Annotated in this window: 33 protein-coding genes, 2 tRNA genes and 7 pseudogenes; 15 read left to right on the top strand and 27 right to left on the bottom strand. The window is 61.0% G+C overall.

Going from position 1 to position 44,756, the window contains the following annotated elements; all coding sequences use genetic code 11:
• Nucleotides 1-446: 446 nt before the first annotated feature.
• Nucleotides 447-2,237 (top strand): hypothetical protein, encoded by a 1,791-nt coding sequence (locus tag NKI08_RS30240; protein WP_352774666.1) that lies wholly within the window; start codon nucleotides 447-449, stop codon nucleotides 2,235-2,237.
• Here the strand turns inward: NKI08_RS30240 and NKI08_RS30235 are convergent.
• From NKI08_RS30235 to tnpC, 7 genes and pseudogenes are all read right to left on the bottom strand, one after another.
• Nucleotides 2,207-2,521, bottom strand: coding sequence for a DDE-type integrase/transposase/recombinase (locus NKI08_RS30235; protein ID WP_352774665.1), 315 nt, complete (start codon nucleotides 2,519-2,521; stop codon nucleotides 2,207-2,209). The genes NKI08_RS30240 and NKI08_RS30235 overlap by 31 nt on opposite strands.
• A 325-nt stretch (nucleotides 2,522-2,846) precedes the next feature.
• Nucleotides 2,847-3,976 (bottom strand): annotated as a pseudogene (locus NKI08_RS30230) (IS91 family transposase).
• A gap of 12 nt (nucleotides 3,977-3,988) precedes the next feature.
• A pseudogene (locus NKI08_RS30225) lies at nucleotides 3,989-4,851 on the bottom strand (site-specific integrase).
• Nucleotides 4,852-4,854: 3 nt separating this feature from the next.
• Nucleotides 4,855-5,235 carry a hypothetical protein gene (locus NKI08_RS30220; RefSeq protein WP_352774663.1) on the bottom strand — a complete coding sequence of 127 codons (381 nt, stop codon included), beginning with the start codon at nucleotides 5,233-5,235 and terminating at the stop codon, nucleotides 4,855-4,857.
• A gap of 54 nt (nucleotides 5,236-5,289) precedes the next feature.
• Nucleotides 5,290-5,721 (bottom strand): hypothetical protein, encoded by a 432-nt coding sequence (locus tag NKI08_RS30215; RefSeq protein ID WP_352774661.1) that lies wholly within the window; start codon nucleotides 5,719-5,721, stop codon nucleotides 5,290-5,292.
• 30 nt (nucleotides 5,722-5,751) lie between these two features.
• Nucleotides 5,752-5,826, bottom strand: a tRNA-Gln gene (locus NKI08_RS30210).
• 280 nt (nucleotides 5,827-6,106) lie between these two features.
• Nucleotides 6,107-6,818 (bottom strand): annotated as a pseudogene (tnpC, locus tag NKI08_RS30205) (IS66 family transposase); the annotation flags it as partial.
• A 710-nt stretch (nucleotides 6,819-7,528) separates the two neighbouring features.
• Between tnpC and NKI08_RS30200 the strand changes: the two are divergent.
• Both NKI08_RS30200 and NKI08_RS30195 read left to right on the top strand, forming a co-directional pair.
• Complete coding sequence (locus tag NKI08_RS30200) at nucleotides 7,529-10,237, top strand: calcium-binding protein (protein ID WP_352774659.1); 2,709 nt, start codon at nucleotides 7,529-7,531, stop codon at nucleotides 10,235-10,237.
• A gap of 298 nt (nucleotides 10,238-10,535) precedes the next feature.
• Nucleotides 10,536-11,423 (top strand): LysR family transcriptional regulator, encoded by an 888-nt coding sequence (locus NKI08_RS30195; protein ID WP_352774657.1) that lies wholly within the window; start codon nucleotides 10,536-10,538, stop codon nucleotides 11,421-11,423.
• Between the two features lie 29 nt (nucleotides 11,424-11,452).
• On the opposite strand, the pseudogene NKI08_RS30190 reads toward NKI08_RS30195, so the two are convergent.
• Together NKI08_RS30190 and NKI08_RS30185 are read right to left on the bottom strand one after the other, a co-directional pair.
• Nucleotides 11,453-11,679 (bottom strand): annotated as a pseudogene (locus tag NKI08_RS30190) (DUF2274 domain-containing protein).
• Complete coding sequence (locus NKI08_RS30185; protein ID WP_352774655.1) at nucleotides 11,645-12,352, bottom strand: hypothetical protein; 708 nt, start codon at nucleotides 12,350-12,352, stop codon at nucleotides 11,645-11,647. The pseudogene NKI08_RS30190 and the gene NKI08_RS30185 overlap by 35 nt, the downstream one beginning before the upstream one ends.
• A 145-nt stretch (nucleotides 12,353-12,497) precedes the next feature.
• Here NKI08_RS30185 and NKI08_RS30180 point away from each other — a divergent pair, with 145 nt between their 5' ends.
• Entirely contained in the window at nucleotides 12,498-12,662 is a 165-nt protein-coding gene (locus NKI08_RS30180; protein WP_352542715.1) for a hypothetical protein, read from the top strand.
• A gap of 323 nt (nucleotides 12,663-12,985) precedes the next feature.
• Here the strand turns inward: NKI08_RS30180 and NKI08_RS30175 are convergent.
• Nucleotides 12,986-13,683: pseudogene (locus NKI08_RS30175) on the bottom strand (IolE/MocC family protein).
• A 618-nt stretch (nucleotides 13,684-14,301) separates the two neighbouring features.
• On the opposite strand from NKI08_RS30175, the gene NKI08_RS30170 reads away from it, so the two are divergent.
• The 4 genes from NKI08_RS30170 to NKI08_RS30155 all read left to right on the top strand — a co-directional run bounded on the left by NKI08_RS30170 (nucleotide 14,302) and on the right by NKI08_RS30155 (nucleotide 20,131).
• On the top strand, nucleotides 14,302-15,489 hold the full coding sequence (locus tag NKI08_RS30170; RefSeq protein ID WP_352774651.1) for a magnesium transporter: 1,188 nt from the start codon (nucleotides 14,302-14,304) through the stop codon (nucleotides 15,487-15,489).
• A 485-nt stretch (nucleotides 15,490-15,974) separates the two neighbouring features.
• Nucleotides 15,975-17,249: a tetratricopeptide repeat protein gene (locus NKI08_RS30165; protein WP_352774649.1), complete on the top strand. Its 1,275-nt coding sequence runs from the start codon at nucleotides 15,975-15,977 to the stop codon at nucleotides 17,247-17,249.
• 140 nt (nucleotides 17,250-17,389) lie between these two features.
• Nucleotides 17,390-18,070, top strand: a complete 681-nt coding sequence (locus tag NKI08_RS30160) for a FecR domain-containing protein (RefSeq protein WP_352774648.1) — start codon at nucleotides 17,390-17,392, stop codon at nucleotides 18,068-18,070.
• A 72-nt stretch (nucleotides 18,071-18,142) separates the two neighbouring features.
• On the top strand, nucleotides 18,143-20,131 hold the full coding sequence (locus tag NKI08_RS30155) for a CHASE2 domain-containing protein (RefSeq protein WP_352774646.1): 1,989 nt from the start codon (nucleotides 18,143-18,145) through the stop codon (nucleotides 20,129-20,131).
• 98 nt (nucleotides 20,132-20,229) lie between these two features.
• Here the strand turns inward: NKI08_RS30155 and NKI08_RS30150 are convergent, their stop codons facing one another.
• Nucleotides 20,230-20,478 carry a hypothetical protein gene (locus tag NKI08_RS30150; protein WP_352774644.1) on the bottom strand — a complete coding sequence of 83 codons (249 nt, stop codon included), beginning with the start codon at nucleotides 20,476-20,478 and terminating at the stop codon, nucleotides 20,230-20,232.
• 402 nt (nucleotides 20,479-20,880) lie between these two features.
• On the opposite strand from NKI08_RS30150, the gene NKI08_RS30145 reads away from it, so the two are divergent.
• Together NKI08_RS30145 and NKI08_RS30140 are read left to right on the top strand one after the other, a co-directional pair.
• Nucleotides 20,881-21,126 carry a type II toxin-antitoxin system VapB family antitoxin gene (locus NKI08_RS30145; RefSeq protein WP_352774643.1) on the top strand — a complete coding sequence of 82 codons (246 nt, stop codon included), beginning with the start codon at nucleotides 20,881-20,883 and terminating at the stop codon, nucleotides 21,124-21,126.
• The gene (locus tag NKI08_RS30140; protein ID WP_352774641.1) at nucleotides 21,126-21,554 is read left to right on the top strand and encodes a type II toxin-antitoxin system VapC family toxin; all 429 of its coding nucleotides are present in this window, start codon (nucleotides 21,126-21,128) and stop codon (nucleotides 21,552-21,554) included. The genes NKI08_RS30145 and NKI08_RS30140 overlap by 1 nt, the downstream gene beginning before the upstream one ends.
• Before the next feature lie 463 nt (nucleotides 21,555-22,017).
• Here NKI08_RS30140 and NKI08_RS30135 read toward each other — a convergent pair.
• Nucleotides 22,018-22,164: pseudogene (locus NKI08_RS30135) on the bottom strand (IS5/IS1182 family transposase); the annotation flags it as partial.
• Nucleotides 22,165-22,302: 138 nt separating this feature from the next.
• Here NKI08_RS30135 and NKI08_RS30130 point away from each other — a divergent pair.
• On the top strand, nucleotides 22,303-24,054 hold the full coding sequence (locus NKI08_RS30130; RefSeq protein ID WP_352774639.1) for an adenylate/guanylate cyclase domain-containing protein: 1,752 nt from the start codon (nucleotides 22,303-22,305) through the stop codon (nucleotides 24,052-24,054).
• A gap of 258 nt (nucleotides 24,055-24,312) precedes the next feature.
• On the opposite strand, the gene NKI08_RS30125 is transcribed toward NKI08_RS30130, so the two are convergent.
• From NKI08_RS30125 to NKI08_RS30115, 3 genes are read right to left on the bottom strand one after another with little or no spacing between them, the layout of a single operon-like run.
• Nucleotides 24,313-25,104: a sugar isomerase domain-containing protein gene (locus NKI08_RS30125; RefSeq protein ID WP_352774638.1), complete on the bottom strand. Its 792-nt coding sequence runs from the start codon at nucleotides 25,102-25,104 to the stop codon at nucleotides 24,313-24,315.
• 37 nt (nucleotides 25,105-25,141) lie between these two features.
• The gene (locus tag NKI08_RS30120) at nucleotides 25,142-25,912 is read right to left on the bottom strand and encodes a GntR family transcriptional regulator (protein WP_352774636.1); all 771 of its coding nucleotides are present in this window, start codon (nucleotides 25,910-25,912) and stop codon (nucleotides 25,142-25,144) included.
• Complete coding sequence (locus NKI08_RS30115; RefSeq protein WP_352774634.1) at nucleotides 25,909-26,784, bottom strand: ROK family protein; 876 nt, start codon at nucleotides 26,782-26,784, stop codon at nucleotides 25,909-25,911. The genes NKI08_RS30120 and NKI08_RS30115 overlap by 4 nt, the downstream gene beginning before the upstream one ends.
• Nucleotides 26,785-27,217: 433 nt before the next feature.
• On the opposite strand from NKI08_RS30115, the gene NKI08_RS30110 reads away from it, so the two are divergent.
• From NKI08_RS30110 to NKI08_RS30100, 3 genes are read left to right on the top strand one after another with little or no spacing between them, the layout of a single operon-like run.
• The gene (locus NKI08_RS30110; RefSeq protein ID WP_352774632.1) at nucleotides 27,218-28,510 is read left to right on the top strand and encodes an ABC transporter substrate-binding protein; all 1,293 of its coding nucleotides are present in this window, start codon (nucleotides 27,218-27,220) and stop codon (nucleotides 28,508-28,510) included.
• A 43-nt stretch (nucleotides 28,511-28,553) separates the two neighbouring features.
• On the top strand, nucleotides 28,554-29,444 hold the full coding sequence (locus NKI08_RS30105; RefSeq protein ID WP_352774631.1) for a carbohydrate ABC transporter permease: 891 nt from the start codon (nucleotides 28,554-28,556) through the stop codon (nucleotides 29,442-29,444).
• Nucleotides 29,441-30,313 (top strand): carbohydrate ABC transporter permease, encoded by an 873-nt coding sequence (locus NKI08_RS30100; protein WP_352774629.1) that lies wholly within the window; start codon nucleotides 29,441-29,443, stop codon nucleotides 30,311-30,313. The genes NKI08_RS30105 and NKI08_RS30100 overlap by 4 nt, the downstream gene beginning before the upstream one ends.
• 562 nt (nucleotides 30,314-30,875) lie before the next feature.
• Here the strand turns inward: NKI08_RS30100 and NKI08_RS30095 are convergent.
• The 9 genes and pseudogenes from NKI08_RS30095 to fdnG all read right to left on the bottom strand — a co-directional run bounded on the left by NKI08_RS30095 (nucleotide 30,876) and on the right by fdnG (nucleotide 41,372).
• A complete protein-coding gene (locus NKI08_RS30095) occupies nucleotides 30,876-31,331 on the bottom strand; it encodes a hypothetical protein (RefSeq protein ID WP_352686039.1) in 456 nt (151 codons plus the stop codon).
• A 15-nt stretch (nucleotides 31,332-31,346) separates the two neighbouring features.
• Nucleotides 31,347-31,442 (bottom strand) — tRNA-Sec (locus tag NKI08_RS30090).
• A 123-nt stretch (nucleotides 31,443-31,565) separates the two neighbouring features.
• Nucleotides 31,566-33,401, bottom strand: a pseudogene (gene selB, locus NKI08_RS30085) (selenocysteine-specific translation elongation factor); the annotation flags it as partial.
• Entirely contained in the window at nucleotides 33,398-34,189 is a 792-nt protein-coding gene (locus tag NKI08_RS30080; RefSeq protein WP_352774627.1) for a tetratricopeptide repeat protein, read from the bottom strand. The gene NKI08_RS30080 and the pseudogene selB, both read right to left, overlap by 4 nt.
• Nucleotides 34,176-35,597: an L-seryl-tRNA(Sec) selenium transferase gene (selA, locus tag NKI08_RS30075; RefSeq protein ID WP_352774625.1), complete on the bottom strand. Its 1,422-nt coding sequence runs from the start codon at nucleotides 35,595-35,597 to the stop codon at nucleotides 34,176-34,178. The genes NKI08_RS30080 and selA overlap by 14 nt, the downstream gene beginning before the upstream one ends.
• A 4-nt stretch (nucleotides 35,598-35,601) precedes the next feature.
• On the bottom strand, nucleotides 35,602-36,522 hold the full coding sequence (gene fdhE / locus NKI08_RS30070; protein WP_352774623.1) for a formate dehydrogenase accessory protein FdhE: 921 nt from the start codon (nucleotides 36,520-36,522) through the stop codon (nucleotides 35,602-35,604).
• Nucleotides 36,523-36,637: 115 nt separating this feature from the next.
• Complete coding sequence (locus tag NKI08_RS30065; protein WP_352451684.1) at nucleotides 36,638-37,336, bottom strand: formate dehydrogenase subunit gamma; 699 nt, start codon at nucleotides 37,334-37,336, stop codon at nucleotides 36,638-36,640.
• A complete protein-coding gene (gene fdxH / locus NKI08_RS30060; RefSeq protein WP_352774620.1) occupies nucleotides 37,323-38,273 on the bottom strand; it encodes a formate dehydrogenase subunit beta in 951 nt (316 codons plus the stop codon). The genes NKI08_RS30065 and fdxH overlap by 14 nt, the downstream gene beginning before the upstream one ends.
• Before the next feature lie 12 nt (nucleotides 38,274-38,285).
• A complete protein-coding gene (fdnG, locus tag NKI08_RS30055; RefSeq protein ID WP_352774618.1) occupies nucleotides 38,286-41,372 on the bottom strand; it encodes a formate dehydrogenase-N subunit alpha in 3,087 nt (1,028 codons plus the stop codon).
• Between the two features lie 480 nt (nucleotides 41,373-41,852).
• On the opposite strand from fdnG, the gene selD reads away from it, so the two are divergent.
• On the top strand, nucleotides 41,853-42,929 hold the full coding sequence (selD, locus tag NKI08_RS30050; protein ID WP_352774616.1) for a selenide, water dikinase SelD: 1,077 nt from the start codon (nucleotides 41,853-41,855) through the stop codon (nucleotides 42,927-42,929).
• 452 nt (nucleotides 42,930-43,381) lie between these two features.
• Here the strand turns inward: selD and NKI08_RS30045 are convergent, their stop codons facing one another.
• The 3 genes from NKI08_RS30045 to NKI08_RS30035 all read right to left on the bottom strand — a co-directional run.
• Nucleotides 43,382-43,690 (bottom strand): NAD(P)-dependent oxidoreductase, encoded by a 309-nt coding sequence (locus NKI08_RS30045; RefSeq protein ID WP_352774614.1) that lies wholly within the window; start codon nucleotides 43,688-43,690, stop codon nucleotides 43,382-43,384.
• Nucleotides 43,691-43,758: 68 nt separating this feature from the next.
• Nucleotides 43,759-43,950: a DUF6494 family protein gene (locus tag NKI08_RS30040; protein ID WP_023679340.1), complete on the bottom strand. Its 192-nt coding sequence runs from the start codon at nucleotides 43,948-43,950 to the stop codon at nucleotides 43,759-43,761.
• 604 nt (nucleotides 43,951-44,554) lie between these two features.
• On the bottom strand, nucleotides 44,555-44,756 hold a 202-nt coding region (locus NKI08_RS30035; RefSeq protein WP_352774612.1), incomplete at its 5' end, for a hypothetical protein.

Genomic DNA, 44,756 nt, shown 5'->3' with positions numbered 1-44,756 from the left:
AAACGTCCGAGCCACTTAAGGCGAGGAGGTCGCGTCGACCTTAATCAAGACGCTTCGGTGCGAGTGGATCCACGGCTTCATCGCCGACTTCTTCAACACTATCGACACTGACTAGCCGGGCTCTGTAAGCCACGTCTGTAAGCCAGGGTCTTGTGTCGCTCGGCGCACTCAGGGATACTCGATCTCGTCCCAGCAGCCTTTGATCGTTGAATTGCCGCAGAGCGGTGCTTCCAGTACGACAAGCCAAGTCCATGACCACTCGATCCATTCCTCTCCACCTTTCGCCTTCAGGAAAGCATTCTTATGAATGTCCCTCTGTTCTCGGCGACCTAACAGTTTGGTTGCACGTGCGCTTGTGTTCAGGGCTGAATAGACAACCTGTTGAAAGCGAGAGCGCGGACGGGATCGCCCGGTGAATGTAGCAAGCAAGAATGTCTGGAACGTCCATGAGAGCCAGCCGTCGTTTCTTCCTTTCCGGAATCTCAGCGCTTGCAGGCGCAATGGCTGCGTTGCCGCTGTATTCTCGGTGGACCCGGCAGTCCGGGTCGTGCTGGGGCGGGAGCCCTGCAACTGGCACTCTCCGCCAAGGTGGTGCGCCGGTCTACGCGACTGTTGCCAGCATGTCAGCTCTATCGGTTCCAGTGGGCGTTAACACCCTTCGAGTAGACGGTTTCAGCGCCGCAGGCGACGGCGGAGGAGCGCTGTACAAGAAGGTGTTGTCTGAGCCGTCGCATGCCGCGAAATTCCAGACCGACGACGGGGCGTGGTGGGAGCTTGCGGAGGGGCAAGACTCCTCCGCGGATATGCTGGGCGCCGTCGGAGACGGGATCACGGATGATGATGCGGCGGTTCAAACCGCTATTGCTCTTCGCTCAGCTACCTCCAAACGCTATTTAGTCGAGACCGTCAATTCTTTCAGCAATGCTGAAATGTTTGAGCGAGTAATCGACTCCGGCGCCGTAACTCCTGTGATAAATATTGCAGACAATACAGAGTTTTGGAAACTAAGTGGCCGCGTTGAGTCGATTGACGGGCAAGGCATTAGGGCCAACTCGCATGGTAGCGGCAAAATAGTCATCAATGGTGCAGATGTTATAGGCGCTTCCTACGGTTTTGTCTCTGATGACGCAGAATCGACAGATTTGCGTGATGTCATAATTAGTGCATCTTTCATGTATTCGGATCGAGCCGACGTGATCGCGCTCAACCATTTCGATGGGAACGCTCAAAACTTCATCCTAATAGGTGACATTCTCGGTACTGGGGTCGGATCGACCTTCGCCGGCTCTGGGTTCGGCTTAAGCGTCGCCGGCACAAAAGGGTGGCTGTTTGCAGACAGCATTATCAAATTCACGCGGAGCGAGGCGATCCATATCGAGGACGAGCAACGGGAAGGCCAGATTTCGAATGTAACAGTACGCGAAACGATCGACCACGGTCTCTACATCTCCCGCTCCGCGGAAAGTAAGGGCCAAGGACCATCGGACGGCATCAACGTCTCAAATTTCGTCGTCAAGCACAATAAAGATCATCCTAATCATCCAACCGGCTCCAACACTGGCTTCTATGGTATCTACGTTCTAGCCACAGAGCACGGCTCGGCACCGGCATGCAACTTTTCGAACGTTCGCGTACATGGCTTCGAATACGGCTTCAACATTGGCGGGGGATCGGCAAATGAAGTTTGCAATATTCGAAACGGTTATGCGAAAGACTGTGACTTTGCTGCCAACTTAGCGTACGGTGCGATTGTATGCGGAGATATTTTGGCAACGGATTGCCATACCCTCATCCGTTCTGGAAACAATTGTGAGATCGAAAGTATTGTCACGAATTCCGTACCTAGATCAGTCCTACAATATGTCGGAACTGTGATGAATCATGGTGTTATAATCCGACACCTTCAATTTCCAATAATATTCAATCACGCAGGTAATGGAACTGAAATATTTGATTTAATGGATATGCCAACAAGGCTTCTAGCCCGCGTCTCGGTACGGCTTAACAACAATAACAACTGCTTTTACAAATGCCTAAACCTGGCGTTCGACGGCGAAAACTTTTCAACAGATTCAGATGTCTCTTCCTATATTGGGGACTTTTCTGACGCAACGTTTCTGAATAATTCAGGAAAATTGGCGCTTCGTGCGACTAGCACATCGGTGGTATCGGAAAAGCGGCTGATTGTTGATATCCGAGGCGATATCTACTCCACCAAAGACCTGATGGTATACTGACCCTGATCGCCTTGCCGTCGCGGCGGGGTCGAGGAGTTGACCCTGGCGACCGCTGAGATCGAGCATTTGCCCACCCGGTCGGCGGTTGCCATTGCCCAGCCGATGACCTTGCGGCTGTAGCCGTCAAGCACGATCGCCAGATAGGCGAACTCCTCGGCAAGATTGACATAGGTGATGTCGACGACCCAGAGTTGGTCGATGTCGGTCAGTTGGAGGCCTCGTGCCAGATTGGGAACGACCCGCCAGCCATGGCTGGAATCTGGAGGCTTCTGTGAGGTCCGCATGCTCGATGGGTCGGGCGCGCTCGGCGTCGGACCTCATTCCGGATTGAGCGAAGCCGCGGGACGGTCTGGCACTATGGGGATTGTGGCGGTGCCGACTGTGCTGGGCTTTTGACGAATGGCTGTTGAACGCCATGTTCGCTGGTAGCCGGACGCTCGTCGATGGCGCCAGCGACGGCGTTGTGCCGATGGTCCGGTATGATGTTGCCGCCAAGGGTGCCGCTCATCGATCCAGCTTGTCGTGTTGCATGGCGTCGGTCGACAGGGGATTGCCGGCGCGCGTGACGGCCGGTGCTGAACTTCCGTGTTCCTGAGGCGTTTGGCGCAATCATGACGTGTCGTTGCAGAAGCGGTGCGGAGATGCGTCTCCACACCGCCAGATGCTGAGCGTGATCATCTGACCGCCGCAACAGGGGCATCGCCGTGCTTCCGAGATGGCGGCATCACCATGGGCGGCGTGAGATAGGCTTCCTGTTGGCGCGTCCAGCAGCCTCCGACACAGTTCAAGCTCTGTGGCGCGATGACCGTTTGCGAGGAAGCCGTAATGACGGATGCGGTGGAACCCATCCGGCAGGGTGTGCAGCAGGAAGCGCCGGATGAACTCGTGAACGTCGAGCTTCATGACCTTTGCCTTGCCGCGATGACGATAATCTTTCCAGCGGAACGCGACCCGATCGTCGGCCATGCTGACGAGCCGGGAATTGGCGATTGCGACGCGATGGGTGTATCGGCCGAGATAGGTCAGCACCTGTTGCGGCCCGCCGAACGGCGGCTTGGCGTAGACGACCAGCCCTGCCAGTTCGGCGAGGTCGCCGAAGAAACTCAGCCGACCCTGCGTCATAGGCGGCCAGCAGTTGCTCCATGAAGAGCCGCCGAAACAGGCGCGACAGGACGCGCACCGGCAGGAAGAACCCCGGCCGGCAAGCGACCCAACGTGTGCCGTCGGGCGAAAGGCCACCTCCCGGCACGATGCAGTGCAGGTGCGGATGGTAGTGCAGGTTCTGGCCCCAGCTATGCAGCACCGCGATGAGACCGATCTCGGCTCCCAGATGTTTGGGGTCGGCGCCGATCGTGCGCAACGTCTCGGCCGCGGTCTTGAACAGGATCGTGTAGATTGCCGCCTTGTTCTGGAACGCGATCGCAGCGATCTGCGCGGCACGGTGAATACGACGTGGAAATAGGGCACCGGCAGGAGTTCGGCCTCGCGCGCGGCAAGCCATTCCCGGCATGCCTGCCCCTGGCACTTCGGGCAATGCCGGTTGCGACAGGAATTGTAGGCGATGCAGATTGTGCCGCAGGACCGACATCCTTCGACATGGCCACCAAGCTCAGAGGTGCGGCACAGTTCGATCGCACTCATCGTGCGGCGCTCGACCCGCCGAGATGGCCGTCATTGGCCTGCCGATATTGCTCGCCGTGGCGGCGGAAGACGTCCGCCACCTCCGGTCTCGCCGACATGGCGAGGCCAGCTCAGCCGGGAGGCACCACCTCCAGCTTCAGCCGGTCGAGCGGACTTTCCGTCCGCCGGATGAGGCCGTTCGAGACCTTCGTGTAGCGCGCCGTGCTCGACAGGTAGTTGTGGCCGAGCAGAACCTGGATGATGCGGATATCGGTGCCGTTCTCCAGGAGGTCCGTGGCGAAGCTGTGTCGCAATGTATGGACTGTCACGCGCTTGTCGATCCCGGCGGCCGCACAACGACAGGCCGAATAAAGAACCTGCACATCGATGGGGCGATTTGCGTCGCGACCCGGAAACAGCCAATCCTTCGGCTTTGCCAGCCGCCAGTAGACGCGAAGAATCCGAAGCAGCTGCGCCGACAGCATCACATAACGGTCTTTGCCGCCCTTGCCACGCTTGACCGCTTGACCAGGATTACACCGCGTTCGCTGTCGATGTCGCCGACCTTCAGGCCAACGGTCTCGGAGGCGCGAAGTCCCGCCGCGTAGGCCGTGGTCAATGCCATGCGCGTCTTCAGACTCGGCAGCGCTTCGAGGAAGCGAACGACCTCATCGGCGCTCATAACCATCGGCAGCGTACGCGGTGCGCGGGCATAGGCGATGCGTTCCGGGATATCGGCATGGCCAAGCGTCACGCCGTAGAAGAACCGCAGCGCGCACACCGTCTGGTTCAGCACCGGCCACGATATCCCGGTCGAAATGAGATACGCCTGGAAGGCGCGGACATCCTCAAGGCCAAGCCGCTCGGGCGATCGGCCAAAATACCGGGAAAACTTCGCCACCGCGTGAATGTAGGATCGTTGCGTTGCCGGCGACAGATTGCGGACCGTCATGTCCTCGATCATGCGACGGCGCAGAGGGCTCAACTCGGCCATCTCTCATCTCCTGTTCTCAAGATTGCGCTTCAACAGCCGCAATCCTTCAAAACAGAAGCGTCTTCCGCAAACCCTCGCACTAAATGCCGCGGCAGCGCCTTCGTTCAATCCGTCGTCATCGGCACGAAACCTACCTTGCACAGACACAACAGATTGTCCTCGCACATCAGCCGCAGCACCGCGCTTGTGGTTTGCCCGCCAGCTCTCGCGGCCGAGCAGCACGGCAATCCGGCGATAGCCGTAATGCGGATTGGACAGCGCCAGGCGGTGGATCACATCACGCAGACCTGTCTCCTCACGGCGTGGAGACGATACCTGCCAATGCCGATAGTAGCCCGCGCGGCTCACGCCCGCGAGCCTGCACATCCGCTCGATCCCGATCACGCCTTGCAGCCCGGACGCCATCATCGCTTGGAAGACCGTGTAGATGCCGTCCCGCTAGGCGCGCCGCTCTGCTGGCGTTCTTCCCCGACGTGCTGCAAGGCTTGCTGAAAAATCGAGATCGACGGTCTTCTGTCCGACCAATAGCTCCAGATCGGCGATGCGAGCCAATGCCTGCGACAGCTCGTCAGACGTATCCGACGGCGCAGGCACTGCAGGATCGTTTGCTTGCAGCCGCACCGCTTCGACGCGCTGACGCCCAGCACCACGCAGCGCCGAAGACCCGTCAACGCGAAACTGCTTCTGCCACTGATAGAAACCCTTGCGCGACTCGCCGAGTTCCCGCGATAGCTTGCGCCATGCATGCGCTGCCCCGCGGCAAGCTTCAACTCGCGACTGGAACCGTCGCCCCAAATCCTCTTTCCCTATCAGTCCTCCTTGCGGAGAACTGTTACCCTTTTTGTGTCTCACCCAAGGGGTGCAGTCCACTATGTCTCCGGGTTGGACAAATTTGCGCGATGGCTGGGGCGCCAGGATTCGAACCTGGGAATGTCGGTACCAAAAACCGATGCCTTACCACTTGGCGACGCCCCAGCAGCCGGAATGTGTCCGCTGCGCGCGGCCTTATAGGACGAGCCGGCGCAAAGCTCAATGCCAAGAAACCCTGCACTAAGATAGGAACAGCCCCGACGGACAATTGGGAATGCGGTAGCCACCCGCGCATCAGAGCTTGATCACCGACGTCCGACACGCGTAGCGAATTGGATCCGATCCACGAATTCCATAATGGCATGCGACCTCTTGAAGTCGCTCTACGAGGCTGGACACACGTCAGCACCCGAATTTGCTTGCATTCTCCGGGGCGTCTACACACGTCGACTTGCAGGATGCCGCCGAAGCCAGCGAGATGGGCGATTGGACGCTCGGCCTTTCGGTCCGGCGCATAGGCATAGGCGACACCCGACGAGTCGCCGCCACTCCATGGTCGGTCATCGTGAGCATGGGCCCAGAGCTGCCCAGTGTTCGTTTTGCTGTAGCCGGGATCGAGCACCGGCGCGGTGGTTTCGTCAGCGAAGAGTTTTGGCAAGGCTTCAACTTGCCAAGCAACCGCCCATGCTCCGAACGCAGATACCAGGCGGCGCGGCGGCCGACCCAGTCGGCGAGCGTGGAGCGATCGAAAGTGATGCCCTGCCGGGCGTAGATCTGCGCCTGACATAGAGCGGCAGATGATCGGCATATTTTGAGACCAGGACCTGGGCGACTGTCGCTTCGGTCGGAGGGCCGCCCTCGATCAGCCGGGCGGGTGCGGGAGCTTGGATCACCACGTCCGGTCAGGCACGGCATATTTGGGCCGGCGCACGACGATCACAAGCAGCTGCGCCGGAACGATATCGAGCCGCTCGCTCACGTCTTCGCCGATGCGACGCAGGCCATTGCGGCAGCACGGGCAGGCATGGTCCTCGATGTCGGACAACCATCTCTGCGCGCGGCGAATGGGAGGGCAACGCGCCGCGGTTCGCCCGCCACTTGGCGACACGGGCCTGATGTTCCGTGGAACCTGCCCGCTCGCTCTCCTCCTCGTCGGCCACCTAATCTGCTCGGCCTCTTCGAGCCCAGCAGCAACTGATTCTCGGGGATTAGGACCTTGAGGGTCTTCAGCCTTCTCGAAGTTGCCGGTTCAACTAAGTCGGCGAGATGCCGACGGAGCTGGTCGTGAGTCTGAGCTGGACGGTAGCCTACTTGATCGTGCAGTTCATTCTGGTTGAACCGCATCTCAGTCACAATTGTCCCCTGCAGAACCTGCCTCCTTGCGACCAGCGGATAAGCCGAATTCGACCGTACCGATGCCGGCAACCTGATCTGCCGAACGATTTCACGCGACGAACGCGGGGACGCCTACGAATTATCCACAACTAATTGGTTGCGGGAGTGAGACTGTGGAGGGGTCTGGCTCTTAGGTGAACGTCTGTCTGATCTCTCGATGCGCGGGTGAACAGTTAGATAGGAACATAATTCACAAGTTTATTTCAGAGAAATGCAAGGTGGTATAATTTAGACATTAAACTATATGTCTTTCAATCTAACCAGATAATACGGCTAAAGCTACGGCCCTGGCGAAATAATATTGCTTGTTCTTTATTTATTATGCCCATGGAGGTTACTCCTTCCGTGCAGCATTCCTATTGGCGATCAACCATTCTATCAGAGCCTGCAGGTATGTGATTTGGCGCTAATATACACCCTCTAGTAGGCAGACATCCGCGGGGCGCTATCGAATCAAAATGAGGGATTATGGATGGCAACTCTGCACTATGCATCGGGTGGTTCTGCCACCGAAATCGCAACCGCCGGCTTCAATCTGGCTGACGTTCAGTATGTTTCGCTGGTCGACGCATTGCCTGACGGCATGAAAGGCCTGGTGTACCTCAACGAGCATGAGGGCGTAACCGCATCCTTCATCGAGAAAATGACCCCCTTCCTCGGCAATCCGAATGTGTTTGGGTTCTATCTGGTTGACGAGCCCGATCCCACGGGCAGGTGGGGTACCTATGCAACCGCCGAGAACCTGAAGGCGGAATCCGACTGGATCCATGAGCATTTTCCAGGCGCCAAGACCTTCATCACCATGATGAACATGGGATCCCCGACCAATCCGGATTTTACCAACACCTACAATCCGGCCAACACGCATATCGACTATTTTGGAATAGACCCCTATCCGGTGCGCACGGGAACGGACACGGTCGACTACGACATGATCGACCGAGCCGTGGCTGCAGCGGTGAAATCCGGCATCCCGATCAGCAACATCGTTCCGGTCTATCAGGCCTTCGGCGGCGGCAACTGGGAGACTTCCGACGGCGGCAGACAGGTCATGCCCACCGCCGAACAGATGCAAATCATGATCGATCATTGGGCCAAGCTGGTTCCGTCACCTGCCTTCGACTACACCTACAAATGGGGAACGCAGAACGGCGACACCGCATTAGAGAGCTCTCCGGAACTACAAGCCGTTTTCCGGGAGCACAACCTCGCAACGACTGGGACCGAACCGCCTCCAGTCGACACAAGCGACACCTTGTATGGCACCAGCGGCGACGATGTGTTCCACGGCGCCGGCGGCCACACGATGATCGGCTATGGCGGCAATGACACCTATTATGTCGATGACATCCGCGACAAGGAGATCGAGGCTGCGGGCGGCGGTACCGACAAAGCATTCGCCTCCGTAAGTCATGCGCTTGCGGCCGGATCGGAAATCGAACTTCTCGCCACCAACAGCCCGTCTGGTACGACGGCCATCAATCTGACCGGCAATGCGTTCGCCCAGACTATCCAGGGCAATGCCGGCGCCAATGTCATTAACGGCGGCGGCGGCGCCGACACGATGACCGGCTATGGCGGCCCCGATACCTACTATGTCGACAATGCCGGCGACAGGGTGATTGAGGCGGTGGGTGGCGGCGCCGACAGGGTGGTCACTTCGGTGAGCCATACGCTTTCGGCCGGCTCGCAGATCGAGCTTCTCGCCGCAAGGTATCCATCCGGCACATCGGCAATCAACCTTACCGGCAATGAGTTCGCCCAGAGCATCCAGGGCAATGCCGGCGCCAATGTCATCAACGGCCGCGGCGGCGCCGACACGATGACCGGCTATGGCGGCAACGACACCTACTATGTCGACAATGCCGGCGACAGGGTGTTCGAGGCAGTGGGCGGCGGTACCGACAAAGTGCTCGCCTCGGTGAGCCACGCCCTGTTGGCCGGCTCGCAGATCGAGCTCCTCGCCACCACCAATCCGTCCGGTACGTCTGCAATCAACCTGACCGGCAACGCCTTTGCCCAGACCATCCAGGGCAATGCCGGCGCGAACATCATAAACGGCGGCGGTGGCGCCGATACGATGATCGGCTATAGTGGCAATGACACCTATTATGTCGATGATGTCCGCGATAAGGAGATCGAGGCGGTGGGCGGCGGCTCCGACAAAGCACTTGCCTCCGTAAGTCATGCCCTTGCGGTCGGCTCCGAGATCGAGCTCCTCGCCACCAGCAATCCGTCCGGCACGACGGCCATCAACCTGACCGGCAATGCGTTCGCCCAGGCCATCCAGGGCAATGCCGGCGCCAACATCATCAATGGTGGCGGCGGCGCCGACACGATGACCGGCTATGGCGGCAACGACACCTACTATGTCGACAATGCCGGTGACAAGGTCATCGAGGCGGTGGGCGGCGGCACCGACAGGGTGGTCACTTCGGTGAGCCATACGCTTTCGGCCGGCTCGCAGATCGAGCTTCTCGCCGCAAGGTATCCATCCGGCACATCGGCAATCAACCTTACCGGCAATGAGTTCGCCCAGAGCATCCAGGGCAATGCCGGCGCCAATGTCATCAACGGCCGCGGCGGCGCTGACACGATGACCGGCTATGGCGGCAACGACACCTACTATGTCGACAATGCCGGCGACAGAGTTTACGAGGCGGTCGGCGGCGGTACCGACAGGGTGTTCGCTGCTGTGAGCCATGCGCTTTCGGCCAGTTCACAGATCGAGCTTCTCGCCACCACCAGCCCGTCCGGTACGTCTGCAATCAACCTGACCGGCAACACCTTTGCCCAGACCATCCAGGGCAATGCCGGCGCCAATGTCATCAATGGTGGCGGCGGTGCTGACATCTTGACCGGTAACGGAGGCAATGATGCCTTCGTGTTCAACAGCGCTCTTGGAGCCGGCAATATCGACAAGGTCACCGACTTCAACAAGCTCCAGGACAAGATCCAGCTCGACGACGCCGTTTTTGCCGGGCTTAAATTGGGCGGCCTTTCATCCGACGCTTTCTTTGCTGGCACGGCTGCGCATGATAGCTCCGACCATATAATCTACAACAGTTCAACCGGAGCGCTCTCTTTCGACAGCGACGGGATCGGTGGCGCAGCTCAAATACAGTTCGCCACTCTCTCTCCAGGTCTGTCGCTTACGGCAGGTTCGTTCCTTGTGATCTGAACAACCCGGAACGGCGGACCTTCAATTCGAGACGGTCCGCCGCCTTATCTTTGTTCAAGCACCGGATTTTCCAAGCAAAGTGACCGGGTCTGGTTGTGCTCTCCTCCTGGAGTGCAACGTCCCCTCCATAAAGGCTCGCTCCAAAATGGAGTGGTATCGTCCTTGTCCTCGTGATCCTGCCTCTAGAAGAAACCGGGATGGTTTCACTCAGTGTCAATACTGATATCTGGGGATAGTCCGCCGGCATCAAAAGCGCTCGAATGTCCGCAATTTATCGCTGCCTTGACCTTGAGCAGACATGCGGAGCTCCATTCAACTCGCGACACTCAATTATGCGCTTGTGGTCGCCGAGGAGGGCAGCTTTCTGCGCGCGGCCCGGCGCGCCGGGATCGATCACTCCGCGCTCAGCCGGCGCATAAGCGATCTCGAACACGCGATGGGGACGAGGATATTTCATCGCCATGCCCGCGGCGTTGGTCCAACCCCGGCCGGCGAGCGTTTCCTGGATCGTCTGCGCTCCGTGCTACTCGAACTGGACAATACTCTCACCCTGGCCAGGACCGGCATCAAAGATGAACAGCAAAGGCTTTCCATCGGCTCCAGCGGACTCATCCTCGCCGGGCGAGCGCTGGATGCAGTCATCGATTTCGGGAAATGTCATCCAAATGTGACCATCAGCTTGATCGAAGGGTCTCACCCTGCACCTGGGGCTACCCGGCGCGAGGCGGAGGTCGACGTTACCGTCATTTCCTCCTCCCAATCCACTGGCGGCGCATTCGAACTGAGATTGTGGAAGGACACCCTAGCCGTCGTTCTCGCTTCAAATCATCCTCTGGCAACCCGCCCGGTGATCGAGTGGTCGGAGCTGGGCCAAGAGACGCTGCTCGTGCGTAGGGGCGAAGCATTTCTGCTCGCCGACGCTGTGGGAAATGGCGTGCAGCTTCCCGCAATCGTGGAACATCACGTCAGTGCGGGCATCCTTCTGCGCCTCGTCGGGAACGGTCTGGGAGTCGCTCTGATCCATGACGGAGATGCCAACAATGTTCCTGAAGGTGTCGCCTGCCGCAAGCTGCGGATCGGGGGCAAGCCAATCCAGATCTGCAATTTTGCCCGTTGGCGCCTGGACAACGCCAATCCTGCCCTGCCGATGTTCATCGAGTTCCTGCGTGATCGGTATTCGCCCTGACGGCCGTCCGACCACAATGACCCGAAAAGTCATCCCCGCTTCAGGGCTCGTCGAACTCTGGCAAAGGCTCTGTCCGTTGTCACGAATCGGGTCAGCATCGGCGTTATCAGCTTGCGGAATCGGCGACTATCTGTCCGGTCTCGCGGCCGAGCAATTCAGCATAGGCTACGAGATCGCGATGAACGGCGCCGGGCAGTTCGACCGTGATCTTGACCGGACGGTCATCGGGAACGGCGGAGAGTTTCAGCTTGGTCATGACGGATCCTTCGGCGCCGCACCCGGTCAGCACCAAAGCCTTCGGCGATGCGCACCAGGTCGCTGAGCGCTGAACGGATTTGTGGCCAGGGGAACTCGGAGCATTCCTCCCATGCCTCGCCTTCGCGCAGCACGGCATCGAGCTTGCCGGCCACGCCAGCGAGAGTCGTAGCGTGGGTGGTTGAGAAGGCTCCCAGAAGATCCTTCGCCCGGTCGCAAGCCTCGCGTTCGGCCCTGAGCGCAGCGGTGTAACCTGTCTCCTCGGCCGCCGCATTCCAGCGTGCTTGATGCATTGCGAACTCAGTTTCGGCCTTCTCTCGGAGAGCGGCCGTATCCGGCCCGTTGCCGAGCACTTCATTGAGCCCCTCGATCGAGTGGACCGTCACCTGCTCACCTTCGGGCACGCGGAGGGTCACACAAGGAAAGCCGACGCTCTCAACAAGCCTTGTCTCTAAACGCTGCTGCTTGCGGCAAAGCCGCTCGGTCTGTTTGTGGACTCTCTCCCATTCCCGCCAAAGCGCCAGGGCAGGATCAGAACGCATATTCGTGCTGCCGGCGCCGCTTGCGGGCGCGTTGCCTTCGAGCGTCCACGCGGTGGTGGCCACGACTGTTCCCTCAAGCACTCGCCTGCGGGTGACGTAAGGCAGAGTCGTGGTATTGTCGGAATCAGCCATGATCCGAGCTCCATCAGCTTGGGATGTGGTCAGGCGGACTGGAGTGTTGGCGCACTCCGGCCAGCCGCCGCACGTGCGATGCAAGTGCGGTGCACGTGCATATCTATACGCCTTTTGAAACTGAATATCAAGCCGCAGAGCGAAAATGACAAAAAAGCCGTTCACCACCCGCCTTGATCCGCCGGTGTTGGCCTTGGCGCAACAGCTTGCAGAAGCGGAGCGGCGTTCTATCACCTCGGTGATAGAACTCGCATTGATCGAGTACGCGGAACGGCGCGGAATCAAGATAAGTGCGACGGAAAGGGAATAGTCAGAAGCGGGCTGGCGGACGTCGCCAAGGTACTGGGTTGGCGAGCACGCATGCGATCACATGGAGCAGAAATCAGCCGACGGCCCGGCTGGCCAACGGGTACGTGACTGGCACGTCTCCGGCCCCTGCCCGCGCTCGACCGCCACGGACCGGCCAATTGGCCGGCGTATCGCAGACCGGCACGCGCACTCTTCTTACAATCTCATCGAAAACAGGATCGACAAAACTCGTCACGGTCGATCTTCCAATGCGGACGACTCGCTGCCAACGAGTTCGGCAGCTAACCGACGTTGGCAGCACCAACGCGGCGGATTTCCCGACCCTTATTCCGCCACTCCGCTCTCAGCGCGATGGTTGAGGACGATAAGGTTTTTTGCCTGCGCCAGGCTGCCGGGCTGCTCATTGCGGTAAGGGGCCCGACTCATGATGAGAACGGTCTCCGGCAAGAAGACCAGCTCGCTGAAGATGTCATCCCACTCGATATCGCCCCAACCGAGGAGTAAGTGCAGGTCACCCGGACCTAGCGCTGCATTCTCCTGCGAGAGGTAGGTTCGATGGAGACCCTGTGGGCGGCCGAAGGAACTATGGACATGCAGGTGGCCCGTAGCCGGCGCCATGGCCCGCAGCTGCTCACGGAAGTTCAGGCCGCGATGGGTCGATTCACTATAAGCGTGACTGAAATCGATGAGCGCCACCAGGTTCAGATGGCTAACCGCCTTTGCCGTCTGCGCAACTCCAGGGCTTGGCAGCATCAATCTGGTAACGGTAGACCGCCGGGTCCGTGAGGTTCGAGAGACGACGCGATGAACCGTATAGCGGAAATCGAACTCCCTCATCTGCGCGATAAGCCTCTCGGCTCTCTCGGGGACGACGCGACCACCGACCATGAGGTCGAGGGTCGTCAGTTCCAGTCCGACGGCTTCGACGCACATATCGGCAAAGCTGCGAAAGTCCGCCTCAAGGCTCTCCATCTGCCATTGGAAGAGACTGAGTTAAAACCAGCGGCGATAATGTTGCTCATAAGCGTCCCCAATGACGGGCGGCCAGGAATGCCAGGCCGGATCATTGTCAGGTGAGATGGCAATTAAAGAACCGATGCCATTCTCGAAACGAGTCTTCGTTCACCCCAGGTGCGATCGAGCGGTCTACGCTATTGCCAGTGGGCCTACATTAACTCGGATCGGACCGCGACGGCCTGGAGTCTCACAAAGCAGCGCCCCTTTCTCAAGCTAAACTATTACAGGTTCAGGCAAATGACCTCGTCATCGTGGCGAATTCATCCGCCTCCAGAGCTGGAGGAACTGGCAAGGTGCGCGGCATGAGGCAAATCAATTCGACCGCCGGAGGCCCTGCCGTTGCAGAGTTTCCGGGTTTGAGTTTTATTGCTGCGGCGTGCTCGCAGATCCCAGGAAAAGACCGGTGAAGTTCGCAACACGTTGAATTCTCGGCGACACGCAGAGGTTACAGCTCGCCTTTATGTACGCCGCAACGGCTCAGATCTGTCTGGGTTCTGTCCACTCGGCGCCCGAGAGGCGAAGATTTCGGGATCGAGGCGCTTGAGCCACTGCGCGCCAGACAGAGCGATCCGATCCGTGTCATACTGTCAGGCAAGACACTAGCAATTTGGGGGCCGCAGCAAATGAAAGAAGAGAACGACGTTCAGAAGTTGGTGCGCACGCTGCGGGCTCGAGCCCCTGATGACGCGGCTGAATTGCTGGCCCGAGAATCTCCCGAGTTCATCCGCGACACACTAAAGCTGTTGCCGGACGGGCACGCCCGTAAGGTGGCCGAGCATTTGCCACCGCATATGCGGCCCATCAGGTCTCAAGGCGGTGGCAAGGGTTTCGCGGTTCCCGACTCGCTCGTCGAGCTGATGGACCCGATTCCCGCCAGCGTTCCTGTCGCGACGACGGTTGCTGCCGCGGTGGAAGCTGTCAGACGCACCCAGGTGCCGACCGAGCTCACTTATCTCTATGTCACGGACGAGGGCAATAAACTGGTTGGCCTGGTGGTCCTGCGCGATCTGATGCTGAGCGAACCGGACGCGACGGTGGATCAGATCATGTTGCCCAGGCCCTTCGCCCTTAATGTCGGTCTGTCTTTGAGCGACGCCTGCAAGGCAGCAGTACGCCGTCAGTACCCTGTCTATCCGATCGTGGACGCGGAGAACCGGCTGCTCGGGCAGGTTCGCGGCTGGCGCTTGTTCGAGCAGCAAATCATCGAGATTTCCGCCCAGTCTGGCCAGATGGTGGGTGTCCAGAAGGAGGAGCGTTCTTTTACGCCGCTGTTTTCAGCCTTCTTGAAGCGTCATCCGTGGCTGCAGCTGAACCTGCTGACGGCCTTCATGGCCGCTTTCGTGGTCAGTTCATTCACAGGCACGATCGAGAAGATCGTCGCCCTGGCGGCGTTCCTCCCGGTCTTGGCCGGGCAGAGCGGAAACACCGGCTGCCAGGCACTGGCTATGACGCTGCGTGGCCTTGCCCTGGGGGATGTGGACAAACGACCGAAGCTGCACCTGGTGATGCGGGAGGGCGCGCTCGGGATCGCCAACGGCGTGCTCGTCGGCCTGGTTGCGGCTGCGGCGATGTGGTTCTACGCCTCGCGGCAACCGGAGTCGGCGGCCCAAGCGCCCATGCTGGCACTTGTGATCCTGCTTGCCATGTCCGGATCATGCCTCATGTCCGGAATCTCCGGCGTGCTGATCCCGCTGGGCCTGCGGCGAGTCGGCGCCGATCCGGCGGTCGCTTCGGCGATCTTCCTCACCACCGTGACCGATATTGTAGGCATGGGCCTGATGCTGGGGCTGGCCACCATGCTCGTGCTGTAGCAAGACGCGTCCGGTGACGCGTCCCTGCGAGTGGGGGGCGATAAGCTGACCTCGTCGCGTTCAACGAAACAGCAAGAGCCAGGCCGCATCGCGCACGCGTCGTGAGAAGCACCTTCCGGCAGCTCTCCGACCCCTTGCGCAACGCGACGGAAGACCTTTCGGATGAGCCGTGGGTGACCTTGAAGCCTCATCCGATGACCAGATACGCGCAGAATCGCGCAAACAATATTAATCTTGTAGGCTGTGCGATCCGCCACTGATGATGATTTGAGTTAGTTGCCACTTGTGCCGAATACTTCAATTGTACTGCAACGCTGAGAAGATGTTTTGACGACCAGCGCAGCCGAAATACCAATAACCCGATAGTTTGTTGCGCCGCTGCAACAGCTGCTGAGACTCGCATGGTCTGGTGACAGTTCAGTCGCCTTTTTCTTGGAGTCGTGCTAAATCCTTCGCACTAGTCGGGTTTGGGGTGGGTTCTCGGCATGCAATCTTCGTTTCGAACGATCTTCGGCTTCGCCGCAGCGCTGCTTGGTACCGGCGTATTGCCGGCTGGCGCACAAGGTCTTTTTACGGCATACGACGATGCGTTTTCGGCCCGCATCGCCAGTCCGGCCGACAATGGAACGCTCGCCCAGTTCGTCACGGTAGCCGTCAACGCGGGACAATACGATCAGGCGATCTCCTCAATCGAGCAGTATCTGATCAAATATCCCCGCGATGCGCGCGCCCGACTGGCGGCCAGCCGATTGTACTATCATGTCGGCTCCTATGAATTGGCCCGGCGGCAGGTGCAGTACGGCATCGAAGTCGGCGGCCTTACCGCAAGCGAGCAGCAGGAAGCCGTTCGCCTGCTCGCCCGCATCGAGCGCGCGTTGCGTGGCGTCACCTGGGAACTCGCCCTGACCGGCGGCGTGTTCAGCGCATTTACCGATTTTGAGCCAGGCGGGGCGCAGGACGACGACAGCTTCGTCTCGCCCTATGGGCGGGCGGAAGGCTTTGTCCGGTGGGACCTCGGCACGCCAAGCGCCGACGCTCTCGTCCTTTCGGGCTCATTGACGGCGACACAGCGCTTTTTCACGGAAGACCTGTCGGTTCCGGGCAGCGAGAAGACCTTCATCCACGGCAACGCCGCGATCACCTGGGACAAGGGGCTGCCGAACAGTGGGATCGATTCGCTGCGCCTGCTGCTTTCGGCGTTCACAGTTACGGATCGTTTCGACAGCGATATCCACGAGACCGGCATCGGCGTCAGTGGGCGCTTTCTTGTGCGCCCGACGGTCGAAACGACGCTTTTCGCAGGCGGCGGCTACATCGATCTAAGCGCCTCGCAAGGCATTTTCGCCGATAGCAGGGTTTTCTATGAGGCGGGCGGCAGCTACCGCTTCCGCAATGGCCAGGCGCTCGGACTGCGGCTGGTCGGCTCGAATGACTTCGCCTCCGGATCTGGCGAAATCGGCCACAGCTACACGGGCGAGGTCCGCTATGGCGGCCTGTTGATGAACGTACCGGATCTTTTCGCATGGTCGCACCAGATCGCCTTTTCGGCCGGCCACAGCAACACTCCCGATCTGTCCGTCGGCATCGGCACAAATATAAAGAGCGACTTTTGGCGCATTGCCTCGGAAAGCGATTTTCAGCTGACGGAGGCGCAGAAGATCAGCGTCGATCTCGCCTATCGCGAAACCAACTTCGACATCGCCAACCGCGACCGAAAATCGTTCGAAATGCTCATGAGCTACACGTTGACGCTCAATTGAAAGAGGCCGCGATGAGGACCCCGTACCGTCAGATCGCCATTTTTGTCGCCTGCCTTGCCTTTGCGGCACCTTCCGCCGCTGAGACGGTCGGGTCGATGACGGCCTACCAGACCAACATCGTCCGCAACAACGGCGGGACAATGAACGTCGGTGCCGGCGTCGAACTCGGCGACCAGTTGCGCAGCAATCCCACTGGTCTTGGAATGCTGGTGTTCCGGGACGAATCGAGCGCCAAGATTGGTCCGAACACCAGCCTGACGATCGATGAATTCGTCTACAATCCGGGCTCCGGATCGGGAAAGATCGACATCGGGATGAACAGCGGCCTGGCCCGTTTTTATGGCGGCCAGGTTTCGAAAGGCGGCGTCATGCAGGTTGCGACGCCGCATATGGTGCTCGGAGCCAGAGGCGGCATCATCGAAGTGCTGGTGGCAGCCGGCCAGACCGTGGGCATTCTGCGTGCCGGCCGCATGACCTGCACGATCAATGGCAAACGGCTGGTCATCACAAACCCGGGCTACGCCTGCACATCGGAAGATGGCAAGCTGCTGACCGGCTACGGCGGAATCGACACCTTCCCGATATTGGACAGCATCGACCGGATTGCCGGCACCGGCCTGCCAGGCGCACCGGGTCCGGGATTGGACGTAAGCGCACTTTGTGCGTCGGCACTCGGCGGCTCGCTCAAAATCTGCGACTCCACCGACGGCGCATTGCCAGGAGTGGTCATGGAGTTCCCCGACACCCCAACGCCACCCGTGGGCGGCGGCGTGAATAAGGGCGAGTGTCAGGGTGAGGGTTGCTGCTACTACTGTGAATAGGCCTGGCCGTACGACATGAGCCTCTTGGTCGGTTGGCGCTGGGCTGATTGGCGGCAAGCTGCCAGGAGTAAGATGTCCGGCCTTTTGGTCGTGCTCCTGCTGCTCGCTTGCCATTTGGCTTTCGACGGGCCGCTGTCGCGCCTGCGTGAGCGGACGTACGACTTCTACCAGTTTCTCGCTCCGCGCCAGGCGACGAGCAATCCTGTCGTGATCGTCTCGATAGACGACGCCAGCCTCAAGGCACATGGGCGATGGCCCTGGAACCGGGGCCTCTTGGCCGATCTGGTCGATGGCATCACCAAGTCCGGCGCCGCGGTCATCGGGCTTGCGCTGGTGCTGCCCGAGGCCGACACCTCGCCTGAGGGCATCGCCGGAGACAAGCGCCTGGCAGCGGCGCTGGCCAAAAATCGAACGGCGCTTGCTGTCAGCCTGGGCAATGAGGCGACGGTTTCAGATGCAGGGCCCAAAGCCGGCTGGTCGATCGTCGGGCAGGTACCAGACACGCTTCCCGGCTTCGCCGGCCTGACCGGCTCGCTTGCCGAATTCTCCAACGCCGCCGCGGGCCTCGGCGTAATTCGCACCTTGCCCGATCCCGACGGCGTACTGCGCCATGTGCCGCTGCTGTGGCTTCGCAATACCGCTCAAGGCGTGCAGCTGTGGCCGTCCTTCGCGCTCGAGCTTCTGCGCCTTTACGCCGGGCAGGACGGCTACATAGCCCGGATGAATGCCGCCGGGTTCGACGCACTCAGGATGGCCGGCGCCATCGTGCTGCTCGAGCCGGAGGGGAGCATCCGCCTCTGGGAAACCGCCACGGATACGCCGCGTATATCTGCCAGCACTATCCTTTCGGGCGGCAGTGATCCACGGCTGCGGGACGCCATCGCCATTGTCGATCTGTCGGCCGTGGGACTGACGCAGTACCTGCCCACCCCGACACGTCCAGCGCGACCAGGCGCGGACATCCACGCCGATGCAATAGCCCAGTTGCTTGCCGGGCGCTATCTGGCAGAGCCAACGCATGCGCGCACGGTGGAGCGGCTCTGGTTTGTCCTCAGTGCCGTCATCTTCATCGGACTTTCGGGAGTGCTCGCCGGGCGTGTCGTGCTTGGTGCCCTGGCTCTCGTGCTGCTTGCCGTCACGCCTTTCGTGTTCGGCGCTCTCGAATACAGCCTGCAGGGTGCACTCTATGACCCGCTGCAGCCGGCGCTTGCGACGATCCTGGTAGCCGGCTTCGAAGGCTATGTTCTCTACAGGCGCAGCGAGCAGCGCCGGTCCACCCTGGCACGGCAGTTCGCCCAGTATCTGTCGCCTTCCGTGGTGCAGCGCCTCGCAAGCTCAGACACCGAAGCGATCCTGTCCGGCGAGAAGCGCGAGATCACGATCCTGCTCAGCGACATACGCGGCTTCACGACGATGAGCGAACAACTCGACACCCAGGAAATCGCAAAGGTGGTCAACCACTTCCTCGGCATTGCGACAGATGAGATCCTCAAGCGCGACGGCACCATCGACAAGTTCATGGGCGACGCGGTGCTGGCCTTCTGGAACGCGCCGCTTGATCAGCCGGACCATCGCGAGCGCGCGCTCGACGCGGGCCTTGCCCTGATCGAACGGGTGAAGCGTGAAGACGCCGCCTTCAGCGCAGACGGCCACCCCTCCATCGCAATCGGCGTCGCTATCGAGACGGGCATTTGCTCGGTAGGCAATTTCGGCTCCGAACGGCGTTTCGATTACACCGCGATCGGCTCTCCGGTGAACCGCACGGCTCGGCTCGAGTCGACGACCAAGAAGCTGGGCATCCCCCTGGTGCTTGGTCCCGGCTTTGCGGCAGGAGCGCCGATGCCGGTCGTCCAGGCGGGCGCCTTTGAACTCCAGGGTTTCAAGGGCGAGGTGCCGGTTTTCACCGTTCCGGAGATGCAAGCTGCTCACCAAGGTATGAGCCGCGAAGTGGAGAGCCAACGTGGTGAGCAATCTGGCGCCCCTGCCGTGGTGGTTGGTTCGCCGCCATCCGTGCAAATGGCACCGCCTGATCTTGCACCCCGAACCCGAAGCACACGCTGACCGAATCCAGCGGATCGCGGGTGCCGACCTGCTTTGTGAACTAATACTGCTGGGGAGGCCTAGGTATCATCAAACGGCCCTTTAATTGCGGGTGGCTGTCAATCCGGATCAGCGCGACAGCCGATGGGACGCGGATAGACGGCGAAGGGATCCGTCGAGGTAACCCCGGCAATGATTGTCGAGGCCGCCGAATTTTCGAGCGAGAAGATAGGCCGTCTTATCCAGTTCACCACGAATGGCAGCACGGCTTCGTTGAGTTCGCCGGCGCCATCATGTGGAGGCAGCGCGTGGTTCAGATTGTTTATCCTCGCCGCCGGATCATGCGTTAGGGGTGTTCCCAAGAGCATCCAGCCGTAGCACTCCCCGAGCTGCCCTAACGAGAGAGTTCGCTGGGCCGGGATTATGGCCGTTATGAACCTGACGCAATCGATGCAGCTGGCGCTGGCCTCGTCGGGCGCGTGGGCGGTCTATCGACATCAACCGATCGCCGCGGATGTTGGGAAGCGCATGCGTCGGCGCACGCAAGCGTCGATGCGCCTTGGGCATGTGGGCGTTGACAGTGACATGGCCGGAGCGACGTGTTTCAGACGCCGAGCAATTCCAAGGACTGAGCACCAGAACCGACCCTCCCGACGGATTTTCGCGAGCTGGATTCCTCCCTCCCTCCTTATCAAAACCGCCGCTCGCGAATTCGCTGGCGAGTATATCTCCGATATGATATACATATATCACTCATGAGGATATACAAAATGCCGCTCTTCATTCGCGACCCCGATGTCGACGCCATGGCCGTCGAGCTGCAGCAGATTACCAAGGCGCGCAGCAAGACGGAGGCCGTCAGAACTGCCTTGCGCCACGAGATCGAGCGCAACCGCGGCAGCGTCCCGCTGCGCGAGAGATTTGCCAAAGTCAAGGAAATGGCGCGGCGGATCGGACCGGCCAACCCTGATTTCGATATGAAGAAATTCACCGACCAAATGTGGAGCGACGACTAATGTTCGTCGATGCCTCGGTGATCGTTGCCATTCTGAACGAGGAACCTGGCGCGGAAGAACTGGAAAAGTGGCTCGCGGCCGCGACCAAGCCGCTGTATATCTCCCCGCTCGTCCGGTTCGAGGCAGTCCAGGGACTCGCGCGAGCGTCGGCCGAAGCCATCAAAAAGAACGCCAAGCCCACGGCCAACATGCTGGCGCAAGCCCGTGATACCGTCGACGCCTTTTTGATCGAGATCGCCGGCAAGGAAATCACGATATCCGGCGACATCGGCGACCGGGCGATCGAAGCCAGCATGAAATACGGCAAAGCAGTCGGGAACAAAGCCGATCTCAATTTCGGCGATTGTTTTGCCTATGCTTGCGCGAAGGCTCATCGGCTTGCCCTGCTTTACAAGGGCAATGACTTTTCACAAACTGATCTGGCGTAAGGCTTTCCGGGCCTTGCATCGCGGCGCGAGAGCCATGCAGACGCTCGGTGTCGTAAGCCGACTATTCCCGCTGATTATGAGCGATGAAAGACGTCGACCATCCGGTTTCGCGAGGTCCGCATCGTTCCCGGTCCGATGCGGTATGTCTGCGATGATGACGCGAGCAAAATCCGCTGTCGTTAACGTCTTAAAATGCGCGGATATTCAGCTTGCATCGGAGCTGCCTGTCTCAGAAAATCGGCCGAGTGGCCGGATGACATGATGCTGCGTGGGATGCGCGAGCATTACCGGAAATCGAGCTTACCGACATTGTCCAGGTAATTGAGCACGAACCGCTCAAACCAGACGGCTGACGTCGGCTGATCGAGCTGTCCAAAACTGCGGGTCGGTTCTCCAGCCGATTGCGACCTTCTCGGCTCAGGGTGAACAGTGGTAGCGGCGAGGAGGAACTCGTCGCGCGCCTGAGGTTCGCCGCCGATCCATAGGCGCCGTCGGCGGCCAGATACTCCGGCTTCAGGCCGAAGCGGTCCGCGGTCCTGTCAATCCTGGTGCGCGCGGCTCCCACCTCAGCCTGCCGGATCGCGCGGGTCGCCTCGACGTCCAGGGTGACGCGTTGAGCGGTCACTCCGTTCGCTACCCAAAGCTGTGCTTCTTCGTCCGTATGCGGAACTGATTGGAGGGTATCTCGCTGGCCACAAACTGCGCGGCATCCGTCCGCAGCTGTGATAGGTTCGGGTATGGGCATGCAATGACCGAAGTACGCAAGCTCGCGGCAATCCTGGTGGCGGACATCGTCGGCTTCAGCCGTCTGACGGCGAGTGACGAGGATCGTACGCTCGCTCGCATCCGCACGCTGCGAAGCGACCTCGTCGACCCGACCATCGCAGTTCATCGGGGTCGGGTCGTGAAGAGCACCGGCGATGGCGTGCTGTCCGAGTTTCGGAGCGGCGTTGACGCGGTCCGCTGCGCTATGGAGCTGCAGGTAGGGATGCTCGAGCGCAATTCCGGATTGCCGGCAGAGCGTCGAATTGAACTGCGCATCGGTATTCATATCGGCGATGTTGTCGAGGAAGCGGATGGCGACTTGATGGGCGATGGCGTCAATATCGCTGCTCGTCTGGAGGGCATGGCGAAGCCAGGAACCATCTGCCTGTCTGAAGATGCCTACCGTCAGGTGCGGAGCCGGCACGACCTCGCGATTTGTGATCTCGGCGAGAGAGTCCTTAAGAACATTGCTGAGCCGATGCGTGTTTATGCGCTGGAGGTCGGTACGCCTGCCCGTCGCGAGCCAACTGTCTTAATCGGCGCCACTCCGGCTCCGCTCGCCCTTCTCGACAAGCCGTCCATCGCCGTGCTGCCCTTCATCAACATGAGCGGCGACGCCGAACAGGAGTTCTTTACCGACGGCCTGACAGAGGACATCATCACCGATCTCTCCAATGTACCGGGCTTCTTCGTCATCGCCCGTAACTCCACCTTCGCCTACAAGGGCAAGCCCAGTGATGTCCGTCAGATCGCTCGCGATCTAGGGGTCAAGTACATACTTGAGGGCAGCGCGAGGCGGTCCGTCAAGCGTTTGCGTGTAAATGTGCAGCTGATCAACGCGGCGGAAGGCGGCAATCATGTCTGGGCCGAGCGTTTTGACCGCGAAATCGCCGACATCTTCGACGTTCAGGACGAGGTCACGCGACGCGTTGTTGAAGCGATTTCTGGCAAGCTCAGTGAAAGGAACATTGTTAGCCGTTTTCGACCGTCAAATCTCGAAGCCTATGATCTCTGTGTTAGGTCGCGAGGCAAATGGAACATTTCCAGATCAGACAACAGCGAGGCGCGTTCAGCTTTGGAACGTGCCGTTGCACTCGATCCAAACTACTGTGAAGCGCACAGCAATCTTGCCATCTCACTGCTGTTTGGCTGGATTATTTGGAGAGAACCGCAGGTACCCGGCCGCGCAAAGGCTCTGATGCACGCACAACGGGCCGTGGAAATCGATCCCGGCGATTCCAACGTTCGCAGGATCCTGGGCTGCGTTCAGCTTTTTGAGCGCAATTGGGATGAAGCAAAATCTCAATTCGATGCTGCCATTCGGATAAATCCCAACAATGCAGATGCGGTTGCATGGATTGGTGAGCTTCAAATCTACTTGGGCAAGCCGCAAGCGGCGCTGATAGCTTGCGCGGAGGCGCTGCGTTTAAATCCTCGTCCACCCGGTTGGTATTTCTGGATCGTGGGAATGGCGCAGATTTCCACCGGTCAGTACGAAGAAGCGGTCGTGTCCTTGAGCCGGGAAGAAACCTACGGGACAGGTTCGAGGGAGCACCTGATTGCCGCGCTTGCCCTTGGCGGCCGCTTGCCTGAGGCACAGGAGGAAGCCCGCCTATTTCTTGCGGGCAATCCGGGTTGGACGATCGGCGAACTAGTAGCGAACTTGCCATTTAGGAGCATGAGTGCTGCCCAGCCCTTTGTCGATGGCTGGCGTCTGGCGGGCTTGCCGGACTAGGCGTATTTCGGCGTTGGTGAAACCCCCGCACGCCACCAGGTGGCGGACGTAGCGCCACCGGCGCGAGTCCGCGAAAGCGCTATCGACCGCTCCATCGCTGCAAGTTGCCGTCTCGGTTCCGGCCGCGGCCGGTCGAAGGATACGCGACGACCTGAAGGTCGGCTGCTGGCGGATTTGTCGAAAACGTCCTCGGCCAAACCATTCAAGCGGCTTGCCTAGAACACTACGTCCTAGTGTTTTGCGTGCCCTCCCCGGTTGTCAGTCGCCGCGCATGGTCGCCTGGAACGTCGGCAGATGCTTCCTTTGTGCCTCGAGCATTTTCTCGCGATAGACGCCATAGATGACGTCGGTGTCGTGCAGTGTGACGCCGGCAATTGTCGGCGAGGCAAAAACCGGCAGTTCGATGCCGCGTTTCGAAAGCGCCTCGGCGGTGCGGGCGATCAGCTCATGCGCCAGGATCATGGCAAGCACGGTCGACGAACCGGAGACCGGCCGGCTCCAGCCCTCGACCGGCACGATGGCATCCTCGATCGGCGAGCAGGTGTCGATGACAAGGTCGGCGGCATCGGCAAGCCGTTTGCCGGAAGAGTGCGTCGCCGGCTTGTCGAGATTGTTCTTGCTGGTTATCGCAACGACGAAGATGCCGCGTTTTTTCGCATAGAGCGCGGTGTCGATGCCGGACGAATTGCGGCCGCTGTGGCCAAAGATGATGATCGAATCGCCTTTGTTCAGCGGCTGGTGATCGAGGAATTTGTCGGCGTATTTCTCGGTCCGCTCCAGCCACAGAAGTTCGCGCACGCCGCCGGCGCCGAGCACGTTATGCCACATGACACGCGGGTCGGTCAGCGGATTGAAGCCGATATAGCTGCCGTAGCGCGGAAACACTTCCTGGACCGGCAACACCGAGTGGCCCGAGCCGTAAAGATGAACCAACCCGCCGCTCTCGAGCGTGTTGGCAAAGCGGCTGGCCGCTTCGCCAAAGGCTTCGGCATTGGCTTTCGAGGCCTGTTCGATGAGGGCGGCAAGGCGAGGTATGTAGAGATCGGACACGTCGGTACTCCTGTTATGGGTCGGCTTCGGTAATGGCTCAGCTTCTTGCGGTTGACGCGGCGCGACCGGCACGCAGCGTCGAGCGGATTTCGTAGCGGTCGCCCCGCATGACCGAGACGGTGAATTCGAACGGGCCACGCTCGTCGGTGGTGATGCGCTCGACCACGAAAGCGGGGCTCCCCGCAGGCAGATCGAGCAACTCGGCATCCGCCGTCCCGACCGCGCCAACACGGTAGTTTTCGCGCGCCGCGACCGGCACGATACCGTAATGGCGTTCCAACGCTTCGTAGAGCGAGCCCTGCAACAGGCCGGCATCGAGAAAGCCGGGCACGCGCGCGGCCGAGAGTTGCGCAGTCTGAATACCGATCGGTTCGTTGTTGCCGAGCCTGAGCCGCCGGATGCGCACCACCGGGTCGCCCTCCTCGATCTCCAGCGCTCCGGCCGCGGCGGCATTGGCGGTGGTCAGGCTGCAGTCGAGCAAGCGCGAGCCGGCGACCACGCCCATATTGCCCATTTCCTGGGTGAAGCTGGTGAGTTCGCGGGTGCCGGCGACCAGCGTGGTGGAGCGCACGAAGGTGCCACGGCCATGTTCGCGCCTGAGCAGCCCGTGCTCTTCCAGATTGCGCAGCGCGTGGCGCAGCGTGATGCGGCTCACCCCGAACAGGGCGCACAGTCTGTCTTCGGCCGGAATCTGGTCGCCGGTCGCCCAATCGCCACTCTTGACGATGGCGCGGATGGCCTCTTCCACCTGATACCAGAGCGGCTCGGGTCTTCGGCGGTCCGGTTGCTGAAAGCTCACTTGGCTCATCTAATCTGCCTCCACTGTGCTCCGGCGAGACCGGCCAGCGAGGCGCCGACGAGACCGGCGCAGGAGCCGAATTCGCCGGACCGCAGCACGACATCGCGCAGATGCGGCGGCAGCTGACGCCGCAATGCCGCAAGCAGCGGCGGCCCTACCACGTCCAGCGCATCGGCAAGCCCGCCGGAAATCAGGACCGCCTGGGTGTCAAGCAGCGCGACCGCACCCGCCAAGGCAGTGCCCAGCCGGCGCGCCGGCAGCTCCAATGCGTCAAGGGCGGCCGTCTTGCCACCCCGGGCCGCCTCGACCAGCCTGCCGCCATTGGCGAGCCCGATCTGGCGCGCCGCGGCGTCGAATGCCCGCCCGGAAGCGAAGCGCTCCAGCCAGCCGCTGCGGTCCTCCCCTTCATCCTCGATGTCGGCGCAGGCCCAGCCGAATGAGCAGGCGCCGCCACGTACGCCGGCGACGATGTGGTTATTGACCAGAACGGCGGAGCCGATACCGGTGCCGATCGCCAGCAGGATGGCATCGGACAGGCCTTTTGCGGCACCTTCGACCGCTTCGGCCAGCATGGCGACCTGCGCGTCATTGCCAATGGCAACAGGCAGACGAGGAAACAAGGCCGCGATGTCGATGCCGTCGAGATAGGGCAGGTTCGGAATCCAGCGGCAGACCGAGCCCTCGACAAGCCCCGGCACCGCTAAGCCAAGTGCCTCGACCGGACCGGCCTCGGCGCGCAAGGCACCGATTCGGGCGACGAAGGCATCAAGACTTGCTGGTGCGGGCTCGCGGCTGAGCATCTCCAGCCAGCGAACATCGCCGGTATGGATAGCGGCGCGCAAGTTGGTGCCGCCAAGATCGATGGCCAGAACGCGTGTCATCGAGAGCGACTCCGACTGGCTGCCGCCCAGTCCTCGAAGCGCCAGCTCCACGTCGCCACGGCGCCGTCGGCTCTGGTCGGCAGTGCGGTACAGACTCCGGTGCACGCGGCGCCAAAGCCGATCGGGCTGAGCGCAGCGTGTCGATGAACCATGCTCCGTCTCCCATTCGACATCGGCATCCTTTGCAGCGGTTCAGTGTCATTATAACGACATGACTTCGATCGCAAGAGATTTTGGGGATAGCCAGCAGTGAGAAACAGCTCGAGCCATCGTGTCTAAACTCCTGTTTATGATATGTGATCTCCCTTCACAAAATCGGAGTAAGAAAACGCCGCAACGCCGGCAGGAGCTCTCCACGAAGATAGCGCTTGCATCGTTGCTTCTGGTTGTCATAACGTCATAGACATCGCTGTGTGGCTATGCGGAGGGTCGGATGTCTTTGGCTTGGATTTCGAAACTGGCATTTGCTGCAGGGTTGTTGGCCTCGCCCACCATTGGTTGGGCGCAATCGGTCAACATCTCCTATCTGACCCACTGGTCGCCCGAAACGGTCGCTTTGCTGGACGCCGCGGCCAAGGACTATGCCAAGAGCAATCCGGATGTGACCGTCACCGTGCGCGCCGTCCCCTTCGGCGATCTCCTCACGACACTGCGTTCCCAGGGCGGCAGCTCGGACGGGCCGACGATCGGCGGCATCTATGATTTGTGGCTTCCCGAACTGGCGCGAGACAAGCTGGTCGCGCCGGCCCCCGATGCAGTTGCCGGCGAGGTCAAGAGTGCGTGGCCGGCCGGTGTCGTCAGTGCAGCCTCTGTTGGCGCCACGCTTTACGGCATTCCAAACGAGATCGACGTCTACGCGCTGAACTACAACAAGGAGCTGTTCAAACGGGCAGGCATTACAGCCGCGCCGAAGACCTGGTCCGAATTGAAGGATGCGGCCCAGAAGCTGACCAGGAAAGATGCCGGCCAGCAAGGCTTCGGCCTGATCAATTCCTGGGCGGCGGGCGTCGTCCATCCCTTCGCCTCGCTGCTGGTCTCCAATGGCGGCGAGCTGGTCAGGGACGGCAAACCGATGCTCGACAGTCCTCAAGCCGGTGAGACTTTCCAGCTTTACGAGGACCTGATCAAGTCCGGCGCCAGCGATCCGGCGATGGCCACGGCCGACGCCAACACAACCGGCCCCTTCCTCGACAATTTCGTCTCCGGCAAGACCGGCATGATCATCATGGCCAACTGGTGGGAAAGCGCATTGAAGAGCGGCATGGGCGACAAGTTCTCCAATATCGCCACCGCACCCATCCCGGTCGGTCCGAGCGGCGACAAGCCGCACTCGATCTCCTATTCATGGATGACCGTCGTCAACGCCAATGCCGGTCAGGCCGAACAAAAAGCGGCATGGGATTTCCTGGTATGGCTGAACAGTCCGAAGTCCGGCAAGAACGGCGCATCGGCAATGTCGGATATTCTGATGTCGATGGGCATCCTGCCGACGCGGACGTCCGACATCGAAGCCCATAAGGACAAGCTCGGTTCCGAGTTCCTGTCCGGCTATGTCAGCGTGCTTGCCGACGCCAAGCCCTTCCCTGTCGTCCTGGGCGGCCAGGAGTTCAGCGAATCGCTGCAGCAGACGCTCGAGGCGTTGCAGTATGGGCAGCTCTCGGCCAAGGATGCGCAGGCGAACGCGCAGGCCGATGCCGTCTCGATCCTGGAGCGTGCCGCCAAATAGCGAAGGCGCTGTTTGGAGAGCCCGACGCTTTGGAAGCAGAGCGATGATCAAGACCTATCGTGCCTCGGCGGGCATCATGCTGGCGCCCGCCGTGACACTGATCGGCGTTTTCATCCTGCTGCCGATGCTGCTCACCATCTGGCTGTCATTCCAGGACTGGTCGACGCAGACGCCTTTTTCCAATGCGAGCTTCATCGGCTTCGACAATTTTCGCGAAATATTCGGGCCGACCTCGGTCGGGCGGGATTTCAAGCGAGCGCTGCTCAACACCGCCATCTACACGGCATTGTCGGTGATGCTCATCCTGCCCTTTTCGGTAGTGTTCGGCTTGATGGTCCACCAGCGCGATGTCGCAGGCGGCACGGCGCTGCGGACCGTGTTGTTTTCTACCTACATGGTGCCGATGATCGCCGTGACGCTGGTCTGGTCGAAGCTCTATTCTCCGAGCGAGGGACCGCTCAACCAGGTGCTCGGTCTCGCCGGCATCGGCCCGCAACTCTGGTTGTCCTCGCCAAGATCGGCGTTGATCTCGATCGTCGTCCTGAATGTCTGGCAGCAGATCGGCTATTTTACGGTGCTGGCCGTTGCCGGGCTGACCCAGATCCCGGGCAGTCTTTACGAGGCGGCGACGCTTGACGGCGCCAACCGGCGCGAACAGTTCCGCTTCATCACCTTACCGCTATTGAGCCGCACGCTCTTGTTCAGCGCCGTCATCGCCATCATCAACGCCGTGCAGGTGTTCGAGCCGGTGGCGCTGATCACCCAAGGCGGGCCGGTCGGCTCGACCAACGTGCTGACCTACCATATCCGCCGAGTCGGCATCGAGCGGGCACAAGGCGGGCTGGGCTCGGCCATGGCAGTGATGCTGATGCTGGCGCTGATCGTCATTGTGTGTGCGCTGTTTGCATTCGCCAACCGGAAGGATGACGAATGAGCGCGCCGGGCCGCTCAGCATCGAGCCGGTTGGCCCGTAAACGCCTGGCGGGCCGCAGAGCGCTGCTCGCCACGCTGATGCTGCTGGTTGCCGTGGCCTCCGCCTTCCCGCTGTTGTGGATGGTGCTCTCCAGCCTGAAGACGCCGGCCGAAACCATGCAGGTGCCGCCGGTGTGGATACCGCGCACGCCGACCCTCGAAGCGTACGAGAACGTGTCCGGCGTCATCAACGTCGGCCGCTCGATGTGGAATTCGCTCGTGATCGCCACGATCACCACCGCCGGCATTCTGGTCACCAGCATGATGGCTGGCTACGCCTTCGCCAAGCATCACTTTCCCGGCCGCTCACTGCTGTTTTCGGTGCTGATCGCCACCATGTTCCTGCCGCCGATCGTCACGCTGATCCCGCTTTACCGTCTCGTTGGATCAATCGGCCTGAACGCCAGCCTTGCCGGCATCATCGTGCCCAATCTCGCCAATGCATTCGGCATTTTCCTGATGCGCCAGTTCATAGCCGGCGTGCCCGACGATCTGATCGACGCAGCACGGATGGATGGGGCGTCGGAACTCCTGATCCTGTTCAAGATCGTCGCGCCGAGCGTGGCGCCGGCAATCGCGGCGCTGGCGCTGTTTGCCTTCGTCTATCACTGGAATAGCTATCTCTGGCCGCTGACCGTTCTACAGGGCAATGCACACGAATATCCGATCGTCATCAGCCTTAGTCGCCTGCTCAGCTACAATCGAGGCGCTCTCAACACGGGACTGGTGATGGCTGGCGCGACGCTTGCCGTGCTCCCGCCACTGGTGCTCTTCGTCTTCCTGCAGCGCTTCTTCGTGGATTCGATCGTCGGCTCGGCGGTCAAGGGATAGCGTCGGCGGCGCTGGCTATCTGTTTATCGCGAATCTGATGCGAATGCCTCACGAAGTGAACGTCGGACTCCGTTGTTGTCACTTGCCGAACAAACTTAACCACCTATGTCCTGGTGCGTGGTCGGCCAGCTCGCCTTTGCGCGTACATCGCCTGTCAATGCCCAAATGCCACGCACCATTGGCTCAGTTAGCCGGATTCGGCCGGGTTTCGACACGAAGAGGAAGTGCGAATGGCCATGCTGCCGCGCTCCGCGGGCCGCCGGCTGATTGCTCTCTGTCTTCTTGCGCGCCGTTCCTGGCGCCGAGCGCCTTTCGTTCTGTGACATATCCCCTGGCTTGAGAGCACGCGCGATCTCTGGGTAGCCGGTCAATTTATCAACCTCGACGACATCAGGCTCGAATACGGCTCCTATGTCATGGGAGTGAACGCCTTCCGACGTCCGCCCCCAAAGCAGCTGCTTGCGGCGGTGACCGAGGCGCCGGTTACCGCATCGTGTCGTCGGTAATAAAGCGACGTTGCGCTCTCTGCTTTCACATCCGGGTATGCCGAAAACTCCGTCGGTCAAAAGTCGACCAGCGGCGTGTCAACAATCTGGTGCTCGAATAGCAACCAGAACGACGATCCCCGGGATTCGGAGTACCAATGCTCAAAAATCGCAAGGGCCTCGCCGATATTGGTGGCGGGTTCGTGCTCGGGCAGCTTCGCAGCCTGGAACAACGCAAGCGCGACGGGGCCAAAATGCGTGATCGCTTCCGTGCGCGCCTCGCTGTCCGCATTCCAGCCGAGTCGCAAGCGCAGGACGGCCAAAGCGCTGGCCACGGCGATCTCCTCACTTTCGGCTGAGGCCACGGCGTCCGAGATCGCCTGCATGAGGTTGAGCCGCCTGAAGGCGAAAGCGCGCTCCTGTTCCAGAACCGCGATCTGATTGGCCGCTTGTCGCCTGAAGCTTGCCTCGGTTGTCCTGGCGGTCTCAGCCGTCGTCTTCAGGTCATTGAGAAAGGAAGCCGTCGGATTCATCTTGGCTCACTAGGATGGCGGAAGAGAGTGGGAGTCGAACCCACCAGAGACCGACTCGCGGCCCCTCCCGGATTTGAAGTCCGGACGCCCCACCGGGGACGATGCTCCTCCAGAAATTTGCGCCATCGGCGGCTCACCCTCGCCTGCCAGGCGGAACAGGTCCAGCCTGCGCCTGTTCAGACGGCGCAAGTCTCCCCGCCGCAGCGTCACGCCGTGCCGATCGAGAAATTCGAGGATATGGATGGCGACCTTGCGTCCGCTGCCCACGCGATCGCGAAATTGAGCAGCGGTGAACTCGCCTGTGGGCATCGACGCAGCGAGGTCGCGCGCGATCTCGACGATCTGCGCCAACGCCTGGCGCTGGAAGAAGTGATCATGAGCGACCTCGTGGACCTTCCCTATGCGGCCGGCAAGCTTCAGAAGCCGCCGGATTTCCGTCTCCGGCGCGGCCAGCACCTCGGCAATATCCCACACTCTCGGCGGATGGAATCGCTCGGGTCCGCCGATGAGAGGCTGGATCTGCAGCCAGAGAGTTTCATCCTTTGCCGTCAGGTGCGCCTCATGACCGGGCAGCCGCACCCAGGCGCCGTCCAAGGCAACTTCTCCAGCGTGCGAAAGGCTCCGCAGAACTGCTATGAAAGAGGGGGCCGGCAGACGCGGATCAAGCCCAATACGCAGTCTCTCCATTCCAACGCCCGGCAAGTCCGGATTGTCGGCATGGAAGGTCTCCAGGGTCGCGGCCAAGTCGCGCTTGAATCGCAACCAGCGCTCTGGCGACAGCACGAGAAGCATTTCTCCGACGGCAAAACGGACAAGCCCGAGTTGATCGATCAGGCCTTCCGTCTCGCAGTCACTGAGCGCCCTGTCGCGCGCGAAAGCCTTCAGGTCGAAATAGTGGGGCGGCGCATCAAGGAGTGCGGCGGCGGCCAGTTCGGGCGCCAATAGCGCATGGGCATCGAGTTGGACCAGCCGTTCCGGCGCGCGGCGTTTGCGGCTGGGCGCCCGCAGATCGAGAAAATGTCCGCCGCCGATGGTTCGCTGCGCGGAGGTGTCGCGCACCACGTAAACGTCGCCGGCAGCGGCCGCGATCGGACTGTCCAGCACCAATTGAACATTGGCCGTGCCGCCAGGCCCGATCGGTTCGTCTCCGAGGAGTACAATGCGTGCTCCGACCTCGCTCGCGGCATGGTGGAGCCGCACCGGAAACCATTGGCCGATCGGCTTGCGTTCACCCGGCAGAACGCGAAGGCTTGCATCGATCCGGTCCGACGGCGCGTGAAGCTTCGGATCGACAACTACGTCGCCGCGCCGGATCGCCTCCTTGAAAACCCTTTCGCCGGTCAGATTGAGCGCGCAGCGGTCTCCCGCCCGACCACGTTCAGCCGGCCGGTTCTGGGCGTGGATCGATCGGACCCGCGCAAGCAATCCCGACGGGCTTACGACCACGTTGTCCCCAGTACCGAGAGAACCCGAAAGCACGGTGCCCGTCACGACGGTGCCCACGCCGCGCAGCGTGAACGAGCGGTCCACCGCTAACCGAAAACGGCCCGAAACTGCACGCCGGGCAAGATGAGATGCCTCCTCGAACAAGAGATACCTGAGTTCATCGATACCTTCGCCTGTAACAACCGAGACGGGAATCAGGCGGGCCTCGGCAAGCTTCGTCCCGGCAAGCACCGAGCGGATATCGCTCGCCACCGCAGTGCGGCGCTCTGGATCGGCCAGGTCGCATTTCGTGAGCAGGACGGCGCCGCGCTTGACACCGAGCAGATCGACGATGGCGACATGCTCCCGGGTTTGCGGCATGACGCCGTCGTCGGCGGCCACCACGAGCAACACGAAGTCGATGCCGCTGGCGCCGGCGAGCATCGTGTGTACGAAACGCTCGTGCCCGGGAACATCGACGAAACCGATGCTGTCGCCACCCGGCACCGACAAATAGGCGAAGCCGAGATCGATCGTCATGCCGCGTGTCTTTTCCTCCTGCAAACGATCGGTGTCTATACCGGTCAGCGCATACACCAGCGCAGTTTTGCCATGGTCGACGTGTCCCGCCGTGCCAACGATCATGATGATGCCGCCTCCGGCCACGGTGCGGCGGCGCGACGCTCGGCCTCGGCGGCGTCGCCCGCGCTCAATTCGGCCCGCACCGCAGCCAGATAGCGGCTGGCGAGGGCGCTGCCGCCTGCCTGGGCACGCAGGAGCCAAACGAGCGCCTCGACCGCGTCAGCCGGCACGCCCGTGCCAAGATGGCAGGCGGCACCGAGCATTGCCTGCCCTTCGGCGTCTCCTCGCATGGCAGCACGGCGCCACCAGCGGACAGCCTCGTCCGGATCGCGCGGCACGCCGAGCGCATTGTGATAAAGCATGCCGATCCGGGTCATCGCGGATGCGATGCCTTGATCGGCCGCGGCAAGCGCCCAACGTCGCGCCTCGGCGACATCGGGAGCCATCACTTCGCCCTCCAGAAGCATCCAGCTCAGCATATCCTGCGCCGGTCCGTCGCCAGTTTCCGCTGCGGCCCGATAGAACTCGGCCGCCCGGCGAAAGTCCTGCTCGACGCCTTCGCCGCGGAAATAGAGCGACGCCAAGTTCCTTTGTCCGACAGGATCCCCTGCCCCGGCGGCGAGCGCCAGCCAGCGAAAGGCCATTTCCGCATCACGCTCGACGCCGAGCCCTGCGGCGAAGCAGGCACCGATATTGTTCTGGGCGCGGGCAACGCCCCGGTGAGCCAGCGGCTCCCATATGGAGAGAGCCAGGGCATGATCGCCTCGCCGCGCGGCTTCGAGGGCCTCGGTCATGCGTGCGGCCACAGGCGTCTCGGCTGGGCGGCGCGCAAGGCGGTCAAGCCAGCGCATCGGTTCCTCCCGGATTTAAGCCGGCTAGATTGGCGATGAAGTTCGCCTCGTCTTCCAGGCAGCGGAAATCGAGCACGAGCGCCTGGTTTTCGATGCGCCCGATCACGGGGACGCCCAGCCCACGCAGCGCAGCCGCAAGCGCTTCGAGCGCCCGGCCGCTCCCTGAGCGCGGCTTGAGTGCAAGCCCGGCGCTTGGCATAGTTTCGAGCGGCAGCGCGCCGGATCCGACTTGGCTCCGGCACTCCACCGTGTCGACCGCAAAGGCTTCCCCCACGGCGTCTGCAACCAGGGGAGCAAGGCGCTTTGCCTGCGCTGCAATCTCCCTCACCGGGCGCGAGAGCAGCCTTAGCGTCGGCAGGCGCTCGGCCAGGCGGTCGGGGTCGCGGTAGAGCTTCAACGTCGCCTCGAGCGCTGCCAAACGAAGCTTGTCGACCCTGAGCGCCCGCTTCATCGGGTTGCGGCGGATCGCTGCGAGCAGGTCCCTGCGACCGACGATGAACCCCGCCTGCGGACCGCCAAGCAGCTTGTCGCCGGAGAATGTGACGAGATCGGCGCCGTCGGCCACCGCCTCGCGCACGGTCGGCTCGCGCCCAAGGCCGTAGCGGGCTAGATCGACCAGCGTGCCCGAACCGAGATCATGGACCAGCGGTGTCCCATGCGCCTTGGCGATTGAAGCGAGCTCGGGTGCCCGGATCTCGGCCGTGAATCCTTCGACCCGGTAGTTCGATGTGTGCACCTTGAGGATGAGCCCGGTCTCCGGGCCGATCGCCGCGACATAGTCTTTGCGATGCGTGCGGTTGGTGGTGCCGACCTCGACAAGCCTGGCGCCAGCGCGCGTCATGATCTCGGGCATCCGGAAAGAGCCGCCGATCTCGATCAACTCGCCTCGCGAAACGATCGCTTCGCGACCGAGCGCCAGCGTGTTGAGGACGAGAAGGACTGCAGCCGCGTTGTTGTTGACGACGGTTGCATCCTCGGCTCCGGTCAGCTCGCAAACGAGCGATCGAAGATGATCGTCCCGTTCGCCGCGCTCGCCTTTCTCGACATCGAATTCGAGAGCCACCGCTTCGCGCATCGCCAGCCGAACAGCCTCGACCGCCTCTTTCGCGAGGAGGGCTCGTCCGAGATTGGTATGCAGCACCGTGCCGGTCAGGTTGAAAACGGGGCGCAGGGAAGAGCGTTCGCCGTCCCTGAGCTGCACGAGCGCGTCGCCGGCAAGATCGTTTGCCTCCGGCACGACGGCTCCGGCATTGCGGGAGGCCATTCGCGCATCGGCGACGGCTCGGCGAATGGCCTCCGTCGCGGCCTGCCGTCCGAAGCGCTCGATTGCGGCCGCCGCCAGCGGGGTCCTCAGCACTTGGTCGACCGACGGAAGATTGCGCAAAGGGTTTGCGGATGAAGCGGTCATCGTATCAATAGCCAACAAGGAACGGATTGAACGATCCGCGGCGATGGCCACCCTCGCGGACGAGCAGGTCGAGGCCGAGCGTCGCCACGTCGTCGGCGACCGGATCGAGAGCCGGATCCTTGTGCTGGTACAGGATCTTTACATAGCAGCCGCATGCATCGCAGGTCTCGGCTTTGACCGTGCCAGGGCCTCCCTCGATTTCCTGATAGCCTATCCCCTTGGTCGAGCCGCACAGCGTACATTTGATACGGACGTGGTTCCACAATGTTCCACACAGCGCGCAGGCGCAGAACCGCGCCCCGTGTGCGCCGTGCCAACCAACGATGATCGAGGATACGGGCGGCCCACCGCAGGCCGGACAGGCGCCGTCGGCAACCGGAGCCAGCGTCGAGCTGTCGAGACATGCCGCGAGGCGGGCGAAGTGAACCTGCAGCGCGGCCGCGACATAGACATGCTCGGCAAGCGCGTTCATTGGGATCGCATCGGTGAGCACATTGCGCACCATGGATTCGACCCCGGACGCATCGATATTCGCCAGCCCGTCCAAGGCGGCTGCGGCCGCCTCGGGTTTTTCGATCGTGGCTGCCACTTCGAACAGGCGGCCGAGCGTCATTCCAAGGGCGGCATCCGAAGTGAATTGGCTGCGATCGAGCGGCGGCATACCGAAGGTTCGTGCGCGCTCGCGCGCCTCCGCGGTCGGCAATTTGACATCCGGCAAGCCGTCCTGGATGCGGTGCTGCGCATCCGTCAGTGCAGCGAGGAAGCGGAGATAGGGGCCGAGCTGGTGGTCATCCGCCAACACATTCAATCGCTCGGAGCGGCGAATGAACAAGGTCCGCGGATCAGGCAGCCGCGCAAAGGGTGGGGCCGAGACCTCGCCGATTATAGTCGGGTCAGGGCGTGACGGATCTTGTTGCCTTGGCATTTCAACCTCACGAACCTCACGGGCCACGTGGTCGGCTTGATACTGCTCCACAGCAATTCCAACGAAAGGTGTATAACGTTATTCCGTCCGGAATTGCGTAACAACAAATACCCGCTCATTCGGCAGGATTCGATCCCGAACGTCCGTCCGGTTTGCCTGCGATCAGTTCACGCAGCCATTTGCGATGATGCCGCCAAGCCCAGCCGCCGGTCACCCGTCCGCGCGTCATGGCCGGAATTGTGCCGCGTACCCAGATGGCCGAGTAGAAATGGATAATCCAGACGCCGATGATCGCCACGGCAGCGATCGAATGGACAAGCAGCGCCACCCGCTGCTGGCCGATCGTGGTGTAAGCGGCGAAATATTGTTGCCAGATGACAATGCCGCTCGAAATCAGGATGATGATGAGGATCGACATTGACCAGAAGACGAGCTTCTGGCCGGCATTGTACTTGCCGACGTCGGGGACGTTGTCCTCGTGATTGGACAATACGTCACGGAAACGGGCGAGCCACGTTCCGTCCTCGGGCCTCCACAAGTTGGCCTTCCAGAACCGAAGGAAAAGCCCAAGGAAGCTGAAGAAGAGCAAGACGCCGATCCATGGGTGAATGAAGCGCGTGAACTGGCCGCCGCCAAACAGCCCCGACAGGAAGAACAGGCTCGGGTGAAACATGGCAAGGCCGGACAAGGCGAGCAGGATCAGGCTGGCCGCCGTGATCCAATGGTTGATCCGCGCGCTCACCGTGTAGCGGTCCACGATGACTGGCTTGCCGGGATGTACCTGCTCGTTCGGCTTCACGTCATATGCGGCCATCGTTGTCGCCTTCCGTCAGCTCTTCGGCATGCTCCTCATCCGCCTCGGAGACCCTGTTCGGTCCCATCACCAGATGGTGAAGCAGGCCGACGCCGGCCGCCACGCCGAGAATGGTGAGGCCGGCATATTTGGTCACGCCCTTCCACGCCTCCACGAGCGGACTGATCTTCGGCTCCTTCGGCAGACCAGAATAGAGTTCCGGCTGGTCGGCATGGTGCAGCACATACATCACATGCGTCCCTCCGACGCCGGGCGGATCGTAGAGGCCGGCATTCGAATAGCCGCGCGATTTCAGGTCCTTGATGCGGCCGTCGGCGTGCTGTTTCATCTCGTCTTTTGTGCCGAACACGATTGCCTGGGTCGGGCAGGCCTTGGCGCAGGCTGGTCCCTGGCCGACAGCCACGCGGTCGGAGCAGAGCGTGCATTTGTAGGCCGTGTGATCGACTTTGGAGATGCGCGGAATGTTGAACGGGCAACCCTTGATGCAATAGCCGCAGCCAATGCAGTTCTCATGGACGAAATCGACGATGCCGTTCGAATACTGCACTATGGCGCCTGGTGCCGGACAAGCCTTGAGGCAGCCCGGGTCAGCGCAGTGCATACAGCCATCCTTGCGGATCAGCCATTCGAGTTCGTTCGTCTCGGGATTGTCCCATTCGCTGTAGCGCATCAGCGTGAACATGTCCGGCGTCAGATCGGCAGGATTCTCATAGACGCCGGTATTGAAGCCGATCTCCGGATGCGTGTCGTTCCACTCGATGCAGGCCGTCTGGCACGCCTTGCAGCCGATGCATTTCGAAACATCGATGAGCTTGGCGACTTCCGTCAATTGCTGCTCGGGCGCGGGAACCGTTGAGGCAGAGCGGCGGATGAGGTCCTTGTCGGAAAATCGCGGTGCGGTATCCGTCGTCGAAGGATTTGGAAGTGGAGGAAACATCGCTTACTCCTCCTACGCTACCGGCCCGGCGATGGGCTCGATGTTGACAAGGAACGCCTTGTATTCCGGCGTCTCGATGTTGGCGTCACCGACAAAGGGGGTGAGCATGTTCGGGCCAAAGCCTTTCTTCGCCGCTCCCGTGAAGCCCCAATGCAATGGTATTCCGACGATGTGGACGGTCTTGCCATCGCAGGTGAGCGGCCTGATCCGCTTGGTCACCATGGCCTTCGCCACAATGGAACCGCGCTTCGACCAGACGCGCACCCAGCCGCCTCTGGTGATGCCCTTCTCGGCCGCAAGCTGTTCCGAAATTTCCACGAAAAACTCCGGCTGCATCGCCGCATTGGTGATGACGTGCTTGGTCCAGAAGTGGAAATGCTCGGTCAGCCGGTAGGAGGTCGCCGCGTAGGGGAACTCCTGTGAAGCCGATTCGGCGAACTGGGCCATATCGCCTTCGAACACCCGCGCTGCGGGGTTGCCGCGAACTTTGGGAGCTATCGGGTTGGCGATGGGCGACTCGAATGGCTCGTAATGCGCCGGGAATGGCCCGTCGCGCATCATGCCCCGGGTAAAGAGGCGCGAGACGCCTTCCGGATTCATGATGAACGGGCCTACTTGATCGGGCTTTGCCGTTGGCAAAATGTCGGGGACATCGTAGCCCGACCATTTCGTGCCGTCCCATTCAATCACTTTGCGGCTTGGATCCCAAGGCTTTCCGGTGAGGTCAGCCGACGCCCTGTTGTAGAGAATGCGGCGGTTGGCGGGCCATGAGAACGCCCATTTGGAATAGGCGCCGGTTTCGTCAGGATCGGTGGTGTCCCGCCTGGCCATGTTGTTGCCGTTTTCGTTGAAGCAGCCGGAATAGATCCAGCAGCCGCAGGAGGTGGAGCCGTCGTCGCGCAGCGCGGCGAAGCCCGGCAAGAGCTTTCCGGCCTCGGCCAGCACCTTTGTCGGGTCGGCCGTGTCGGTTACCCTGGTGAGCGCCCTACCATTGATCTCCTGGGCAAGCTCCTCGGCCTTCGGATCGCCGGGATCGGCATAAGGCCAGTTGAGCTTGACGATCGGATCCGCGAAGGCGTCACCTTCCTTGCTGTAGAGCTCTTTCAGGCGCAGATAGAGCTGCGCCATGATCCAGGTATCGCGTTTGGCCTCGCCGGGGGGCGTGCCGCCGGCCCAATGCCACTGCAGCCAGCGCCCCGAATTGACCAGCGAGCCATCGTCCTCGGCGAAGCAGGTGGAGGGAAGCTGGTAGACTTCCGTCTGAATCTGCGACGGATCGACATCGTTGTACGGCCCGTGGTTCTCCCAGAACCGGCCCGTCTCCGTGTCCAACGGATCCATGATGACGAGGTATTTGAGCTTCGAGAGGGACTCGATCACCTTCTTCTTGTTCGGGGCTGCCTGTAGCGGGTTGAAGCCCTGGCAGAAATAGCCGTTCATCTTGCCCTGGTGCATCAGCTCGAAAGCCCGCAGCAGATCGTAGCCCGGCAGGTCGAGCTTCGGCAGGTAGTCGTAGGCGAAGCCGTTCTCCGGCGTTGCCGCGTTGCCCCACATTGACTTTTGGAAGCTTACGAAGAACTTCCTGTAGTTCTGCCAGTAGCTCATCTGGTTCGGCCGGAGCGGCTTGAAGCCGCGGGTCGACATGTAGGCTGCCAGATCGACCTCCTTCTCAGTCGGCAGCGTCAGATAACCAGGCAGCAGGTTCGACATCAGCCCGAGGTCGGTCAGCCCCTGGATGTTGGAGTGACCGCGAAGCGCGTTCATGCCGCCGCCGCGTACACCGATATTGCCGAGAACAAGCTGCAGCATCGCCATGGCGCGGATGTTCTGCGAGCCCTTCGAGTGCTGGGTCCAGCCGAGCGCGTACATCGAGGTCATCGCCTTGGTCGGAGACGATGTCTCGGCGACCATCGCGGCCACCTTCAGGAACCGGTCCTTCGGTGTGCCGCAGATGCGCTCGACCATCTCCGGCGTGTAGACCGCGACATGCTTCTTGAGCAGATTCCAGACGCAGCGGGGATTGGCCAATGTCGCGTCGACAACGGCAAAGCCGTCCGTGCCTATGTCATAGTCCCAACTGGACTTGTCATAGTCTCGCTTCGCCTCGTTATAGCCGGAGAAGAGGCCGTCCTGATAGGTGAAGCCCTCCTTGACGACATATGCCGCGTTGGTGAAGGCCTTGAGATAGTCCCATTGCACCTTATCGTTCTGGATGCAGTAGTTGATCAGCCCGAGCAGGAAGGCGATGTCCGTTCCCTGGCGGATCGGCGCGTAAAGATCCGACACCGAAGCCGAGCGCGTAAAGCGCGGGTCGATGACGATGAGCTTGGCGCCGCGGTTGGCCTTCGCCTCTGTGACCCATTTGAAGCCGCAAGGATGCGCTTCCGCGGCATTGCCGCCCATGATGACGACGAGATCCGTGTTCTTGATGTCGGTCCAGGAATTGGTCATTGCGCCGCGGCCGAATGTTGGGGCGAGACTCGCCACCGTCGGGCCGTGTCAGACACGTGCCTGGTTGTCGAACACCAGCATGCCCGCGCTGCGGACCACCTTGTAGGTCGCGAACGCGGTTTCATTGGTCGAAGCCGAGGCGGCGAGGAAGCCGGTGGTGATCCACCGGTTGACCGTCACGCCGTCATTGTTCGTCGCGACGAAGTTCTTGTCGCGATCGTCCTTCATCAGGCGGGCGATGCGGCCGAGCGCGTCTTCCCAGCTTATCGGCTCGAACTTGTCCGAGCCCGGTTTGCGGATCATCGGATGTTGCAGACGGGTCGGCGACTTGACAAATCCGAGCAGGGCCGACCCTTTGGGGCACAAGGTGCCGCGATTGGTCGGATGATCAGTGTCACCCTCGATATGGGTTATCTCGGCCGGCTCGCCCTTTCTGAGATCGCCCTTCGAATACAAGATTATGCCGCAAGCCACCGAGCAGTATGGACAGGTGTTGCGTGTTTCGGTGGTGTTCGCGAGCTTGAAGGGCCGTATAGCCGCCGCGTGTGCGGCCTCGCTATCGCCGAAGCCGAGGGCTCCAAGCGTAGTACCGGCGAGACCCGCGCCTGCTGTTTGCAGGAACGCGCGTCGAGAAAGATCGATGTTCATGGGTTCCTCCCGAAGCCGGTGCCCCACCAAGGCAACTCGAACCAACGGTTTAATCCGAGTAACTAGTCTCGGACCAAATAAAATCAATGCCAAAGAACGAGGTGCGTACGGTGCAGCAAAAGTGCCCCTCCGAACCGCCTTCCTGCAACAGGTTTGTGCCCGCAAATCGGCATTGTGTATTATTGTTGAATATTCTCGTCATCTTTTCGTGACCGCGACTGCGATTGACGAAAACGAACGCATTACCGTACAGTAAAGCGTGGTGATGAAACAGCTCCCGCGGGTCGGGGCGCCTTTCGATCGATACCCAATGACGGCGATGCCTCGCACGCCGGATACGGTCCTTGCCTTTCCCAACTTAATGAAATCCGCTGAGAGCAAGCGTGCTCCAAACGCGCCGTGCGTTGGCGCGATCGTATTTTCCATTCCGGTTGACCTTGATCCCTACTAAAGCGTGCCAGCAGAGGAGGCTCGACGACTATGGCAATCGCCCTCTCGCCCGAAATAACCGATGCGCCCGTTGTTCGCCTGACCAGCCTCGCCCATGGCGGCGGTTGCGGCTGCAAGCTGGCACCGTCAGTGCTGCAGCAGCTTCTCGCTAATCCGGCGGCTGCCAGTCCCTATCATCAGCTTCTCGTTGGCACGGAGACCGGCGACGATGCTGCAGTCTGGCAACTCGACGGCGCGACTTGCGTCATTGCGACCACCGACTTCTTCATGCCTATGGTAGATGACCCCTACGATTTCGGCCGGATTGCCGCAACCAACGCCCTGTCCGATATCTATGCGATGGGTGGCCGGCCGATCATGGCGCTGGCGATCCTCGGGATGCCTCTCGACAAGATCCCGACGCTCATGGTCCGCGAAATCCTGAAAGGTGGCGAAGCTGTCTGCGCCGACGCCGGAATCCCGGTTGCAGGTGGCCACTCGATCGACTCGCCGGAGCCGATTTATGGCCTCGCAGTCATCGGCACATGCCGACCCGGAGATATCCGACGCAATTCTGACGCCAAGCCGGGTGACGCCTTGATCCTGACGAAGGGGCTCGGCGTCGGCATCTATTCCGCCGCCATCAAGAAGCAGGCGCTTTCCGAGAGCGGCTATCGCGAAATGATCGCCTCCACCACCCTTCTCAACCGGATCGGATCGGAGCTGGCGCAGGACGCGAGCGTCCACGCCGTCACCGACGTGACCGGATTTGGCTTGCTCGGACATGGCCTCGAGATGGCACGCGGTTCAGGGTGCACCCTGATAATTTGCAGCCACGACGTGCCGCTCTTTTCCGAAGCTGCCTCGCTCGCAGTCGACGGCCACGTCACCGGCGCATCGCGGCGCAACTGGGCGAGCTATGGCGACGCGGTAAGCTTACCTCCCGGCATGCCCGAGTGGCGACGCCATCTTCTCACGGATCCACAGACTTCGGGCGGGTTGCTGGTTGCTTGCCAGACCGACCACGCAGCGGCGCTCGTCCAGAGGATCGTCGCGGACGGCTATCCTTCGGCTCGCATCATCGGCCATGCCAGGCCCGGCGCGCCGACAATCGTAGTAGAGGCCTGAACGGCCGCTCCGCTTCCCGCCAGATGACGGGGTGCGCCCTCCAGTTCGCGGCACTCCACCTCCTGCCACCACTGGATCGGCAGGCAAAGACGCCGCCTGCCCTGTCCACGCTGGATTGGCGGCGAACGCTGCGGACTGTTTTGGTGACCGGCGTCTGGTTTCCGATAGAAGTGAGGTGGTGTGCGGCCGTCGCTATAATACTATAATATTCATGGTTTCCACGTCATAATAGCGGCTCTTGGAAAGCATGCCTTGCCGGTCTTAGCCTTAAATCGCCGATGTCTGGCTACGAATTTCCGTTGCCGCGCTCGCCGTGGTTGACGGAAAGGTTCTCGCTTGGCTCTTTGAAAGCATGCTCACGCTGATGATGCATTAGCCGGGTGACGCGCGCGCTGATGTCCGCGCTTCATAAGATCGGAAGCTGCTTAAATGGGTGAACACACTACTTCGATTCAATAACCCCGTTCGAGGTCGATTTTGTTGGACAGAGGCTCTCCTCTTGCGACTTGACCGCAGAGATCGGCGACCTGGTCGATTCCAGAATCCACCCAGAAGCTCGCGACATGAGGTGTGATGGTCACCCTGGGATGAGTCCACAACGGCGACGAAGCCTCCAGCGGTTCACGCTCAAACACGTAAAGGGTGATGGCCGTGAATTGACCCGGAGCCAGCGAGCTTCCGCTTAGGGTCGGTCTTTCCGTTCCCTCAGAGTCGCAGGAGCGTGGGGTGAGCGGTACTACATCGACCCGGCCAGACGCCATTCCAACCGCTGATCCGTCTCGACCGCTTTCGGCCGCGTCGGCCGTTTCGCTAGGTCGCTTCGCCCGGCTTATGGAAGTTCGATCTCGCCGTCCACCACGTGGTTGAGGCCGGTGCCTTCCGCCGTCAGCGTCATGCGGACCTTCAGCTTCTTGCCGCCGATTTGCCCTTCGCGCACCGTCTCCTCGATCTTGCGCTGGGAGGTGACGCCGACTTCCTTCAGGAACTTGCGGATCGACATATTGACGGCGTCTTCGCTCATGGCGGAACTCCTCTGTGTCCGGAAGGGATTGTAAAGGAAGGCAAGGGATCAAGGAAGCAGGACGGTGACGCACGGTTTTATTGAAATAGACCTCGAGCCGGGAGGAGACGTCGGGTCCTTAACTTGATCGACCCCTGGCAGGAGGAGTGAACCGATCGACGTCTTGCGCAGAAGGAGCACTATGACGGCCATCTCGGCCTTGATCTGACCGATCAGGAAAAGAGTGATCTGATCGAGTACCTCAAATCGATCTGATCAGCACTCGGCGCTTCTTTGGGTTCGACTGGGAGGAAAGATCATTAAAGAAGATCGTGGTGAGATAAATTGCGGGTCGGCTCAACGTGAGCCAGGCCAAGCGCTGTCTCGCCGGAAATTTCTTAAGGTGTCGACGACCGGCGCGGCGATTTGCCGGTGCAGGTTGGCTTGCTTCCTGCATGACAGGTCAGCCTGCGGCGCGCGGCACCGAAACAACCCCAAAGCCTGTGGCGCTTTATTAGGATGTTCCAAACAAAGGTCGCCGCTGCGCCGGGTGCACCCATTTCCTGAAGCCGAATGCATCCTAGATTGTCGCGGGTGAAATCAGCCCCGATGGTTGGTGCCGCTTTTACAAAGCACGGCCTGCCTGATCGGCAGAAACCAGCGGAGACTGTCGTTGTCTGCTGCGCTGCGGGTGATGGCCTGCAGGCATCGCGTTGAGGATGTCGGTAAGCGCTATTTTCGCTGCACGTTGACGCGGGGGCTTTCGACGGATGGCCTTCGAATCGGGAACGGTATCTGGTCTGATCAGGCTGCTGTTACTTTGGCGA

Source organism: Mesorhizobium sp. M0768 (assembly GCF_040320195.1).
In the GTDB taxonomy this organism is placed as follows: Bacteria; Pseudomonadota; Alphaproteobacteria; order Rhizobiales; family Rhizobiaceae; genus Mesorhizobium.
This window is presented reverse-complemented; position numbering and strand designations above follow the sequence as displayed.

Bases quoted from the DNA above. Each gene is read 5' to 3' on its own strand.
- NKI08_RS30240 (WP_352774666.1), top strand. From the start codon at position 447: ATGAGAGCCAGCCGTCGTTTCTTCCTTTCCGGAATCTCAGCGCTTGCA.
- NKI08_RS30235 (WP_352774665.1), bottom strand. From the start codon at position 2,521: ATGCGGACCTCACAGAAGCCTCCAGATTCCAGCCATGGCTGGCGGGTC.
- NKI08_RS30200 (WP_352774659.1), top strand. From the start codon at position 7,529: ATGGCAACTCTGCACTATGCATCGGGTGGTTCTGCCACCGAAATCGCA.
- NKI08_RS30195 (WP_352774657.1), top strand. From the start codon at position 10,536: ATGCGGAGCTCCATTCAACTCGCGACACTCAATTATGCGCTTGTGGTC.
- NKI08_RS30185 (WP_352774655.1), bottom strand. From the start codon at position 12,352: ATGGCTGATTCCGACAATACCACGACTCTGCCTTACGTCACCCGCAGG.
- NKI08_RS30180 (WP_352542715.1), top strand. From the start codon at position 12,498: ATGACAAAAAAGCCGTTCACCACCCGCCTTGATCCGCCGGTGTTGGCC.
- NKI08_RS30170 (WP_352774651.1), top strand. From the start codon at position 14,302: ATGAAAGAAGAGAACGACGTTCAGAAGTTGGTGCGCACGCTGCGGGCT.
- NKI08_RS30165 (WP_352774649.1), top strand. From the start codon at position 15,975: ATGCAATCTTCGTTTCGAACGATCTTCGGCTTCGCCGCAGCGCTGCTT.
- NKI08_RS30160 (WP_352774648.1), top strand. From the start codon at position 17,390: ATGAACGTCGGTGCCGGCGTCGAACTCGGCGACCAGTTGCGCAGCAAT.
- NKI08_RS30155 (WP_352774646.1), top strand. From the start codon at position 18,143: ATGTCCGGCCTTTTGGTCGTGCTCCTGCTGCTCGCTTGCCATTTGGCT.
- NKI08_RS30150 (WP_352774644.1), bottom strand. From the start codon at position 20,478: ATGCTCTTGGGAACACCCCTAACGCATGATCCGGCGGCGAGGATAAAC.
- NKI08_RS30145 (WP_352774643.1), top strand. From the start codon at position 20,881: ATGCCGCTCTTCATTCGCGACCCCGATGTCGACGCCATGGCCGTCGAG.
- NKI08_RS30140 (WP_352774641.1), top strand. From the start codon at position 21,126: ATGTTCGTCGATGCCTCGGTGATCGTTGCCATTCTGAACGAGGAACCT.
- NKI08_RS30130 (WP_352774639.1), top strand. From the start codon at position 22,303: ATGACCGAAGTACGCAAGCTCGCGGCAATCCTGGTGGCGGACATCGTC.
- NKI08_RS30120 (WP_352774636.1), bottom strand. From the start codon at position 25,912: ATGAGCCAAGTGAGCTTTCAGCAACCGGACCGCCGAAGACCCGAGCCG.
- NKI08_RS30115 (WP_352774634.1), bottom strand. From the start codon at position 26,784: ATGACACGCGTTCTGGCCATCGATCTTGGCGGCACCAACTTGCGCGCC.
- NKI08_RS30110 (WP_352774632.1), top strand. From the start codon at position 27,218: ATGTCTTTGGCTTGGATTTCGAAACTGGCATTTGCTGCAGGGTTGTTG.
- NKI08_RS30105 (WP_352774631.1), top strand. From the start codon at position 28,554: ATGATCAAGACCTATCGTGCCTCGGCGGGCATCATGCTGGCGCCCGCC.
- NKI08_RS30100 (WP_352774629.1), top strand. From the start codon at position 29,441: ATGAGCGCGCCGGGCCGCTCAGCATCGAGCCGGTTGGCCCGTAAACGC.
- NKI08_RS30095 (WP_352686039.1), bottom strand. From the start codon at position 31,331: ATGAATCCGACGGCTTCCTTTCTCAATGACCTGAAGACGACGGCTGAG.
- NKI08_RS30080 (WP_352774627.1), bottom strand. From the start codon at position 34,189: ATGCGCTGGCTTGACCGCCTTGCGCGCCGCCCAGCCGAGACGCCTGTG.
- selA (WP_352774625.1), bottom strand. From the start codon at position 35,597: ATGACCGCTTCATCCGCAAACCCTTTGCGCAATCTTCCGTCGGTCGAC.
- fdhE (WP_352774623.1), bottom strand. From the start codon at position 36,522: ATGCCAAGGCAACAAGATCCGTCACGCCCTGACCCGACTATAATCGGC.
- NKI08_RS30065 (WP_352451684.1), bottom strand. From the start codon at position 37,336: ATGGCCGCATATGACGTGAAGCCGAACGAGCAGGTACATCCCGGCAAG.
- fdxH (WP_352774620.1), bottom strand. From the start codon at position 38,273: ATGTTTCCTCCACTTCCAAATCCTTCGACGACGGATACCGCACCGCGA.
- selD (WP_352774616.1), top strand. From the start codon at position 41,853: ATGGCAATCGCCCTCTCGCCCGAAATAACCGATGCGCCCGTTGTTCGC.
- NKI08_RS30045 (WP_352774614.1), bottom strand. From the start codon at position 43,690: ATGGCGTCTGGCCGGGTCGATGTAGTACCGCTCACCCCACGCTCCTGC.
- NKI08_RS30040 (WP_023679340.1), bottom strand. From the start codon at position 43,950: ATGAGCGAAGACGCCGTCAATATGTCGATCCGCAAGTTCCTGAAGGAA.